The 54,472-nt window shown below is 71.3% G+C and carries 57 protein-coding genes and 1 pseudogene; 35 read left to right on the forward strand and 23 right to left on the reverse strand.

Annotated elements, in window-relative coordinates; translation table 11 throughout:
* Positions 1-19: 19 nt before the first annotated feature.
* From ACLU3S_RS05200 to ACLU3S_RS05240, 9 genes are all read left to right on the forward strand, one after another.
* Positions 20-664: an HAD family hydrolase gene (locus ACLU3S_RS05200; protein ID WP_413950529.1), complete on the forward strand. Its 645-nt coding sequence runs from the start codon at positions 20-22 to the stop codon at positions 662-664.
* A gap of 93 nt (positions 665-757) precedes the next feature.
* On the forward strand, positions 758-1,489 hold the full coding sequence (locus tag ACLU3S_RS05205) for a VC0807 family protein (protein ID WP_413950530.1): 732 nt from the start codon (positions 758-760) through the stop codon (positions 1,487-1,489).
* Positions 1,490-1,608: 119 nt separating this feature from the next.
* Positions 1,609-2,826 carry an MFS transporter gene (locus ACLU3S_RS05210; RefSeq protein WP_413950531.1) on the forward strand — a complete coding sequence of 406 codons (1,218 nt, stop codon included), beginning with the start codon at positions 1,609-1,611 and terminating at the stop codon, positions 2,824-2,826.
* Positions 2,777-3,949 (forward strand): acetoin utilization protein AcuC, encoded by a 1,173-nt coding sequence (locus ACLU3S_RS05215; protein ID WP_413950532.1) that lies wholly within the window; start codon positions 2,777-2,779, stop codon positions 3,947-3,949. Before ACLU3S_RS05210 ends, ACLU3S_RS05215 begins: the two co-directional genes overlap by 50 nt.
* A 207-nt stretch (positions 3,950-4,156) precedes the next feature.
* Positions 4,157-4,972: a phosphatase gene (locus ACLU3S_RS05220; RefSeq protein ID WP_413950533.1), complete on the forward strand. Its 816-nt coding sequence runs from the start codon at positions 4,157-4,159 to the stop codon at positions 4,970-4,972.
* A 129-nt stretch (positions 4,973-5,101) separates the two neighbouring features.
* Positions 5,102-5,314: a helix-turn-helix domain-containing protein gene (locus tag ACLU3S_RS05225; RefSeq protein ID WP_413950534.1), complete on the forward strand. Its 213-nt coding sequence runs from the start codon at positions 5,102-5,104 to the stop codon at positions 5,312-5,314.
* Positions 5,315-5,447: 133 nt separating this feature from the next.
* Entirely contained in the window at positions 5,448-5,546 is a 99-nt protein-coding gene (locus tag ACLU3S_RS05230) for a 30S ribosomal protein bS22 (protein WP_003948845.1), read from the forward strand.
* 205 nt (positions 5,547-5,751) lie between these two features.
* On the forward strand, positions 5,752-6,813 hold the full coding sequence (locus ACLU3S_RS05235; protein ID WP_413950535.1) for an NAD-dependent epimerase/dehydratase family protein: 1,062 nt from the start codon (positions 5,752-5,754) through the stop codon (positions 6,811-6,813).
* Positions 6,814-6,827: 14 nt separating this feature from the next.
* Positions 6,828-7,892 carry a lysophospholipid acyltransferase family protein gene (locus tag ACLU3S_RS05240; RefSeq protein WP_413950536.1) on the forward strand — a complete coding sequence of 355 codons (1,065 nt, stop codon included), beginning with the start codon at positions 6,828-6,830 and terminating at the stop codon, positions 7,890-7,892.
* A 70-nt stretch (positions 7,893-7,962) separates the two neighbouring features.
* On the opposite strand, the gene ACLU3S_RS05245 is transcribed toward ACLU3S_RS05240, so the two are convergent.
* The 3 genes from ACLU3S_RS05245 to ACLU3S_RS05255 form a co-directional block, all read right to left on the reverse strand.
* Complete coding sequence (locus ACLU3S_RS05245; RefSeq protein ID WP_413950537.1) at positions 7,963-9,195, reverse strand: DUF5667 domain-containing protein; 1,233 nt, start codon at positions 9,193-9,195, stop codon at positions 7,963-7,965.
* Between the two features lie 261 nt (positions 9,196-9,456).
* Positions 9,457-10,236, reverse strand: a complete 780-nt coding sequence (locus ACLU3S_RS05250; RefSeq protein WP_413950538.1) for an ECF subfamily RNA polymerase sigma factor, BldN family — start codon at positions 10,234-10,236, stop codon at positions 9,457-9,459.
* 324 nt (positions 10,237-10,560) lie between these two features.
* Positions 10,561-11,481 (reverse strand): HAD family hydrolase, encoded by a 921-nt coding sequence (locus ACLU3S_RS05255; RefSeq protein ID WP_413950539.1) that lies wholly within the window; start codon positions 11,479-11,481, stop codon positions 10,561-10,563.
* A gap of 201 nt (positions 11,482-11,682) precedes the next feature.
* Here ACLU3S_RS05255 and ACLU3S_RS05260 point away from each other — a divergent pair, with 201 nt between their 5' ends.
* From ACLU3S_RS05260 to ACLU3S_RS05280, 5 genes are all read left to right on the forward strand, one after another.
* On the forward strand, positions 11,683-11,964 hold the full coding sequence (locus tag ACLU3S_RS05260; protein ID WP_413950540.1) for a glutaredoxin family protein: 282 nt from the start codon (positions 11,683-11,685) through the stop codon (positions 11,962-11,964).
* Positions 11,965-12,243: 279 nt separating this feature from the next.
* A complete protein-coding gene (locus ACLU3S_RS05265; protein ID WP_413950541.1) occupies positions 12,244-13,020 on the forward strand; it encodes a redox-sensing transcriptional repressor Rex in 777 nt (258 codons plus the stop codon).
* Positions 13,017-14,699 carry a glutamyl-tRNA reductase gene (locus tag ACLU3S_RS05270; RefSeq protein ID WP_413950542.1) on the forward strand — a complete coding sequence of 561 codons (1,683 nt, stop codon included), beginning with the start codon at positions 13,017-13,019 and terminating at the stop codon, positions 14,697-14,699. The genes ACLU3S_RS05265 and ACLU3S_RS05270 overlap by 4 nt, the downstream gene beginning before the upstream one ends.
* A complete protein-coding gene (gene hemC / locus ACLU3S_RS05275) occupies positions 14,696-15,709 on the forward strand; it encodes a hydroxymethylbilane synthase (RefSeq protein WP_413950543.1) in 1,014 nt (337 codons plus the stop codon). The genes ACLU3S_RS05270 and hemC overlap by 4 nt, the downstream gene beginning before the upstream one ends.
* Positions 15,706-17,418, forward strand: a complete 1,713-nt coding sequence (locus tag ACLU3S_RS05280) for a uroporphyrinogen-III synthase (RefSeq protein WP_413950544.1) — start codon at positions 15,706-15,708, stop codon at positions 17,416-17,418. Before hemC ends, ACLU3S_RS05280 begins: the two co-directional genes overlap by 4 nt.
* 80 nt (positions 17,419-17,498) lie before the next feature.
* Here the strand turns inward: ACLU3S_RS05280 and ACLU3S_RS05285 are convergent, their stop codons facing one another.
* Together ACLU3S_RS05285 and ACLU3S_RS05290 are read right to left on the reverse strand one after the other, a co-directional pair.
* A complete protein-coding gene (locus ACLU3S_RS05285; RefSeq protein ID WP_413950545.1) occupies positions 17,499-17,678 on the reverse strand; it encodes a DUF397 domain-containing protein in 180 nt (59 codons plus the stop codon).
* The gene (locus ACLU3S_RS05290) at positions 17,675-18,505 is read right to left on the reverse strand and encodes a helix-turn-helix domain-containing protein (RefSeq protein WP_413950546.1); all 831 of its coding nucleotides are present in this window, start codon (positions 18,503-18,505) and stop codon (positions 17,675-17,677) included. The genes ACLU3S_RS05285 and ACLU3S_RS05290 overlap by 4 nt, the downstream gene beginning before the upstream one ends.
* A 128-nt stretch (positions 18,506-18,633) precedes the next feature.
* On the opposite strand from ACLU3S_RS05290, the gene ACLU3S_RS05295 reads away from it, so the two are divergent.
* From ACLU3S_RS05295 to ACLU3S_RS05310, 4 genes are all read left to right on the forward strand, one after another.
* Positions 18,634-19,107: an ATP-binding protein gene (locus tag ACLU3S_RS05295; protein WP_413950547.1), complete on the forward strand. Its 474-nt coding sequence runs from the start codon at positions 18,634-18,636 to the stop codon at positions 19,105-19,107.
* A gap of 227 nt (positions 19,108-19,334) precedes the next feature.
* Positions 19,335-20,324, forward strand: a complete 990-nt coding sequence (locus tag ACLU3S_RS05300; protein WP_413950548.1) for a helix-turn-helix domain-containing protein — start codon at positions 19,335-19,337, stop codon at positions 20,322-20,324.
* 383 nt (positions 20,325-20,707) lie between these two features.
* Complete coding sequence (hemB, locus tag ACLU3S_RS05305) at positions 20,708-21,700, forward strand: porphobilinogen synthase (RefSeq protein ID WP_413950549.1); 993 nt, start codon at positions 20,708-20,710, stop codon at positions 21,698-21,700.
* Between the two features lie 266 nt (positions 21,701-21,966).
* Positions 21,967-22,323, forward strand: a complete 357-nt coding sequence (locus tag ACLU3S_RS05310; protein WP_413950550.1) for a DUF805 domain-containing protein — start codon at positions 21,967-21,969, stop codon at positions 22,321-22,323.
* Positions 22,324-22,423: 100 nt separating this feature from the next.
* On the opposite strand, the gene ACLU3S_RS05315 is transcribed toward ACLU3S_RS05310, so the two are convergent.
* Positions 22,424-23,260 carry a DUF4253 domain-containing protein gene (locus ACLU3S_RS05315; RefSeq protein WP_413950551.1) on the reverse strand — a complete coding sequence of 279 codons (837 nt, stop codon included), beginning with the start codon at positions 23,258-23,260 and terminating at the stop codon, positions 22,424-22,426.
* 71 nt (positions 23,261-23,331) lie between these two features.
* A complete protein-coding gene (locus tag ACLU3S_RS05320; protein WP_413950552.1) occupies positions 23,332-23,718 on the reverse strand; it encodes a VOC family protein in 387 nt (128 codons plus the stop codon).
* 72 nt (positions 23,719-23,790) lie between these two features.
* On the opposite strand from ACLU3S_RS05320, the gene ACLU3S_RS05325 reads away from it, so the two are divergent.
* Entirely contained in the window at positions 23,791-24,783 is a 993-nt protein-coding gene (locus ACLU3S_RS05325; protein ID WP_413950553.1) for a helix-turn-helix transcriptional regulator, read from the forward strand.
* 3 nt (positions 24,784-24,786) lie between these two features.
* Here ACLU3S_RS05325 and argS read toward each other — a convergent pair whose 3' ends face one another.
* A complete protein-coding gene (gene argS / locus ACLU3S_RS05330) occupies positions 24,787-26,553 on the reverse strand; it encodes an arginine--tRNA ligase (protein WP_413950554.1) in 1,767 nt (588 codons plus the stop codon).
* Between the two features lie 212 nt (positions 26,554-26,765).
* Here argS and lysS point away from each other — a divergent pair, with 212 nt between their 5' ends.
* The gene (gene lysS / locus ACLU3S_RS05335) at positions 26,766-28,505 is read left to right on the forward strand and encodes a lysine--tRNA ligase (RefSeq protein WP_413950555.1); all 1,740 of its coding nucleotides are present in this window, start codon (positions 26,766-26,768) and stop codon (positions 28,503-28,505) included.
* A gap of 94 nt (positions 28,506-28,599) precedes the next feature.
* On the opposite strand, the gene ACLU3S_RS05340 is transcribed toward lysS, so the two are convergent.
* The 3 genes from ACLU3S_RS05340 to ACLU3S_RS05350 all read right to left on the reverse strand — a co-directional run bounded on the left by ACLU3S_RS05340 (position 28,600) and on the right by ACLU3S_RS05350 (position 31,824).
* Positions 28,600-29,844, reverse strand: coding sequence for a DUF2637 domain-containing protein (locus tag ACLU3S_RS05340; RefSeq protein ID WP_413950556.1), 1,245 nt, complete (start codon positions 29,842-29,844; stop codon positions 28,600-28,602).
* A gap of 120 nt (positions 29,845-29,964) precedes the next feature.
* A complete protein-coding gene (locus ACLU3S_RS05345; protein ID WP_413950557.1) occupies positions 29,965-30,861 on the reverse strand; it encodes a DUF3558 domain-containing protein in 897 nt (298 codons plus the stop codon).
* A 141-nt stretch (positions 30,862-31,002) separates the two neighbouring features.
* On the reverse strand, positions 31,003-31,824 hold the full coding sequence (locus tag ACLU3S_RS05350; RefSeq protein ID WP_413950558.1) for a DUF3558 domain-containing protein: 822 nt from the start codon (positions 31,822-31,824) through the stop codon (positions 31,003-31,005).
* 238 nt (positions 31,825-32,062) lie between these two features.
* On the opposite strand from ACLU3S_RS05350, the gene ACLU3S_RS05355 reads away from it, so the two are divergent.
* A complete protein-coding gene (locus ACLU3S_RS05355) occupies positions 32,063-33,256 on the forward strand; it encodes an RtcB family protein (protein WP_413950559.1) in 1,194 nt (397 codons plus the stop codon).
* A gap of 45 nt (positions 33,257-33,301) precedes the next feature.
* Here the strand turns inward: ACLU3S_RS05355 and ACLU3S_RS05360 are convergent, their stop codons facing one another.
* The 3 genes from ACLU3S_RS05360 to ACLU3S_RS05370 are packed head-to-tail and all read right to left on the reverse strand — an operon-like array spanning position 33,302 to position 34,614.
* On the reverse strand, positions 33,302-33,457 hold the full coding sequence (locus ACLU3S_RS05360) for a hypothetical protein (protein WP_413950560.1): 156 nt from the start codon (positions 33,455-33,457) through the stop codon (positions 33,302-33,304).
* A complete protein-coding gene (locus ACLU3S_RS05365; protein ID WP_413950561.1) occupies positions 33,454-34,218 on the reverse strand; it encodes an SDR family NAD(P)-dependent oxidoreductase in 765 nt (254 codons plus the stop codon). Before ACLU3S_RS05365 ends, ACLU3S_RS05360 begins: the two co-directional genes overlap by 4 nt.
* 57 nt (positions 34,219-34,275) lie before the next feature.
* Positions 34,276-34,614 (reverse strand): YnfA family protein, encoded by a 339-nt coding sequence (locus ACLU3S_RS05370; protein WP_413950562.1) that lies wholly within the window; start codon positions 34,612-34,614, stop codon positions 34,276-34,278.
* A 170-nt stretch (positions 34,615-34,784) separates the two neighbouring features.
* Here ACLU3S_RS05370 and ACLU3S_RS05375 point away from each other — a divergent pair, with 170 nt between their 5' ends.
* The 5 genes from ACLU3S_RS05375 to ACLU3S_RS05395 all read left to right on the forward strand — a co-directional run bounded on the left by ACLU3S_RS05375 (position 34,785) and on the right by ACLU3S_RS05395 (position 39,616).
* The gene (locus ACLU3S_RS05375; protein WP_413950563.1) at positions 34,785-35,870 is read left to right on the forward strand and encodes an LLM class flavin-dependent oxidoreductase; all 1,086 of its coding nucleotides are present in this window, start codon (positions 34,785-34,787) and stop codon (positions 35,868-35,870) included.
* A complete protein-coding gene (locus ACLU3S_RS05380) occupies positions 35,867-36,439 on the forward strand; it encodes a CE1759 family FMN reductase (protein WP_413950564.1) in 573 nt (190 codons plus the stop codon). The genes ACLU3S_RS05375 and ACLU3S_RS05380 overlap by 4 nt, the downstream gene beginning before the upstream one ends.
* 148 nt (positions 36,440-36,587) lie before the next feature.
* Positions 36,588-37,307, forward strand: coding sequence for a response regulator transcription factor (locus ACLU3S_RS05385; protein WP_413950614.1), 720 nt, complete (start codon positions 36,588-36,590; stop codon positions 37,305-37,307).
* Positions 37,308-38,747, forward strand: a complete 1,440-nt coding sequence (locus ACLU3S_RS05390; RefSeq protein ID WP_413950565.1) for an ATP-binding protein — start codon at positions 37,308-37,310, stop codon at positions 38,745-38,747.
* Between the two features lie 116 nt (positions 38,748-38,863).
* A complete protein-coding gene (locus ACLU3S_RS05395) occupies positions 38,864-39,616 on the forward strand; it encodes a GNAT family N-acetyltransferase (RefSeq protein WP_413950566.1) in 753 nt (250 codons plus the stop codon).
* A 92-nt stretch (positions 39,617-39,708) separates the two neighbouring features.
* Here the strand turns inward: ACLU3S_RS05395 and ACLU3S_RS05400 are convergent, their stop codons facing one another.
* Positions 39,709-41,529 (reverse strand): phosphatidylglycerol lysyltransferase domain-containing protein, encoded by a 1,821-nt coding sequence (locus ACLU3S_RS05400; RefSeq protein ID WP_413950567.1) that lies wholly within the window; start codon positions 41,527-41,529, stop codon positions 39,709-39,711.
* Between the two features lie 131 nt (positions 41,530-41,660).
* A complete protein-coding gene (locus ACLU3S_RS05405) occupies positions 41,661-41,936 on the reverse strand; it encodes a hypothetical protein (protein WP_413950568.1) in 276 nt (91 codons plus the stop codon).
* Positions 41,937-42,020: 84 nt separating this feature from the next.
* On the opposite strand from ACLU3S_RS05405, the pseudogene ACLU3S_RS05410 reads away from it, so the two are divergent.
* A pseudogene (locus ACLU3S_RS05410) lies at positions 42,021-42,302 on the forward strand (M55 family metallopeptidase); the annotation flags it as partial.
* 199 nt (positions 42,303-42,501) lie between these two features.
* Here the strand turns inward: ACLU3S_RS05410 and ACLU3S_RS05415 are convergent.
* Complete coding sequence (locus tag ACLU3S_RS05415; RefSeq protein WP_413950569.1) at positions 42,502-43,116, reverse strand: TetR/AcrR family transcriptional regulator; 615 nt, start codon at positions 43,114-43,116, stop codon at positions 42,502-42,504.
* 74 nt (positions 43,117-43,190) lie between these two features.
* On the opposite strand from ACLU3S_RS05415, the gene ACLU3S_RS05420 reads away from it, so the two are divergent.
* The 5 genes from ACLU3S_RS05420 to ACLU3S_RS05440 all read left to right on the forward strand — a co-directional run bounded on the left by ACLU3S_RS05420 (position 43,191) and on the right by ACLU3S_RS05440 (position 46,493).
* Positions 43,191-43,796 carry a peroxiredoxin-like family protein gene (locus ACLU3S_RS05420; protein ID WP_413950615.1) on the forward strand — a complete coding sequence of 202 codons (606 nt, stop codon included), beginning with the start codon at positions 43,191-43,193 and terminating at the stop codon, positions 43,794-43,796.
* Between the two features lie 193 nt (positions 43,797-43,989).
* Complete coding sequence (locus ACLU3S_RS05425; RefSeq protein WP_413950570.1) at positions 43,990-44,727, forward strand: helix-turn-helix transcriptional regulator; 738 nt, start codon at positions 43,990-43,992, stop codon at positions 44,725-44,727.
* A 162-nt stretch (positions 44,728-44,889) separates the two neighbouring features.
* The gene (locus tag ACLU3S_RS05430) at positions 44,890-45,300 is read left to right on the forward strand and encodes a hypothetical protein (protein WP_413950571.1); all 411 of its coding nucleotides are present in this window, start codon (positions 44,890-44,892) and stop codon (positions 45,298-45,300) included.
* Between the two features lie 164 nt (positions 45,301-45,464).
* Complete coding sequence (locus ACLU3S_RS05435) at positions 45,465-46,004, forward strand: DUF2231 domain-containing protein (protein WP_413950572.1); 540 nt, start codon at positions 45,465-45,467, stop codon at positions 46,002-46,004.
* 66 nt (positions 46,005-46,070) lie between these two features.
* The gene (locus ACLU3S_RS05440; RefSeq protein WP_413950573.1) at positions 46,071-46,493 is read left to right on the forward strand and encodes a hypothetical protein; all 423 of its coding nucleotides are present in this window, start codon (positions 46,071-46,073) and stop codon (positions 46,491-46,493) included.
* 160 nt (positions 46,494-46,653) lie between these two features.
* Here the strand turns inward: ACLU3S_RS05440 and ACLU3S_RS05445 are convergent, their stop codons facing one another.
* From ACLU3S_RS05445 to ACLU3S_RS05460, 4 genes are all read right to left on the reverse strand, one after another.
* A complete protein-coding gene (locus ACLU3S_RS05445; RefSeq protein ID WP_413950574.1) occupies positions 46,654-47,313 on the reverse strand; it encodes a GNAT family N-acetyltransferase in 660 nt (219 codons plus the stop codon).
* A gap of 233 nt (positions 47,314-47,546) precedes the next feature.
* A complete protein-coding gene (locus tag ACLU3S_RS05450; protein ID WP_413950575.1) occupies positions 47,547-47,762 on the reverse strand; it encodes a DUF397 domain-containing protein in 216 nt (71 codons plus the stop codon).
* Positions 47,759-48,643 carry a helix-turn-helix domain-containing protein gene (locus tag ACLU3S_RS05455; protein ID WP_413950576.1) on the reverse strand — a complete coding sequence of 295 codons (885 nt, stop codon included), beginning with the start codon at positions 48,641-48,643 and terminating at the stop codon, positions 47,759-47,761. The genes ACLU3S_RS05450 and ACLU3S_RS05455 overlap by 4 nt, the downstream gene beginning before the upstream one ends.
* A 714-nt stretch (positions 48,644-49,357) precedes the next feature.
* On the reverse strand, positions 49,358-49,777 hold the full coding sequence (locus ACLU3S_RS05460; RefSeq protein WP_413950577.1) for an arsenate reductase ArsC: 420 nt from the start codon (positions 49,775-49,777) through the stop codon (positions 49,358-49,360).
* A gap of 69 nt (positions 49,778-49,846) precedes the next feature.
* On the opposite strand from ACLU3S_RS05460, the gene ACLU3S_RS05465 reads away from it, so the two are divergent.
* The 3 genes from ACLU3S_RS05465 (at position 49,847) to ACLU3S_RS05475 (ending at position 52,074) form a co-directional block, all read left to right on the forward strand.
* Positions 49,847-50,161: an ArsR/SmtB family transcription factor gene (locus ACLU3S_RS05465; protein WP_413950578.1), complete on the forward strand. Its 315-nt coding sequence runs from the start codon at positions 49,847-49,849 to the stop codon at positions 50,159-50,161.
* Between the two features lie 40 nt (positions 50,162-50,201).
* On the forward strand, positions 50,202-50,990 hold the full coding sequence (locus tag ACLU3S_RS05470) for an aquaporin (protein ID WP_413950579.1): 789 nt from the start codon (positions 50,202-50,204) through the stop codon (positions 50,988-50,990).
* 454 nt (positions 50,991-51,444) lie between these two features.
* Positions 51,445-52,074, forward strand: a complete 630-nt coding sequence (locus ACLU3S_RS05475; protein WP_384605774.1) for a hypothetical protein — start codon at positions 51,445-51,447, stop codon at positions 52,072-52,074.
* On the opposite strand, the gene ACLU3S_RS05480 is transcribed toward ACLU3S_RS05475, so the two are convergent.
* Both ACLU3S_RS05480 and ACLU3S_RS05485 read right to left on the reverse strand, forming a co-directional pair.
* On the reverse strand, positions 52,044-53,270 hold the full coding sequence (locus ACLU3S_RS05480) for a hypothetical protein (protein ID WP_413950580.1): 1,227 nt from the start codon (positions 53,268-53,270) through the stop codon (positions 52,044-52,046). The two genes, ACLU3S_RS05475 and ACLU3S_RS05480, sit on opposite strands and share 31 nt — an antisense overlap.
* Before the next feature lie 2 nt (positions 53,271-53,272).
* Complete coding sequence (locus ACLU3S_RS05485) at positions 53,273-54,379, reverse strand: ImmA/IrrE family metallo-endopeptidase (RefSeq protein ID WP_413950581.1); 1,107 nt, start codon at positions 54,377-54,379, stop codon at positions 53,273-53,275.
* Positions 54,380-54,472 lie beyond the last annotated feature (93 nt).

Raw genomic sequence — 54,472 nt, forward strand, 5'->3', positions numbered from 1 at the left:
CCGCGTTTAGGGTTGGGTCATGCGCTACGACCTCATCATCTTCGACAACGACGGTGTCCTTGTCGACAGCGAGCCCATTTCCAACCGGCACCTGGCCGCCTATCTGACCGAGCTCGGGCACCCGACGTCGTACGAGGACTCCCTGCGTGACTACATGGGGTCGGCGATGCACAGGATCCACGACCTGGTTCTGGAACGGACCGGGCAGCGGCTTCCGGACGACTTCGACGACGTCTTCCACGCACGTGTCTTCGCCGCGTTCGAGCGGGAGTTGCAGCCCGTGCCCGGCGCGGTCGACGTACTGGAGAAGCTGACGGCGGACGGGACGCCGTACTGCGTGGCCTCCTCCGGCAGCCACGAGCGGATACGGGTGGGGCACCGGACCACCGGGCTCGATCGGTGGTTCACGGGCGAGCACATCTTCAGCTCGCAGGACGTGGGGCGGGGCAAGCCGGCACCCGATCTCTTCCTGTACGCGGCCGAACGGATGGGCGTCGCCCCGGCGCGGTGCGTGGTCGTGGAGGACTCTCCGCTGGGCGTGCAGGCGGCCGTGGCGGCCGGGATGGACGTGTACGGGTTCACGGCCATGACGCCGGCGGCGCGGCTCGCGGGGGCCACTCAACTCTTCGGCAGCATGGGGGAATTGGCTGACCTGCTGGTATGACGCGCGCCATCCGCCGGCGCCTGACATTTGTCATGCGGACGTCCGGACGATCGTTTCTACTGGTGGGCCCCCTCCAGCGGCGAAGCTGAGGGCATGACGAAGAACACGGGGGCCACAGGCCGGAGCGAGCACCAGAAGCAGAACCCGAGCGTGCTGGACAACTTCCGTCCGCTGATCGTGGACGTGGCGGTGCCGCTCGGCTCGTACTACCTCATCAAGGACGCCTTCGGGATGAGCACCTTCGCCGCGCTCGCCTGGAGCAGCGTGGTGCCGGCGGCGCGGACGCTGTGGAGTCTGGTGCGGGAGCGGCGGACCAATGCTCTGGCCGGGCTCATCCTGGCCGTCAACCTCGTCTCGTTGCTGCTGAGCTTCGTCTCCGGCGACCCGCGGCTGATGCTGGCCAAGGACGGTGCGATCAGCAGCGCGGTCGGCATCGGCATCCTGGTCTCGGTCCGGCTCGGACGGCCGATGATGACCGCAGGCATCAAGCCCTTCATGGTCAAGGGCGACCCTGCGAAGGAGGCCGCCTGGCAGCGGCTCGTCTCCGGGGCGTCGGTCCGGTCGGGGGCCTTCCTGCGCAAGGAGAAGGTGTTCTCGGTCGTCTGGGGTGTGGCGCTGCTCGTCGAGTGCATCGCGCGGGTCGTGGGTGCGTACACCATCCCCGTGGACACGATGGTGTGGCTCGGCACCGTCTTCCTGATCGCCTCGATGGTGATCGCGTTCGTGGCCAGCGGCGGGCTGGCCGTCGACCCGATGGAGAAGGCGCTGGCCGCCGAGCTGGAGGGCGGTCCGGCCGAGCGCACCGCGGTCGGCGCCGCCGCCTGAGCGCCGGTCCCGACGGAACCGGTCACTCGGTCCCCGCCCGCCGGAGCCATTGAAGCTGAAGGAAATTCATCTTTGGCTGGATCTACCCAGCAGTAGCCCGGGGCCCTACGCTCGCCGCCATGACCGATGTGCTGCGGCGCGGCAGGGCCTCGCTGGCGTTCAGCTTCTTCGCCCAGGGCGTCACCTTCGCCCTGCTGGTGACGCGGATCCCCGCCATCCAGGACCGGTACGGAGTCTCCGACGCGCTGCTGCCGGTCTTCCTGGCCGCCGTACCGGTCCTCGCCGGGGTCGGCAGCGTCACCACCGAGCAGCTGGTGAGGCGGACACGGCCCAGTCTGCTGCTGCGCTCGTCCCAGCCCGTGGTGCTCCTGGCGCTGCTCGGCGTCGGGGCGGGCGGCCGGGGGCAGGTGGCCGCGCTGGCGGTGGCGCTGGCCGCCTTCGGGCTGGCCGTGGGGGCGCTCGACGCCTCCATGAACATGCTCGGGGTGAGCCTGCAGCGCACGTACGGCCGCAGCATCATGCTCAGCTTCCACGCCGCCTACAGCCTGGGCGGGATCGTCGGGGCCTCGCTGGCCTGGGCGGGCGCGCACTGGCATCTCGCGCTGTGGGTGTCGTACCTGCCGGTGGTGGCCGTACTGCTGCCGGCGACGCTGGTGGGCAGCCGCTGGTACGTCGACGGCGACCGGGCGCCCCTGGGCGAGGAGCCGGGGCGCGGCGGGGGTGTCGTCTTCAAGCTGCTGCTGCCGCTGTGCCTGGTGATGACCTTCGCCTACATCGGGGACTCGACCGTCTCCAACTGGAGCGCGAAGTACCTGAAGGACGTGCTGGGCAGCTCGGAGCAGCTGGCGACCGTGCCGTACAACGTGTACATGGTGACCACGCTGCTGGGGCGGGCGATCGGCGACTTCGGGGTGCGGCGCTTCGGGGCCGTGGCCGTCGTACGGCTCGGGGCGCTGGTGGCGGCCGGCGGGTTCGCGGTGGTGGCCTCGGCGCCCGGGGCGTGGGTGGGGATGCTCGGGTTCACCCTGCTGGGCCTCGGGCTGTGCGTGCTGGTGCCGCAGACGTTCGCGGCGGCGGGGCGGCTGTTCCCCGGGGCCTCGGACGCGGCCGTGGCGCGGCTCAACATCTTCAATTACGTCGGCTTTCTGGTCGGTTCGCCGTTGGTGGGCGCCCTTGGCGACGCGTGGAGCTATCGCGGGGCGATGCTTGTGCCGATGGTGTTGGTGCTGGTGACGTTCGGGTACGCCAGGTCGTTCGCGGCTCAACCGGACCGCTACGGTGGCGGGCATGAGCGGCCGCGCACAGCTGATGTGGGACGAGGCGGTAACGGGCTATGACTTCGGCCGGGACCATCCGATGGATCCGGTCCGGCTGGCACTGACCCGGAGCCTGGTGAGTGCCTTCGGGCTCGACCGGAAGATGGAGGTCGTCGCGGCGAAACCGGCCGGGGAGTCGACGCTGCGGCTGGTCCACCGGGAGGACTACATCGAGGCCGTGAAGTCCGCGTCCGCCGATCCGGCGGGGGCGGACATCTCCTACGGGCTCGGGACCCTCGACGACCCCGCCTTCGCGGGGATGCACGAGGTGTCCGCGCTGATCGCGGGACAGTCGGTGGGCGCGGCGGAGGCGGTGTGGCGGGGGGACGCCGAGCACGCCGTGAACTTCGCGGGCGGACTGCATCACGCGATGCCGGGGGCCGCGTCCGGGTTCTGCGTCTACAACGACGCGGCCCTGGCCGTCGCGCGGCTGCTGGAGCTGGGGGCCGAGCGGGTCGCGTACGTGGACGTGGACGTGCACCACGGGGACGGGGTGCAGGCCGCGTTCTGGGAGGACCCGCGGGTGCTGACGATCTCGCTGCACGAGCATCCCCGGACGTTGTTCCCGCAGACCGGGTGGCCGCAGGAGACGGGCGCCGGGGCGGGGGAGGGGGCCGCCGTGAACGTGGCGCTGCCGGCGGGCACCGGGGACGCGGGGTGGCTGCGGGCGTTTCACGCGGTGGTGCCGGAGCTGCTCGCCGAGTTCCGGCCGCAGGTGCTCGTCACCCAGCACGGTGCGGACACGCATTTCGAGGATCCGCTGGCGCATCTGGCCGTGTCGCTGGATGCGCAGCGGGCGGTGCAGGTGGCGTGTCACGAGCTGGCGCACGAACACGCCGGGGGGAAGTGGATCGCGCTCGGGGGCGGGGGATACGCGGTGGTGGAGGTCGTGCCGCGGTCCTGGACGCACCTCGTGGGGATCGCCGCGGGCAGGCCGGTGGCGCCGGAGACGATGATCCCCGAGGGGTGGCGGCAGGAAGTGTTCGCGCGGACACGGCAGTTGGGGCCGCAGCGGATGACCGATGGACGATGGCCGGTGAGTTGGGCGTCCTGGGACGTGGGGTACGACCCCGCCGACCGTCTTGATCAGGCCGTGCTGGCGACCAGGCGTGCGGTGTTCCCGCTGCGGGGGCTGTTGCCGTGACCGGCCGGGGGCTGTGCTCCCCGGAGCCCGGTTTCCCGCCCGCCCGCCCGTCCGTCCCGCCCGTCCGTCCCGGTCGCCTGAGAGGGCGCCCTGCCTTGCCGGGCAGGGGGCCGGAGCGCCGGCCCACCACCGTGCCGTTACGCCAACCGTGCGCACTTCCCCCCGTTTCCCTGCTCTCGGCCACCCCCATGAGTCACCATCGCACCCGTGGTGACCCCCGCCGAGATTCGTGCGCATCTGCTGGCTGTGCGGCTGGCCGGAGTGGTGGGGACCTCGCGGGAGGTGAGTCTGCGGAGGTATCGGCTGTTCGCCGCGCGGGATCCCCGGGTGCTGATCGGGATTGATCCTGAAGGGATATGGGGACAACGGGAACTGCTCGCTTTGATGGCGGAGAGGTGCGGGGTTTCGGCCGATCCGCGGCACACTGCCGGTCCGGATGTGATCGACCCGGAGCGTACGCTGGCCGCGCTGGACGCCTTCGCGGGCCGGCTGCGGGAGGTGGCCCGGCGCGGGGCGCCGGTGCTGTTCGGAACCGGGCACCCGCGGCCGCTGCTCGGGTTCTACGCCGGCTTGGCGGACGCGCTCTCGGCGGCGGGGTGTGAGGTACTCACCCCCGCGCAGGGTCGCTGTGTCGACATATTGACCCGGTTCGGTCTACGCACGCACCGGCTCGACTACGTACGAGGTGTCGCGTTGGTGCGGGAAACCGACGCCGGGCGCCCGGGTTGTGAGCCGGGCGCACACAGCCACTCGCCGCTGCCGGTTCGGGTCGTGCTGGAGGCCGCGGCGGCGGGCGGAGGGCCGCTGCCCGAGCTGGTCGTCGGGGACCACGGGTGGGCCTGTGGCGCAGGTCAGCTGGGGTTCGAGGCCATCGGACTCGCCGACACCGACGATCCCGCGCTGTTCGTGGGGGAGGCGGAGGGAGTCGTGTCCGCCGTCGTTCCACTTGATGACGGGGTGCGGTCTAGTTACTACCGTCCGCTGACCCGCTACGTACTCGAACGAGCGTGTCTGTCACAGTAGGCCGCCGATGGGTGCACCTCTTCCCCACTCGCATCACCCGCCCCTAGTCTGGGGAGTGAGCACGCAACGACGAAGAGTCACCGGAAGGGGAAGCCGGTGGCCGTCGAGTGCGGAAGGTGCAGGTGTGTCATGGCTGCAGCTGGCGAGAGGCCTCTGAACGAGGTTCAGTTCCTGACCGTGGCGGAGGTCGCCACGGTGATGCGAGTGTCGAAGATGACCGTGTACCGCCTGGTGCACAGCGGTCATCTGCCCGCGATCCGGGTGGGGCGGTCCTTCCGCGTCCCGGAACAGGCGGTACACGAGTACCTCCGCGACAGCTATGTGGGGGTGGAGACGGTCTGACGACACCTCCGGGGGACCTCGGAGGACCCTCGATTACGACCTCGGCGCCCGGTTGGGTAGGCTAGCCCCTCGTAGGTCGTGTGGGCCCATGGCGCCCAAACAACCGAGTGATGAGAAGTGAGCGAGGGTAGTCGTGGGCTCTGTTATCAAGAAGCGGCGCAAGCGGATGGCCAAGAAGAAGCACCGCAAGCTGCTCAAGCGCACGCGCGTTCAGCGTCGTAACAAGAAGTAGGCGGCGCCGCGAGAGCGTGTCCCGATGGCCCCCCATCAGATGTGGTGGGGGGCCATCGGCATCTTTCGCCACCCGCGGGCGGCCGCCCGGCGAATTTCCGTCACGTCGCGCATCGGGTGGTCATCACAGCGCAACATCGACCCGATAGGTTGGCCGCACACGGGGAACGCGGGACACCAGTAACGCGGGAAGGAAGGCGCTGATCTTGGGAAAGGTCGTGCTCGTCACCGGAGTGGCCCGGCAGCTGGGCGGCCGGTTCGTGCGGCGGATCCAGCGGGACCCGGAGGTCGACCGTGTGGTCGCGGTGGACGCGGTGCCGCCGGCGCACCATCTGGGCGGGGCCGACTTCATCCAGGCCGACATCCGGCAGCCGACGATCGCCCGGGTGCTCGCCGAGACGGCCGCCGACACCGTCGTCCACCTGGACGTGACGGGCACCGCCCTGGGCGGCGGCAACCGGGCCACGGTCAAGGAGACCAACGTCATCGGCACCATGCAGCTCCTCGGCGCCTGCCAGAAGTCGCCGGCGGTGAAGCGGCTGGTGGTCAAGTCCAGCACCAACGTCTACGGGTCCGCGCCGCGGGATCCCGCCGTGTTCACCGAGACGACCCCGCCCAAGTCGCTGCCCAGCGGCGGGTTCGCGAAGGACGCCGTCGAGGTCGAGGGGTACGTGCGCGGGTTCGCGCGGCGGCGCCCGGACGTGGCCGTGTGCGTGCTGCGGTTCGCCAACATCCTCGGGCCGTCCGCCGACACCCCGCTCGCCTCGTACTTCGCGCTGCCCGTCCTGCCGACCGTGTTCGGCTACGACCCGCGGCTGCAGTTCGTGCACGAGGACGACGTCGTCGAGGTGCTGCGGATCGCCTCGCACGAGCCGCGCCGGGGCACCATCAACAGCGGCACCTTCAACATCGCCGGAGACGGCGTGCTGCTGCTCTCCCAGTGCTCCCGGCGGCTCGGGCGGCCCACCGTGCCGCTGCTGCTGCCCGCGGTCACCTGGGCGGGCTCTTTGGTACGTACGCTGGGCATGACGGACTTTTCGCCGGAGCAGATCCGGCTGCTGACCCACGGGCGGGTGGTGGACACCGTCCAGATGCGCGAGACGCTGGGCTTCACGCCCAGGTACACGACTGCGGAAACGTTCACTGACTTCGCCCGCGGCCAGGGCCCGGGGCTGCTGCCACCGGAGGCCCTCGCGGGGGCCGTCGACCGGATCGCCGCGCTGGCCACGCCGGGCGGCGACCGGCCCACGACGCACACCGCCAACTGAGGAGCGCAGCAACGATGGCGGACGCCAAGGTCATTCCGTTCGACGACGACCGCTCGCGCGGGAGCGCTACGCAGCGCCCGGCGCGGCGCCGGAGCGCGGGCAGCCGGCGCGGTGAGGCCGGCGAGATGGGCGAGGTCCAGGCACTGCCGGGCCGGGCCCGGGCGCAGGAAGATGAGCCGGTGAGCGGTGACGACAAGCCCCAGGAGCCCCAGGAGCCGTCGCGGTCCGGAGACCGGGAGGGCGGCCTGGAGCGCCGGGTCGCGGCCGGGCTGGCGTTTCTGCGGCGCCGGCTGACCGGGGACTACGAGGTCGACGACTTCGGCTACGACGAGGAGCTGACCGACCAGGTCCTGATGTCGCTGCTGCGGCCGGTGTACGAGAAGTACTTCCGGGTCGAGGTGAAGGGCATCGAGAACATCCCGGCCGAGGGCGGGGCGCTGATCGTCGCCAACCACTCCGGGACGCTGCCGCTGGACGGCCTGATGATGCAGGTCGCCGTGCACGACCGCCATCCCGCGGGCCGGCATCTGCGGCTGCTCGCCGCCGACCTGGTCTTCGTGCTGCCGGTGGTGAACGAGTTGGCCCGCAAGCTGGGGCACACCCTGGCCTGCGCGGAGGACGCCGAACGGCTGCTGGGTCAGGGCGAGCTGGTCGGGGTGATGCCCGAGGGGTTCAAGGGCATCGGGAAACCTTTCAGCGAGCGCTACAAACTGCAGCGGTTCGGCCGCGGTGGCTTCGTGTCGACCGCGCTGCGGCAGGGCGCGCCGATCGTCCCCTGCTCGATCGTCGGGGCGGAGGAGATCTACCCGATGATCGGCAACGCGAAGACGCTCGCCCGGCTGCTGGGCTTTCCCTACTTCCCGCTGACGCCGACCTTCCCGTGGCTCGGGCCGCTGGGTGCCGTCCCGCTGCCCACCAAGTGGACGATCCAGTTCGGCGAGCCCATCCGGACGGACGGCTATCCGCCGGAGGCCGCCGAGGACCCGATGCTGATGTTCAACCTGACCGACCAGGTCCGCGAGCAGATCCAGCACACGCTGTACAAGCTGCTGGTGCAGCGCAGGTCGGTGTTCTTCTGACCGGCCCGTGAGGACGACGGTGGGGCGCCCCTGCTCGGGAAGGGGCGCCCCACCGGCATGTCGTACGGCGTCAGTCCGCGTCCTGGTTGTCGATGCCCAGGCCGGGCAGCAGGCCCGGCAGGAGCGGCGGGAGCGTGACGTCCGGGACGCCCGTCGGGGGCTTGCTGGTGGACGGCGCGCCGCTGCCGTTGCCGGTCTTCGGCGGGTCGAGCAGGCCGCCGGTGCTGCCGCCGAGCAGGCCCTCGCCGCCGGTGCCGGTGGCGGAACCGCTCGGGTCGCCGGGGCTCGCGTGTCCGCCGGCGGACGGGGTCTGGCCGGAGGAGCTGGGCGCGGTCGACCGCTGGGTGCCGGAGGAACCGGGAGACGCCGAGCCGGAGCCCTGGTGCTTGCCCTTGCCGCCCTGGGCCGGCGACTGCGGAAGCAGGGACTGCAGCGGGGCGACCTCCTGGTCTATGGCGTCGAAGACCGACGACACCTGCTGTTTGACGTCCCCGAGTTGCACGGGCAGCTTGTCGCTCAGCGCGCTCCACGCCTCGCGATGGGAGCGGGAGAAGGCGGAGAGCGCCTGGATCGGGCCCAGTGATTCGGGGTCGGCCTCGTAGGCGGCGTGCAGCAGGCGGTGGCCCTCGGTCACGTCGTGCTGCATCCCGGACAGGGTGCGGCGGATCTCGCCGATGGACTCGTGGTCGAGGTGGCCGCCGCGGCCGCGCTCCATCAGCCGGCGTGCCTCGTTGAGCCGGGTGGAGGCCTGGTCGAGGTAGGTCTGACCGCGCTGGTCGTTGCCGTCGGTCAGGTAGTTGAGCTTGAAGTCCTCGATGCCGCGTTTGAGGCCGTACAGCGAGTCACCGGGCAGGGCGTCGGAGCTGGCGGCGGCGACCCCGCCGAAGGCTCCGGCGGCCACGCCCACGCTCAGTCCGCCGGCCGCGAGGCCCTTGGTCAGCCGGGAACGCGGCCGGAGTTTGCCCAGCGGACTCGCCCGGTGGGCGCCCTTGGCCCGGTGGCCCCGCTGTTCCGGTACCGACGTGTCCGCCGCCCCGGTTCCCTCCTGGAGCATGGCCTCCATCGCGGCCACCAGCTGCGCGCGCTGGACGGCCTTGACGCCGGGGTCGAGCTGCGGTTTGGGCAGCGCGCCGAGACCCGCCGCGAGGGCCAGCAGCCCGCGCTGCTCGGTCTGTTCCTCGGCGGTCGGCGGTGAAGTCGCCGGGCTTGCTGACTGCTCGGCCGCCGTGTCCCGGTCGGACTGCTCCTCCAGGGCCTGGGCGAAGGCGTTCGCCCGCCGGTGCGCCGATACGTTCGCGATCACTGGCGGCACCTCCTCTCGTCATGACGGTCGACTCCCCAGGGGGTCCTGAGGGTTGCACGCCCACGACCACTTCCACACGATCGAGCGATCAGGGTCGGCCAGGACGTGACCACAGGGAGCCTGTATCCCGCACAACGACTGGCGCGGCACTTGGGTTACGGACGGCGGATGATCGGAGCGGAAAGGCAACGGGCTTTCACTGTAGGTGAGTTGAGGATCGCCCTGCGTGGTGCTGCGGGGCACGTGCCTCGGGCGGGCGGTTCAGCGGGCGTCGTCCGGCAGGAGCCGGGCGAGCGTGCGCACGGCGCGGTACTGGAGGGTCTTGATGGCGCCCTCGTTCTTGCCCATGACGCGGGCGGTCTCGGCGACCGAGAGGCCCTGCAGGAAGCGGAGCGTCACGCACTCCTGCTGCTGCGGGTTCAGCCGGCGCACGGCGTCGAGGAGCGCGGCGTTGGACAGCGACTCCAGGACGGAGTCCTCCGGGGAGCGCTCGACCTCGTTGGCGTCCAGCATCTCGCCGGTGGTCACTTCGAGGCGGAAGCGGCTGGACTTGAAGTGGTCGGCGACCAGGTTCCGGGCGATCGTGACCAGCCACGCCCCGAAGTCCCGGCCCTGCCAGGTGAAGGTGCCGATCCTGCGCAGGGCCCGCAGAAAGGTCTCGCTCGTCAGGTCCTCGGCCGTCGCGCGGCCGCCGACGCGGTAGTAGATGTACCGATACACCGTGTCGCTGTACTGGTCGTACAGCCGTCCGAAGGCCTCGGCCTCGCCCGCCTGGGCGCGTTCGACCAGGTCCATCATCCGGGCGCTGTCGCTGTCGGCGGCCGGACGGCGGGCCGGGGCGGCACCGGTGGAGCGCCCTCGTCTGCCCACGGCGGCGCTGCCGTCGGCCAGTGCGTAGCACGGGCCCACGGGCGCGGCCGCGGCGAAGGCGGGGACGGCGTACGCGGTGGGGACGAGGCCGCGCAGCGTCTCTTTGACCGTTGCGACTGTTGCGCGCAGCGTAGCCAGGCCCGAGGCGTCAACCCCGACGTGTGGGTACACGGGACTCCCAGAGGCAGAGCTTCCATCACGTGCAGTGCGGGACCGTTCACCCGTCGTGGCGACGGAGGGGTACCGGTTTGCGTCTGAGGAGAATAACGCTTCGTGCAGGCACTGCTACACCGAGTTGCTCAAATCATCGATTGCGTCGCTTCTGTCACCGATTGATGCCCTGTCAAGTTCCCTAGCTTGACCGTTTATTGATCGAAAAAGGGCGGGTTTCGGTGAAGTCCGGGGCGTGTTGAAGTGGCCGCGGCATAATTCGGGCGCGCGGAACTGTTACCGGGTCGTGCTGGGGGTGGCGCCCCGCCGACAGGCGGCGCCGCCCTATCGGCGCCGTCGGCTCAGGGCGATGGCCGCAGCGGTGCCGCCGGCGACCGCGCCGACACCTGCCGCCGCCGGGATGCCGACCTTCGCCGCCTTGCGGCCGGTGCGGTAGTCCCGCAGCCGCCAGTCCTTCTCGCGGGCGTGCTTGCGCAGCTTGGCGTCGGGGTTGATGGCGTAGGGGTGGCCGACGAGGGACAGCATCGGGATGTCGTTGTGGCTGTCGCTGTACGCGGCGCAGCGGGAGAGGTCCAGCCCCTCCGCGGCGGCCAGCGCGCGGACCGCCTCCGCCTTGGCCGGGCCGTGCAGGGGCTCGCCGACCAGCCTGCCGGTGTAGACGCCGTCGACGGACTCCGCGACCGTGCCGAGCGCGCCGGTGAGGCCCAGGCGGCGGGTGATGACCTGGGCGATCTCCACCGGAGCCGCCGTGACCAGCCAGACCTTCTGGCCCGCGTCCAGGTGGGCCTGGGCGAGGGCGCGGGTGCCGGGCCAGATGCGGTCGGCCATGTACTCGTCGTAGATCTCCTCGCCGATGGACTCCAGCTCGGCGACGCGGTGGCCCTTGACGATGGACAGCGCCGAGTCGCGGGCGTCCTGCATGTGTTCGGGGTCCTCGACGCCGGCCAGCCGGAACCACGCCTGCTGCCAGGCGAACTTGGCGAGGTCGCGGGTCTCGAAGAACTTCCGCTTGTACAGGCCGCGGCCGAAGTGGAACAGCGCGGCGCCCTGCATCACGGTGTTGTCGAGGTCGAAGAAGGCAGCCGCCTTGTCGTCGCCCGGCACCGGGAACTCAGGTTCCTGCGGCGAGACCGGCGCAGCCTCCTGCGAGGACTTGCGGGCAGCCTCCGCCGAGGCCTCGCCTGCCAACACGCTCCGCGCCGTGGCGGAGCGCCTACGGGGGGTGAGCCATCCGAGAGCGGCCATGTCGTGAGCATAGCCAGTCTGTTCGGTACTTCCGGAGCGGCGACGTTCGAAGGGCGTGAACTCTGCGCGACCGCGCCGTTAAGGAAGGCGGAGAAGAGGGCGGAGAAGAAGGCGGAGGGCGAGGCGCACGGCGAGTCGCGGGTGGAGCCCGTGGAGGAGGCGGGGAACGGGACGGCGAAGACGCCCGGGCGGCGCGGGAGAATGGCCGGTATGAGTCCACTCTTCCGACGTAAGGCCGAGCCCCGCGAGCGGCTGGTCACGCTCATCCGCAAGCCGGGCTGTCATCTGTGCGACGACGCGGAGGTCGCGATCGAGAAGGTCTGCGGGGAACTCGGTGTGCCCTGGGAGCAGCGGGACATCACCGAGGACCAGGCCCTGCACGACCAGTACTGGGAGCAGATCCCGGTCGTACTGATCGACGGTGAGCAGCACACCTTCTGGCGCGTGAACGAGGACCGGCTGCGCCAGGCACTGACCGAGTAGTCCAACTGATCCCGAAGGCGCTCAGGATCTACGGCAGCTTGATCTCGGGGGCGGGAATTGTGAGGAGAGTGTGCGATTTTGCCCCCAGTAATGAAGGAACGGCGCTGCGTATCCACGGGTTCCCGCCGCGGGCGCGAAAGATGCGTGAGCCCGGTCACTTCTGCCGGGCAAATCGGACACCATCTTTGTGCACGCGTTCACAAAGACATAGCCTGCTGTCGACGGGGCGGTCTGGGAACGTGTGACCGCCTGCAGCCCCGCTCTACCCGCAGGAGCACCGTGGCAACTGGCCGAACACACCGACCGGCGACCCGCAGCCGAGGGATTCCCGAGGCCACCGTCGCCAGGCTTCCGCTCTACCTCCGCGCCCTGACCGCGTTGTCGGAGCGCTCGGTACCCACGGTCTCCTCCGAGGAGCTGGCCGCGGCGGCGGGGGTCAACTCCGCCAAGCTGCGCAAGGACTTCTCGTACCTGGGCTCCTACGGAACGCGCGGTGTCGGCTACGACGTGGAGTATCTCGTCTACCAGATCTCCCGTGAACTCGGCCTGACCCAGGACTGGCCGGTTGTCATCGTCGGTATCGGTAACCTCGGCGCCGCCCTCGCGGGCTACGGCGGTTTCGCCTCCCGCGGCTTCCGGGTGGCGGCTCTCATCGACGCCGACCCCTCGCTCACCGGCAAGCCGGTCGCGGGCATCCCCGTGCAGCACTCCGACGACCTCGAGAAGATCATCAAGGACAACGGGGTCTCCATCGGCGTGATCGCCACCCCCGCCGGCGTCGCCCAGCAGGTCTGCGACCGGCTGGTGGCCGCGGGTGTGACCTCCATCCTGAACTTCGCGCCGACCGTGCTGTCCGTCCCGGACGGCGTCGACGTGCGCAAGGTCGACCTGTCGATCGAACTCCAGATCCTGGCCTTCCACGAGCAGCGCAAGGCCGGCGAGGAGACCGCGGCCGGCGACGGCGCCCGGCCCGCCGCCACCCCGCGTGGCACGGACGCCGACGACTCCGCCGACCAGGGACCCGACGGGGACGTACCCGCCGTGATGCCGGCATGAGTCTCCTCGTTGTGGGCCTGAGCCACCGCAGCGCGCCGGTCAGCGTTCTGGAGCGGGCCGCGCTCGGTGCGGACGCCCAGGCCAAGCTGGTGCAGGACACGGTCGCCGCCGAACCGGCCGCCGAGGCCGCGGTGCTCGCCACCTGCAACCGCATCGAGCTGTACGCGGACGTGGACAAGTTCCACGCCGGCGTCGCCGAGCTGTCCACGCTGCTCGCCCAGCACAGCGGAGTCGGCCTGGAGGAACTGACCCCGTATCTGTACGTGCACTACGAGGACCGGGCCGTCCACCACCTGTTCTCGGTGGCCTGCGGGCTGGACTCGATGGTCGTCGGCGAGGGGCAGATCCTCGGCCAGATCAAGGACTCCCTGGCCACGGCGCAGGACCTGCACACCGCGGGCCGGCTTATGAACGACCTGTTCCAGCAGGCCCTCAGGGTCGGCAAGCGCGCCCACTCCGAGACCGGCATCGACCGCGCCGGGCAGTCCCTGGTCAGCTTCGGCCTGGAGCAGCTCTCCCTCGGCACCGACGTGCCCACCTGGGCGCGGGGCAAGAAGGCCCTGGTCATCGGGGCCGGCTCGATGTCCTCGCTGGCCGCCGCCACGCTCGCGCGGGCCGGTGTCGCCGAGGTGGTCGTCGCCAACCGCACCTTCGAGCGCGCCGAGCGGCTCGCGCGGATCCTGACCGAGTCCGACGACAACGCCGTGACCGCCCGCGCGGTACGGATGGACGCCGTACCCGACGAGCTGACACGTGCCGACGTCGTCGTCTCCTGCACCGGGGCGACGGGTCTGGTGCTCACGGCGGAGGCGGTCGCCCAGGCGGTCGAGGGCCGCACCGGGCAGCCGGCCGTCGCCGGCACCGCCGTACCCGAGACGCACGCCAAGGCGGCGCTGCCGCCGGCCGGGGCGGGCGCCGAGGAGAACTGCCCGCTGGACCTGTCCGCCGTGCAGTCCGGCTTCTCCGTCATGGGCGAGGCCGCCGTGGCCGGCATGGACGCGGCCACCCTGGAGCAGCACGCGGCCTGGGCCGCGGGAGGCACGGTCGACCGCCGTGAGCGCCGTACGCCCGAGGCCGACGCCGAGCTGATCACCGCGCTCGCCGCGACCGTCGCCACGGTGGGCCGGATCCCCGAGCGCCGCGGGCCGCAGCCGCCGGCCGAGCGCCCGGCGCCCTTCTTCTTTCTGCTCGACCTGGCCATGCCCCGCGACATCGACGCGGCCGTGCACCGGCTGGCCGGGGTGCGGCTGGTGGACATCGAGTCGCTGGCGGAAGCCTCCGCCGACGCACCGATGGCGGCCGATGTCGACCAGGTTCGGCGTATCGTCTCCGACGAGGTCGCGGCCTTCGGGGCGGCCCAGCGGGCGGCGCACATCACGCCGACCGTGGTCGCGCTGCGCACCATGGCCGCCGACGTCGTCGCCAGCGAGATCGCGCGCCTCGACGGGCGCCTGCCCGACCTGGACGAACGCCAGCGCGGCGAGATCCGGCAGGCCGTGCACCGGGTCGTCGACAAGCTGCTGCACGCGCCGACGGTACGGGTCAAACAGCTCGCGGCCGAGCCCGGCGGCGCCGGGTACGCGGACGCGCTGCGCACCCTGTTCGACCTCGACCCCGAGACGGTGGCATCCGTCTCCCGGGCCGGAGACAGCACAGACGAGAAGGACCGACCGGCATGAACGACCCACGAGCAGGTGACAACGCGGCACTGCGACTGGGGACCAGGCGGAGCAAGCTCGCCATGGCCCAGTCCGGGCAGGTGGCGCAGGCCGTCCGCCGGCTGACCGGGCGACCCGTCGAGCTGGTCGAGATCACCACGTACGGCGACACCTCGCGCGAGCACCTGGCGCAGATGGGCGGCACCGGCGTCTTCGTGACGGCGCTGCGTGACGCGCTGCTGCGGGGCGAGGTCGACTTCGCGGTTCATTCGCTCAAGGACCTGCCGACCACGCAGCCCGAGGAACTGGTCCTGGCCGCCGTACCGGAGCGCGAGGACCCGCGCGACGTGATCGTCGCCCGGGACGCGCTGAAGTTCACGGACCTGCCGCGCGGCGCCCGCATCGGCACCGGCTCACCGCGCCGCGCCGCCCAGCTGAACGCGTACGCGCGCACCCACGGCCTGGACATACGGACGGTCCCGATCCGCGGCAACGTGGACACCCGCATCCGGTACGTCCACGACGGCGACCTGGACGCGGTCGTGCTGGCCGCCGCGGGGCTGAGTCGAATAGGCCGGATCGACGAGGTCACCGACTTCCTGTCGGTCGACACGGTTTTGCCCGCCCCCGGCCAGGGGGCCCTGGCGATCGAGTGTGCCGCGGACCGCGCGGACCTCGTCGCGGCGCTCGGCGAACTCGACGACCCGCTCACGCGGGCCGCCGTGACCGCCGAGCGGTCACTGCTCGCCGCCCTGGAGGCCGGTTGCAGCGCCCCCGTGGGCGCGCTGGCCGACCTTCCCCCGCGCTCGGCTCCGCTCGAGCGGGAGGATCCCCAGGCCGACGGGCAGTCTGTCAAGGAAATGCGCCTGCGCGGCGTCGTCGGCACGACCGACGGCACCCGCCTGGTGCAGTTGTCCACCACCGGTCCCGTGCCCCAGACGCACGACCAGGCGCTGGCACTCGGTCGCGAACTCGCCGCCGAGATGCTCGCCCAGGGCGCGGCCGGTCTGATGGGGGAGCGAGCACATTGAGCCCCACCACCCTTCCTGCCGCCGGTCCGGAACACGGGCACGTCACCTTCCTCGGTGCCGGACCCGGAGATCCGGGACTGCTGACTCTGCGCGCCGTGGAGGCGCTGTCGAACGCGGACGTCCTGGTCGCCGAGCACGAGGTGCTCGACGTGGTCCGGACGCACGCCCGACCGGGCGTCTCCGTGGTGCGCACGGACGCGGATCCCTCCGCGGTCTCGCCGCCGGGCACGGGCACGCCCCAGCTGACGGTCGTTGACGGCACGTCAACAACCGCCGCGTCCCCGGCTGCTGCCCGGGATGCCGCTCATCTTGTCATGGAGGCTGCGCGGGGCGGCAGGCGGGTCGTGCGTGCGGTGTCCGGGGACCCGGGACTTGATACGTACGCGGCCGACGAAATGCTCGCCTGCGCCGCCGCCGGGGTGCCCTTCGAGGTCGTCCCCGGGGTCGCCGCGGCGGTCGGCGTGCCCGCGTACGCCGGTGTGCCCCTGCGCGACGCCAAGGGCGCGGACGTCCGCTTCGTGGACGCCCGGACCGCCTCCGAGCGCTGCTGGACGGAGGTGGGTGCGTCGGACGGCACGGTGGTCGTCTCCACGACGCTGGACTCCGTGGCGGCGGCGGCCGGCGAGCTGGTCTCCGCGGGCCGCAAGCCCGACACCCCGCTGACGGTGACCGTCGCCGGTACGACGACCCGCCAGCGCACCTGGACGGCCACGCTCGGCACGATCGCGCAGACGCTGAAGCAGGCGAAGGTGCTGCCGTCGCCGGACGGCGGCCGGCCGGTGATAGCCGTGGTCGGCGAGCGTTCCACCGCCGCCCGGCGCGACCAGCTGTCGTGGTTCGAGTCCAAGCCGCTGTTCGGCTGGAAGGTGCTCGTGCCGCGCACGAAGGAGCAGGCGGCGTCGCTCTCCGACCAGCTGCGGTCCTACGGCGCCGTGCCGCACGAGGTCCCCACCATCGCGGTGGAGCCCCCGCGCACGCCCCAGCAGATGGAGCGCGCGGTCAAGGGCCTGGTGACGGGCCGCTACGAGTGGATCGCCTTCACGTCGGTCAACGCGGTGAAGGCCGTCCGGGAGAAGTTCGAGGAGTACGGCCTTGACGCTCGGGCTTTTGCGGGTATCAAGGTGGCCGCGGTGGGCGAGCAGACGGCCAAGGCACTCATCGCCTTCGGTGTGAAGCCCGACCTGGTGCCGAGCGGCGAGCAGTCGGCGGCGGGTCTGCTGGAGGACTGGCCCCCGTACGACCCGGTCTTCGACCCCATCGACCGCGTCTTCCTGCCGCGCGCGGACATCGCCACGGAGACCCTGGTCGCGGGCCTCATCGAGCTGGGCTGGGAGGTCGACGACGTCACGGCCTACCGCACGGTGCGCGCCTCGCCGCCCCCGGCGGAGACGCGTGAGGCGATCAAGGGCGGCGGCTTCGACGCGGTCCTCTTCACGTCCTCGTCGACGGTCCGCAACCTGGTCGGCATCGCGGGCAAGCCGCACAACGTCACGGTGATCGCCTGCATCGGCCCGGCGACGGCGAAGACGGCGGAGGAGCACGGCCTGCGCGTCGACGTGATGGCCCCCGAGCCGTCCGTCCACAAGCTGGCCGAGGCCCTGGCGGAGTTCGGCGCGAAGCGCCGGGCCGCCGCCCTGGAGGCGGGCGACCCGGTGACCCGCCCGAGCGAACGGCGGCCGGGGGCGCGGAGGCGGCGGTCTACGACGTGAGGTGTGGCGGGGTGCCCTTTGCGGGGGCGCCCCGCCGCGCTCAGCGCTGTTGGTGAAGCCCGTTGCCGGGTGCCCGTACGTCAGTGCCCGGCGGCGTACGGCAGGAAGGTCGCCCAGGCGGTGGGGGTGAGGGCAAGGCGGGGGCCTTCGGGGTTCTTGGAGTCGCGGACGAGGATGTGGGTCTCGTCAGGGGCGGCCACCTCGACGCAGTCGGGGCCGTCGGGCGTGCTGTAGCTGCTCTTTATCCACTCCGGCTTCATGTCTCTCCAAGCACTTTCTCGATGAAGGCCAGTGACTCACGAGGGGTGAGAGCCTGTGCGCGGATGATCCCATAGCGGATGTCCAGCACCTGAACTTCTTTCGGGTCGGTGATCACGCGGCTGACGAGTTGGACCTCGTTGTGTCCGACAGTGCTGCCGTCCCGTAGCCGCAGCAGCCTGAACGAACCCGCGAGTCCGGCGTTGTCCTCCCGGTCCAAGGGCAAGACCTGCAAGTCGACGTTCCTGAACCGACCGGCGGCCAACAGGTGTTCGAGCTGCCTTCGCATGACCATCCTGCCACCGACCGGGCGTCGCAGCGTCGACTCGCATTGGACGAAGCTGAAGACTCGCAGTGGCACTTCGGAGAGGATCTCCTGACGTGCCAGGCGGGCGGCCACCTGTTGTTCCAACTCGTCCTCCGAGAACGGCGGCCGTCGGGTGGCCATCGATGCGCGCACGTACTCCTCCGTCTGCAACAACCCATGGACGACGGAGTTGTTATAGGCGCAGAGCTCCACCGCCTCCGCCTCCAGCTTCTTCAGGTCCCGCACCTTCTTCGGGTACCGGACCTCCGCCACATCCTGCTTGAGGGCCGCGATCTTCCCGTCCGCCCCCAGCACCTCGTCCGCCCCGTCCAGGTACTCCGGCCGGGGAATCCGCCGCCCCCGCTCCACCGAGGAGACCAGCTCCTCCCCGTACCCGATGGCCGACCCGAACTCGGCCTGAGTGAGGCCGGCCGCCTCTCGCCACAGCTTCAGCTGCCGTGAGACCGTCCGCATCACGGCCCCAGCCTCGTCGTCCTCCAGCCCCGCGTCCCAGTCGCTCACGAAACGCCGCCCTCCCGTCACCGGTCACCCCGTACGGCCCGGACGCATCCGGGCACCACACGGACAGCCACCGTCCGCACGGGCTGCCGTTCTTCACAGGCTAAGCATGTGCGGACACGCTGAGTGACGTGAACGAGCAAATCTCCACCCTCCCCCTTGTGGCGCGCCAGTTCTGCGTGCCCCTCTCCGCGACCCGGCGCGGCGCACGACTCGGCCGACTGCTGGCGACCGAGCAACTGCGCTCTTGGGGGCTGCCGTTGGACCCCGCCCGGCTGATCGTCGCCGAGCTGACGGCGAACGCCGCGCTCCATGGGCGGGTGCCGGGACGGAGCTTCCGGCTCGCTCTCACGATGACGGCCGAGGGCGTTGTGCGGATCGAGGTCACCGATACGCGCGGGGACGTACTGCCGGACCGGCAGACGTCCGCCGCCGCACCGGCAGAATCCGGCTACGGCCTGTTGCTGGTCGAGGAGTTGGCAGACCGCTGGGGCGTACGGCTCGGCCCGGTGCCGTGCAAGACGGTGTGGGCGGAACTGGATCCGGCGACCGGCGCCGGGAAAGGCGTGCCCCGGTCGCAGGCGGGCCGGGGCGTCGGGCGGTAAAAGACCAAAGAACCCAGGGAAATAACCAACCAACCCCACCAAACCACGCGTAGATCACTCGGCTGGGTGAAACAGGCCGGTGTGGCTGGCGCATATGCGGTTCGGGCGTGCAGTCTCGCCCCGAGGCACGCCACCGCCTCCACAAGCCCGCACATGCATCGGCCCCCGCCGGGACGGCAATCCCAGTGCGAGGGCCTGACCAACGAGGAAGATGGAGCCTCTTCCCCATGGCTGAGAAGAAGCCTAACGCCACCCCGCGCCCGCTTCACGCTGTTCGGCGATCCACCACCCACTCCGGTGTCACCCACGTACGCACGTACCAGTCCGGCCAGTACGTCGTCATCGGCAACCACCTCGCCCAGCACCGCGAGCTGTCGCTGACCGCGATCGGACTCGCGACCCACATCCTGTCGGTGCCCGAGGGCACCCCGGTCGACATCCGCAGCCTCGCGGACCGCTTCCCCGAAGGGCGGGACCGGATCGCGTCCGCGCTGCGGGAGTTGGAGGCGTGCGGCTACCTGGAGCGGGTCCGCGAGCACACGGAGTCGGGCCGGCTGGTCACTCGTACGTACGCCCACCACACACCGGTTGCCGCTGCCGCCGCACCCGTTCGCGTGGCCGGACGCCCCCCGGCGAGCCGTCGTACCGGCGACCGCATGCTTGGCACGGGCACCACCCCTCCGACAGCGCCCGAGGAGGATGACCACCCCCCTCACCCGCACACGCCCGAACCCGCGCCCGCACCCGCAGTGCCCCCGGCTCCTCCCGAGCCGACCGCGCCCCCGGCAGAGCACGGTCCGCGCGACCGCCGGTACGACAGGGCCGCCACTTTCCTTGCAGGTCTCCGCCGGACCGACGACCGCCTCCTCCTCACCCGCCGCGACGTGGACCGGCTCGTGCCGGCCGTCATCGCCTGGTTCGATCACGGGGTGTCGGCAGCGGTGCTTCACCGCAAACTGACCGACGACCTTCCCGCCGACCTGAAGAGCGCTGCGAGCCTGATCGCCTACCGCCTCAGGGAGCTGCTGCCCGTGCCGCTCCCCGCCCCCAGCGCGTCACCACCGAACGCGGAGACGCGATCCGGCGCCGTCCGTCGGCCCGATCCCTTCCAGGACTGCGACGGCTGCGACCGCCCCTTCCGCGCCCCACGCCCCGGCCTCTGTCGCGACTGCAGGGCGGACCGGACGGTGCTGGGCCAAGGGGTGCGAGCCGCGTGAGCACCACCCCCATGCATCCCGGATGCGCACGGGCCTCGGCGAGCGCCGAGCGCCGGGCGGGCACCGCAGCGCCCGCCGGGCGCACGCCCCTTACGCCGCCGTACCCCCCGCATAGTCGCCGTTGAACGTCGTCTCGATCGTCTGGGCCACCGGTTCGGCCACGCTGCCTTCCGCAGCATGCGTGACTCCTGTCAGCGGCCGAGTGGGGGTGGCGCGTGCATGACACCGCGCGCGTAGAACGCTGGGGAGGCCGGAGGATCCAGGGATGTCCAGGGGAGCGCAAAGGCTTCGTATGAGGGTGCCGCTATGTCCCGCTATGGGGCGGGTGCGGGCCGACAGGCCGTCGGCAAAGGAGGGGGCCGCGCGGGCGTAGCGTAGAGGGCATGACGAAGTACGGATCCTTCCCCGGTACGCGTCCCCGGCGGCTGCGGACCTCGCCCGTCATGCGGCGGATGGTGGCCGAGACGCGACTGAACCCCGCCGACTTCATCCTTCCCGCCTTCATCCGCGAGGGCGCGAGCGAGCCGGTGCCGATCGGGGCGATGCCCGGGGTCGTGCAGCACACCCGGGACAGCCTGAAGAAGGCCGCCGCCGAGGCGGTGGAGGCCGGGATCTCCGGGATCATGCTCTTCGGCGTGCCGGAGGAGGGAAAGAAGGACGCCCTCGGTACGGCCGGGACCGACCCGGACGGGATCCTTCAGGTCGCCCTGCGCGACGTGCGCGCCGAGGTCGGCGACGACCTGCTCGTCATGTCCGACGTGTGCCTCGACGAGTTCACCGACCACGGGCACTGCGGGGTGCTGGACGCCGAGGGCCGGGTCGACAACGACGCCACCCTGGAGCGGTACGCCGCGATGGCCCAGGTGCAGGCCGACGCCGGCGCCCATGTCGTCGGCCCGAGCGGGATGATGGACGGCCAGATCGGCGTCATCCGGGGCGCGCTCGACCAGATCGGGCGCGAGGACGTGGCCATCCTCGCCTACACCGCCAAGTACTCCTCCGCCTTCTACGGCCCCTTCCGCGAGGCCGTCGCCTCCTCGCTCCAGGGCGACCGCAAGACCTACCAGCAGGACCCGGCCAACTGGCGTGAGTCCCTGCGGGAGTTGGAGCTGGACCTGGCCGAGGGCGCGGACATGGTGATGGTCAAGCCGGCCGGCCCGTACCTCGACGTCCTCGCCCGGGTCGCCGACAGCGTGGACGTGCCCGTGGCCGCCTACCAGATCTCCGGCGAGTACTCGATGATCGAGGCCGCCGCCGAGAAGGGCTGGGTGGACCGCGACCGCGCCATCCTGGAGACCCTGACCGGCATCAAGCGGGCGGGCGCGCGGACCATCCTCACCTACTGGGCGACCGAGGTGGCGCGGAAGCTGCGCTGAAGGACACGGTCCGGGATCGGTCCGGTACCGAAAGGGCGGCGGGCCGGCCACGGACTCCGCTCGGTTCGGCAACGGAACGAACTCGGTTTCGGGAACGTCCGGGTGGCCCGGCCTGAACAGTGCGATCCTCTGCGCGCATCTGTCCGGAATTCGACGTTTGGGCCGTGCGCCGGTTCGATTTACGTGCTCTTGCCAAACCCCTTACTCTCTGCGCCTGGCCCGATCCGTTCGGAGGGGCCGAGCAACGATCCCCGGGGGGGTTTGCAGTGAACTGGTTCATCGAGGCGCTCAAGAAGTACGCGGTCTTCAGCGGGCGTGCGCGCCGCAAGGAGTACTGGCTGTTCTTCCTGTTCGCGTACATCATCTACATCGTCTTCGGGATCGTCGGCTTCGCGGCCCACGCGGTCTACCTCGTCGCGATCCCCGCGCTCGGCTTCCTGCTGCCGGCGTGGGGCGTCACCGTGCGCCGCCTGCACGACACGGGCCGTTCCGGCTGGTGGATCCTCTTCGGGATCATCCCGCTCGTCGGCCCCATCACCCTGCTGGTCTTCTACTGCACGGACAGCCAGGCGGGCGACAACAAGTTCGGCCCGAACCCGAAGCAGGCCCCGGCCTTCGCGTAACGGCCGCCACCGCCGCCGGACTCGGCACCGCCCGCGCCCCCGGCCCGCCGCTCACCGCGGCCGGGCCGGGGGCGCGGGCGGTGGGGCGCGGGCCCTGGCCTCAGTCCCACCAGAAGGTCCACAGGTGGGCGCCGACCAGGCCCTTGGCGTAGTCCCGCAGACCGCTCGCCCGGCCCTGGGTGATGTTGTCCGGGCAGAAGGCGAAGTGCTCGGCCGCCACGGCCTCGGCGACCTCCTGGGTGGCCGGCGGCGCAGCGACGGACACCAGCAGGGTGTCGAAGCCGAGCCCCACCACCCGTATGCCGAAGCGGTCCTCCCACGAGCGGAGGACCGCGCACAGCCGGGCCACGTCGTTGTCGTGGTTCAGCGGGCCGCTCCAGCCGATCGCCGCCGGTATGTCGGCGGACCGGCGGGCCGGCACCAGCGCGAGACGCGCCGCGTCGAACCACCCGGCCCCGTCGCCCGTGACGAGGTCGGCCACCTGGGCCGCGCGCGTGCCGGGGTCCGCGGTCGGGGTGGGCGCGGGCGCGAGCCCCGGCCACGCGGCCCCGAAGGGCTCGACCACCTTGCCCATCGCCTCCGCGTCCTCCGCCTCCCAGTAGCCCCAGTAGTCGGCGAGGACGTCCTCGGCGTCGTGATCGCCCGGATACGACGCCAGTTCCGGCATCAACTCCCAGCTTCCCGGGCCTTCCTGAGGCACGCTGTCGCGCCCGCCGGCGTCCACGAGCACCGACAGCAGGCCGACGCGGGCCGCGGGGGCGCCCAGCGCCTTCCACGTGCCCGGCGCGGCCGGCTTCTCCGCATGCCACAACAGGGGTTCGGGCCAGGGGCCCTCGGCCGTCGCGTCGACCAGCCTGCCGGGCGGCAGGTGCAGCCCGAGGGAGCGCCCGCTGGGGTCGGTGGCCAGCCGGGGCAGAGGGTTGGGAAGAGTCGCCATGCCGGTGACTGTAGGCGCCCCCACTGACAGCAGCCCGGCGCCCCCACGGACCACGCCCTGGCCGGCGAGCGTCAGACGAGCGTGGTGATGCAGAACGGGTGTCCGGCGGGATCCAGCAGGACCCGCCAGCGGTCCTCGCCCGGCTGGAAGGCGGGCTTGGTGGCGCCCAGTTCGAGCAGCCGCTTCTCCGCGGCGTCCAGGTCGTCCACGCCCAGCTCGATGTGCGCCTGCTTCTCCTGGGCGGGGTCCGGCCAGGTGGGCCGGCGGTAGTCGGTGAGCCGGTTGAAGCCGAGCCCGGTCGAGCCCTCCTTGCCGAGGAACACGAAGTCGTCGCTGGAGAAGAGCACCGACATGCCGAGCAACTCGCCGTAGAAACGGGCCATTTCGGACGGGTCGGCGCAGTCGAAGGTGACGGCGGCGAAGCGGAACGCGGGTGCGGATGAGGTTTCCGATGTCATGGTCAGGAGGGTAGAGGGCGACCAGGACAGTTCCGGTCCTGGTTGTGCGCCGCGTGTGCGAGACTTCCCGCCGTGCTCAGCTCGTCCGCCCGCCTGCTGCGGCTGCTGTCCCTGCTGTCCGCCCGCCCGTCCTGGACCTGCGGCGAGCTGGCCGAGCGCATGGACGTCACGGACCGCACCGTCCGCCGCGACGTGGCGCGGCTCAGGGACCTCGGCTACACCGTCGACTCCGAGGCCGGCCCCTGGGGCGGCTACCGCCTCCGCGCCGGCTCCCGGGTGCCGCCGCTCATCCTCGACGACGAGGAGGCGCTGGCCGTGGCCGTCGGCCTGCGCGAGGCGGCGCTGAGCGACGCGCTCGGCGGGGACCAGGCGGCCCTGTCGGCGCTGCTGAAGCTGCGCCAGGTGCTGCCACGGCACGTCGCGGACCGCCTCGGCGAGCTGGACGACGCCTTCGTACGCCTGCCGGGCGACGGCGGACCGCGGATCAGGCCCGGACTGCTGCTGGAGCTGGCCGTCGCCTGCCGGCGCGGGGAGCGGGCGAGGCTGTCGTACACCGACGGGGAGGGCAGGTCCACGGTCCGGGACGTGGACCCGTACCGGCTCGTGCACACCGGCCGGCGCTGGTACGTCGTCGCGCGGGACGTGGCCCGGGGCCAGTGGCGCACCTTCCGCGCCGATCGCGTCGACCGCTTCCAGCCGACCGGGCGGCCCGCCGACCTCATCGACCCGCCCGACCCGGCGCTCCTGGTCTCCCGCAACACCGCGAACGGCCCCTACCCGCTGTCCGCGACCATCCGCCTCCCCCTGCCCCTGAAGCAGGCGCTGCGGCTGATCCCGCCCACGGTGGGCGCCCACCGCCCCGACGGTCCGGACGCGACCCTCGTCGACATCGGCGGACCCGACCCGGACGGTCTCGCCCGCTACCTGCTCGGCCTGGCGACCCCGCTGCGCGTCCTCGAACCGGACTCGGTGCGGCAGTCCCTGGTGCGCCTCACCCGGGAACTCCTGGACGCGCATCGGCCCCGGACCGAGGACCGGGCCGGGGCCGATGCGGACGAGCGGTAGCCGTCAGAGCTTCTCGGGCGTCCTGATGCCCAGCAGCGCCATGCCCTGGTGCAGCGTGCGGGCCGTGACGTCGCACAGGAACAGGCGGTTCTCGACCTGCTCGGGGGTGTCGGCCTTCAGGACCGGGCACTTGTCGTAGAACGAGGTGTAGAGGGACGCCAACTGGTACAGGTACCCGGCCAGCTTGTGCGGGGCGTACTCGGAGGCCGCCTCCGCCACCGTCTCCGCGAAGGCGTCCACATGCAGGCCGAGGGCCCGCTCCGCGTCCGCCAGGGCCAGCTCCGGATGGGCCGCCGGGCGCACCTCGCCGGCCTTGCGCAGGATGGACTGGATACGGGCGTAGGCGTACTGCAGGTACACGCTGGTGTCGCCGTTGAGCGAGACCATCTGGTCCAGGTCGAACTTGTAGTCTCGGTTCGCCGACGTCGACAGGTCCGCGTACTTGACCGCGCCGATGCCCACCTGGGCGCCCCGCTCGGCGATCTCCTCCTCGGAGAGGTCCTGGGCCTTCTCGCGGACGACCGCCGACGCGCGGTCGATCGCCTCGTCGAGCAGGTCCACCAGGCGGACGGTCTCGCCCTCACGCGTCTTGAACGGCTTGCCGTCCTTGCCGAGGACCGTGCCGAAGGCCAACTGGTACGCCGTGACGTCGTCGTTCAGCCAGCCGGCCCTGCGAGCGGTCTCGAACACCATCTTGAAGTGCAGGGCCTGGCGGGCGTCGACCACGTACAGCAGGGTGTTCGCCTTGAGGTTGAAGACGCGGTCGCGGATCGCGGACAGGTCCGTGGCCGCGTAGCCGTAGCCGCCGTCGGACTTCTGGACGATCAGCGGGACCGGGCTGCCGTCCGGGCCCTTGATGTCGTCGAAGAAGACGCACAGGGCGCCCTCGCTGCGCACGGCGACGCCGGACTCCTCCAGGAGGCGGCAGGTCTCGGCCAGCATGTCGTTGTAACCCGACTCGCCGACGATGTCCGCGTCCCGGATCTCCATGTCCAGCTTCTCGAAGACGGAGAAGAAGTAGATCTTCGACTCGTCCACGAACTTCTGCCACATGGCGAGGGTGTGCGGGTCGCCGGCCTGGAGGTCGACGACGCGGCGGCGGGCCCTCGTCTTGAACTCCTCGTCGGAGTCGAACTTCCTGCGCGCGGCCTTGTAGAGGCGGTCGAGGTTCGACATCGCCTCCTCGCCGGTGACCCGGGCCTCCTTGTGGTCCAGCTCGTGCGGGTGCTCGTCCAGGTACTGGATGAGCATGCCGAACTGGGTGCCCCAGTCGCCGATGTGGTGCCGGCGGATCACGTTCTCGCCGGTGAACTCGAGGAGCTGGACCACCGAGTCGCCGATCACCGCGGAGCGCAGGTGGCCGACGTGCATCTCCTTCGCCACGTTCGGCTGGGCGTAGTCGATCACCGTGGTGCCCGGGTTCGCGGCGGTCGGCACGCCGAGGCGGCCGGTCTCGTCCGCGTACCGCGCGGCCAGGTTCGCGGTGATCGCCCTGTCCGCGATGGTGAGGTTGAGGAAGCCGGGGCCGGAGACCTCGATGTCCTTGATCAGCTCGTCGCCGGTGGCCACCCGGGAGACGACCTGCGTCGCCAGCTCCCTCGGGTTCGCCTTCGCCTTCTTCGCCAGCGCCAGGATCCCGTTGGCCTGGAAGTCCGCCCGGTCGCTTCGTCGCAGCAGCGGGTCCGCACCGGCGGCCTCCGGCAGGGCGGCCGAGAGGGCGGAGGCGAGCTGCTGCTGGACGGAGTCGCTCAGGGACGTGACCGAGGCCATAGGAAGGGGTGCCGTTCTCCTCGTGGGGATGGATGGTCCCGGCCAGTATCCCACGGGGGGTAAAGCGAATTTTCCGGTCCGTGAGTGAACGCCGGCCCGGGCCGCGCCGTCCAACGCGTTGAAAAGGCGTTTTCGTGGTTGCGGCCCCACCTGGGACAATGGAGCGGTCAGCCGTGTTGGACCGTACCGGCTGCCCGAGGAGAAAGAAGGACGTGCCGATCGTGGCTCAGAGCACCGAGACCACCGACTGGGTCTCCCGTTTCGCGGATGAGGTCATCGAAGAGTCGGAGCGCCGTGCCCCGGGCAAACCGGTCGTCGTCGCGTCCGGGCTGTCCCCCTCCGGACCCATCCACCTGGGCAACCTCCGCGAGGTGATGACCCCCCATCTGGTCGCCGACGAGATCCGGCGGCGCGGTTACCAGGTCCGGCACCTGATCTCCTGGGACGACTACGACCGGTACCGCAAGGTCCCGGCGGGTGTCGCGGGGATCGACGAGTCCTGGGCCGAGCACATCGGCAAGCCGCTCACCTCGGTGCCCGCCCCCAAGGGCTCCCCGCACCCCAACTGGGCCGAGCACTTCAAGGCCGCGATGGTCGAGTCGCTGACCCAGCTCGGCGTCGAGTTCGACGGGATCAGCCAGACCGCGCAGTACACCTCCGGCGCGTACCGCGAGCAGATCCTGCACGCCATGCGGCACCGGAGCGAGATCGACGCGATCCTCGACCAGTACCGCACGAAGAAGGCGCCGAAGAAGCAGCAGCAGAAGCCGGTCGACGCGGCCGAGCTGGAGGCCGAGGAGGGCTCCGGCGCCGCGTCCGAGGACGACGGCAGCTCCGGCTCCGCCGGGTACTTCCCGTACAAGCCGTACTGCGGCAACTGCGGCAAGGACCTGACGACGGTCACCTCCTACGACGACGACACCACCGAGCTGTCGTACACGTGCACCGCGTGCGGCTTCACGGAGACCGTCAAGCTCAGCGAGTTCAACCGCGGCAAGCTGGTCTGGAAGGTCGACTGGCCGATGCGCTGGGCGTACGAGGGCGTGATCTTCGAGCCGAGCGGCGTCGACCATTCCTCGCCGGGGTCCAGCTACCAGGTCGGCGGCCAGATCGTCGGGATCTTCGGCGGCAAGCAGCCCATCGGGCCGATGTACGCCTTCGTCGGCATCTCCGGCATGGCGAAGATGTCGTCCTCGCGGGGCGGGGTCCCGACCCCGGCCGACGCGCTGAAGATCATGGAGCCGCAGCTGCTGCGCTGGCTGTACGCCCGCCGCAGGCCCAACCAGTCCTTCAAGATCGCCTTCGACCAGGAGATCCAGCGGCTCTACGACGAGTGGGACAAGCTCGCCGCCAAGGTCGCCGACGGCTCCGCCCTGCCCGGCGACGTGGCCGCGTACACCCGTGCCGTCGGCACCGCCGCCGGTGAACTGCCGAAGACACCGCGCCCGCTGCCCTACCGCACCCTCGCCTCCGTCGCCGACATCACCGCCGGACACGAGGACCAGGCCCTGCGCATCCTGTCCGAGCTGGACCCCGACCAGCCGCTGGCCTCGCTGGACGAGGTCCGTCCCCGGTACGACAGGGCCGAGGCGTGGATCAACACGCACGTCCCCGCCGACCAGCGGACCATCGTGCGCGACGAGCCCGACACCGAGCTGCTGAAGTCCCTCGACGAGGCCTCCCAGCAGTCGGTGCGGCTGCTGCTCGACGGTCTCGCCGAGCACTGGTCGCTCGACGGGCTGACCCACCTCGTCTACGGGGTGCCGAAGGTGCAGGCCGGGTTCCCGGCCGACGCGACGCCGAAGGAGCTGCCGCCGGAGATCAAGACGGCCCAGCGCTCCTTCTTCGCCCTGCTGTACCACCTGCTGGTCGGCCGGGACACCGGGCCCCGCCTGCCCACCCTGCTGCTCGCCGTGGGCCAGGAGCGGGTGCGCAAGCTGCTGGGCGCGTAAGCGGCACGGAAGCGACAGGGAGCAGTACGGGAAAGGGGCCCTCGTCCGGGGGCCCCTTTTTCCGTCTTTTCCGTCTCTCCGTGCGCCGTTGTCGCTAGGCGATGTGGTCGTCCTCCAACTCCGCGGTGTGGCGGTTCTGGAAGCGCATGACCATCTTCTTGGCCTCGGCGTCGGGGACGGGGGCGCCGTACGTCGCCTCGACGTTGTCACTGAACTCGCGCGGAGTCGGGTAGCCGCTGCCGTTGATCGACTGTTTGAAGACCTGGTAGTAGTCCTCCTCGGTCGGCTCCGGCGCCGGGGTGCCGCCGCCCTCGCCCAGCTCCCGGGTGCGGTTCGGGCCCGCCGGGACGGGGAAGCTGCCGGTCTCCTCGCCGGAGGGCGGCTGGAAGTTCTCCGGCTGCTGCTCCTCGTACCACTCCTCGTACTGCTCCTCGGGGGCGTACTGCGGCTCCTGCATCATCGGGTCGTAGCTGGGGTCGTACCCCCCGTGGTACTCCACTTCGCGCGGAGCCTGGAACCACGGGCTCTGCTCGTCCACCTCGGCGGGGGGCTGCGGGTACTGCGGGCCGTAGGGTGCCGTCTGCTGCGGCATGGGCGCCGCCCCGGCGGCACCACTGCCCGTGGCGCCGTGGGACGCCGTCAGCTGAGGCTGCGGCGCCGGCGGCAGCAGCGCCGGCTCGATCCCCGCCGCCGCCAGCCCCGCCGGCGCCGTCTCCGCCAGCGGCACCCCGTACCGCGCCAGGCGCAGCGGCATCAGCGACTCCACCGGGGCCTTGCGGCGCCACGCCCGGCCGAACCGGCTGCGCAGCCTGGCCTGGTAGACCAGACGCTCCTGCTCCAGCTTGATGACCTGTTCGTACGAGCGCAGCTCCCACAGCTTCATCCGGCGCCAGAGCAGAAAGGTGGGGAGCGGGGAGAGCAGCCAGCGGGTGAGGCGGACGCCCTCCATGTGCCTGTCGGCCGTGATGTCGGCGATCCGGCCGATGGCATGGCGGGCCGCCTCGACGGCGACCACGAACAGGATCGGGATCACCGCGTGCATGCCCACGCCCAGCGGATCCGGCCAGGCGGCGGCCCCGTTGAAGGCGATCGTCGCCGCCGTCAGGAGCCAGGCCGTCTGGCGCAGCAGCGGGAAGGGGATGCGGATCCAGGTCAGCAGCAGGTCAAGGGCCAGGAGGACACAGATGCCTGCGTCGATGCCGACCGGGAACACATAGGAGAAGTTCCCGAAGCCCTTCTTGATGGCCAGCTCACGGACGGCCGCGTACGAGCCGGCGAAGCCGATGCCGGCGATGATCAAGGCGCCGGACACGACCACGCCGATGAGTATGCGGTGCATCCGAGTCAGCTGCGGTGGCGCGGCCACTCGTACTCCCCTCCCCTTGCGTGTTGTTGCGCGCAACAGGGTGGCACACGTGTACGCCCTACGTACTGCCGGTCGGGTCGTAAGCCCTTTCGGTCAGCTCTTCCCGCCGGACGACTTGGACGGAGAAGCGCCGGTAGAGGACGACTTGGACGGCGACGGCGACGCGGACTTGGACGGCGACTTCGACGGGGACTTCGAGGCCGGGGCCGTCGCACCGGAAGAGGCCGGTGAGGACGAGCCGTTGGCGGACGACACCGCCGCCACGACCTCCCTGACCGCCTTCTCCGCGGACTTGGTCAGGTCGTCGGCGCTCGGGGTCTTGTCGCCCGCGAGGCCCGCGCCGTTGTAGTCCACGGTGACGACCACGTTCGACAGCCGGGCCACGACCGTCTGCTGCTTGAAGAGGCCTTCCTTCTTCTTCAGGTCGTAGCGCACGACCGTCGACTCCGCGCCCGCCCCGGACACCGGCTCGGACTTGGGGTTCTTCGCCCCGTCCACGCCCTGGGCGTCCTTGACCTGCCGGGTGAAGTACGTGTGCGCCTGCGCGTCGCCGCTGCCGAGCGTGGCGTCGGAGTCGAAGCGGATCAGGGAGACGTTCAGCCAGCGGAACTGGGATCCCTTGACGCCGTTGTTGTCCAGGCTGCTCCACGAGCACGAGGCACGCGACGACGGATCGTCCGAACTGCCCTTCTTGGCCGCCTTCGCGCCCTTCGGCACCAGGGCGGTCAGGGTCTTGCCCGACAGCGCCGCGCACGCGTCCGGAAGCTTCTTGAACACGGCCGCCTGCACGGTCGGGGAGGCACTCGAGGAGGACTGCGTGCCGCCGCCCGCCGACTGCTGCGCGCCCTCGCCGGCGCCCTTGGCCTTGGCATCGCCGGAGTCCGACGAGCAGGCAGCGGTGATCAGTATCGCGGGAACGGCGGCCGCGCAGACAAGAGCGCGGCTCAGGCGCCTGCTTCGCTGAGATCGCTGGGCACGGTCGTCTCGCATGGCTGCTCGCTGCATGGTTCCTTCACTCATGACGCTCGGTACTAGTGGGGGTTCCTGCGGGGCCACCGTACGCGGTGAAGGAGAGGCGCGTTTTCCGTTCGAGCGCTTTGCGCGCAGCGGCGGATGGGGCCGCGGCGGCCCTCAGCCGCCCAGCGCGTCGTCCAGTTGAGAGGCCAGTTTCCGGGCTCTGTCCTGCATTTCCTTGCTGTCCGGGACCGCTCCGGCGGCCATCGGCTGCTCCTCGTACACGAGGGTGACGACGACGTTGGACGTGCGGAACACCACAGTCACCGTCCGCTGCTCGGCCGTCGAACCCGAGGTGTTCGCCCGGTCGTCGATGTACGCCTCGTCACCGAGATCGGAGAGCGTGCGCGGCTGGAGATCCGCCGCCGCATCGGACGCCGACGGGGAGGGGTCCGATGCGGCGGCGGAGCCCGTCGGAGTGGACGTGGTGGAGGTGGGCGTGGGGGAGGAGGCCGGGGGCGGGCTCGCCGTCTGCGGGGAGCCGCTGGGCGCCGGAAGGTGGGCGGCCGACTCCTTCTGCGCGAACAGCTGCTTCGCCTGGTCGTCGTCGCTGACCGTGTTGTCGTACGACACCACGCGCTCGAGGTCGACGGAGAGCCGGTCGGTGGCGTCGGCGGACTGGACCTTCCAGCGGCAGCCGACCTTGCGGTCGGTGTCGTAGGTGAGCGCCGCCTCGCCCTGGTAGGCCTTGTCGCGCTGCTCCGGGTCGGTGATCTGCTTGATGCCGGGCAGGAGCGAGTCGAGGGTGTCGTGGCTCACCGCGCGGCAGGGTTCGGGCAGGGTGCGGTACTTGCCGGGCTGGGCGGCGGGCGCGGCCGTGCCGGCGTCGCCCGGGTTGGCGTTGTCCGCGGCGCCGTCGCCGCCGGAGCCGCTCGTGCAGCCGGCCAGCAGCGCCGCGAGGAGGGCGGCGGTGCCGGTTACGTACGCCTTCCGCTGCACGGTCGGGCTCCTCTCGACGGATCGCTCGGTGGTGCTACTTCGGTTCTGCGGTGCTGGTGCCTCAGTTTCCCCGCGGGTTATTCGCTTGCCGCGGCGGGGCGGCCCCTGCAGACAATGTGTATCGCACGCGCCGCCGTGGACGCCGGTCCCTTGTCCCTTTTCGTCGCGCTTGGCGCTGCTTTTCCTTTTTTCTGCTTTTAAGCGTTGTTTTGGTATTTCAGGGGGAGTTGGGGACATCATGTCGTACGTGGAGATGCCGGGCGCGCGGGTGCCGATCCGGCTGTGGACCGACCCCGCGACGGTCGAGGACGTGGCCCTGCGCCAGCTCCAGAACGTCGCCACGCTGCCCTGGATCAGGGGCCTGGCCGTGATGCCGGACGTGCACTACGGCAAGGGCGCGACGGTCGGCTCCGTCATCGCCATGCAGGGCGCGGTCTGCCCGGCGGCGGTGGGCGTGGACATCGGCTGCGGGATGTCGGCGGTGAAGACGTCTTTGACGGCCAACGATCTGCCGGGCGACCTGTCGCGGCTGCGGTCGAGGATCGAGCAGGCCATTCCGGTGGGGCGGGGGATGCACGACGATCCCGTCGAGCCGGGCGACTTCCACGGCCTGGCGGCCTCCGGGTGGGACGACTTCTGGGGGCGGTTCGACGGCGTCGCCGAAGCGGTCAAGTTCCGTCACGACCGGGCGCAGAAGCAGATGGGAACGCTCGGATCCGGGAACCATTTCGTCGAGGTCTGCACGGATACGACCGGTTCTGTCTGGTTGATGCTGCACTCCGGTTCCCGCAACATCGGCAAGGAACTCGCCGAGCACCACATCGGCGTGGCCCAGAAGCTCCCGCACAACCAGGGGCTGGTGGACCGCGACCTCGCGGTCTTCGTGGCGGACACCCCGCAGATGGCGGCCTACCGCAACGACCTGTTCTGGGCGCAGGAGTACGCCCGGCACAACCGCACGCTGATGATGGCGCTTCTGAAGGACGTGATCCGCAAGGAGTTCAAGAAGGCGAAGCCGGCCTTCGAGCCGGAGATCTCCTGCCACCACAACTATGTGGCCGAGGAGCGGTACGACGGCATGGACCTGCTCGTCACCCGCAAGGGCGCGATCCGGGCCGGCTCCGGGGAGTACGGAATCATTCCGGGCTCCATGGGCACGGGCTCGTACATCGTGAAGGGCCTCGGCAACGAGACGGCCTTCAACTCGGCCTCGCACGGCGCGGGTCGGCGCATGAGCCGGAACGCGGCCAAGCGGCGGTTCTCGACCCAGGACCTGGAGGAGCAGACCAGGGGCGTGGAGTGCCGCAAGGACTCGGGCGTCGTGGACGAGATCCCGGGCGCCTACAAGTCGATCGACCAGGTCATCGATCAGCAGCGGGACCTCGTCGAGGTCGTCGCCAAGCTGAAGCAGGTCGTCTGCGTGAAGGGCTGACGCACGGCGAAGGGCCGGGACTCCTGCGGGGTCCCGGCCCTTCGCTCACTTCGCGTGCCGCACCGCGTAGATCATGACGAAGGCGACGATGTGGATGCCGAAGAGGAAGTAGCCGAGGAAGTACCAGACCTTGCGCTCGTCCTTGGCCTCCTGGGCGAGGCGGCGCTGTTCCAGGGCGTCGGCGGGCTTGTCGTCGGTCATCGCGGCTCCCGGTGGAGTTTGGTGTTGGAGGCCTGGGCGCGGGGGCGGACGACCAGGAGATCGATGTTGACGTGGCTGGGGCGGGTCACCGCCCAGGCGACGGTGTCGGCGACGTCGTCGGCGGTGAGGGGCTCGGCGACACCCTCGTAGACCTTGGCCGCGCGCTCGGCGTCGCCGCCGAAGCGGGTCAGGGCGAACTCCTCGGTCTTGACCAGGCCGGGGGCGATCTCGATGACGCGGACCGGCTGCCCGACGATCTCCAGGCGCAGGGTCTCGGCGAGCACGTGGGCGCCGTGCTTGGCGGCGACGTAGCCCGCACCGCCCTCGTAGGTGCCGTGGCCGGCCGTGGAGGACACCACCACGACCACGCCGTCACCGCTCGCCACCAGCTTGGGGAGCAGGGCCTGGGTGAGGTTCAGGGTGCCGATGACGTTCGTCTCGTACATCGTGCGCCAGTCCGCCGGGTCGCCCGTGGCCACCGGGTCCAGGCCGAGGGCGCCGCCCGCGTTGTTGACCAGCACGCCGATGGTCTCGAAGGCCGTGGCGAACTCGTCCACCGCCGCGCGGTCGGTCACGTCCAGCTGATAGGCCACCGCGGAGTGGCCGGCCTTGGTCAGCTCGTCGGCCAGTGCCTCGATGCGGTCCTTGCGGCGGGCGGTGAGGACCACACGGTAGCCGGCCTCGGCGAGCTGCCGGGCCGTCGCTGCGCCGATGCCGCTGCTCGCACCGGTGACGACGGCGATGCGGGAGGCGGGGGCCATGGGCAGCTCCTGTGGGTCTGGCGGCGGTCTGCGGGCTGCATCCAGCGTAGGCGAGGGTCAGCCGCCGTTCCTCGGCGCCCACATGATCACGGCCATCCCGGCGAGGCAGATCAGTGCGCCCGTGAGGTCCCAGCGGTCGGGCCGGTAGCCGTCGGCGACCACGCCCCACAGGAGCGAGCCGGCCACGAAGATCCCGCCGTACGCGGCCAGGATGCGGCCGAAGTGGGCGTCCGGCTGGAATGTGGCGACGAAGCCGTAGGCGCCGAGGGCGAGGACGCCGCCGGCCGCCCAGAGCCAGCCGCGGTGCTCGCGTACGCCCTGCCAGACCAGCCAGGCGCCGCCGATCTCGAACAGCGCGGCGACGACGAAGAGGGCGGCGGAGCGGAGGATCGGCATGGGGGCAGCCTCGCACGGGCGCGGCACGTCACTGAGCGGGGTGCTCGGCGGGTTCCTGCCGCGGCCCGCCCGCCGGGGGCTCCGTTGCTGCGGAATGCTTCGGAATATCCAGGTGAGAGGGACCGTTGGAGGAGTTGTTGAACGGTCAACAACTTGGAGAGTGAGCGACCATGCAGTTCGGGATCTTCACGGTCGGCGACGTCACGCCGGATCCCACCACGGGGCGTACGCCGACCGAGCGCGAGCGGATCAAGGCCATGGTCGCCATCGCGCTCAAGGCCGAGGAGGTGGGGCTCGACGTCTTCGCCACCGGCGAGCACCACAACCCGCCGTTCGTGCCGTCGTCCCCGACCACCATGCTCGGCTACATAGCCGCGCGGACGGAGCGGCTGATCCTGTCCACCTCCACCACCCTGATCACCACCAACGACCCGGTGAAGATCGCGGAGGACTTCGCGATGCTCCAGCACCTGGCCGACGGGCGGGTGGACCTGATGATGGGCCGCGGCAACACCGGCCCGGTCTACCCCTGGTTCGGGCAGGACATCCGCCAGGGCATCAACCTCGCCGTCGAGAACTACGCCCTGTTGCGCCGGCTGTGGCGCGAGGACGTCGTGGACTGGGAGGGCAAGTTCCGCACCCCCCTGCAGGGCTTCACCTCCACCCCGAGGCCGCTGGACGGGGTGCCCCCCTTCGTCTGGCACGGCTCGATCCGGTCCCCGGAGATAGCCGAGCAGGCCGCGTACTACGGCGACGGCTTCTTCCACAACAACATCTTCTGGCCGGCCGACCACACCAAGCGGATGGTCGAGCTGTACCGGACGCGGTACGCGCACTACGGGCACGGCACGCCCGAGCAGGCGATCGTGGGGCTCGGCGGCCAGGTCTTCATGCGCGGCAGGTCGCAGGACGCGGTGCGCGAGTTCCGCCCGTACTTCGACAACGCGCCCGTCTACGGCCACGGTCCCTCCCTGGAGGACTTCACCGACCAGACCCCGCTGACCGTGGGCTCGCCGCAGCAGGTGATCGAGAAGACCCTGTCCTTCCGCGAGTACGCCGGCGACTACCAGCGCCAGCTGTTCCTGATGGACCACGCGGGGCTGCCGCTGAAGACCGTGCTGGAGCAGCTCGACCTGCTCGGCGAGGAGGTCGTGCCCGTGCTGCGCAAGGAGTTCGCGAACGGCCGTCCGGCCCAGGTGCCGGACGCGCCGACCCACCAGTCCCTGCTCGCCGCGAAGGAGGCGACCGCCGCATGAAGCTCGTAGTGGTGTCCGCGGGCCTCGGTGTCCCGTCGTCCACCCGGCTGCTGGCCGACCGGCTGGCCGCCGCGGTGGGCCGGCAGACGGACGTGGACGTGCAGGTGATCGAGGTGCGGGAGCTCGCCGTCGAGATCGCGCACCAGCTCACCAACGGGTTCCCGGGCCGGGAGCTGGCCGCCGCGCAGGACGCGGTGGCGCGGGCCGACGGGCTGATCGCCGTCACACCGGTGTTCAGCGCGTCGTACAGCGGGCTGTTCAAGTCCTTCTTCGACGTGCTGGACACGGACGCGCTGGCCGGGAAGCCGGTGCTGATCGCCGCGACCGGCGGGACCGGCCGGCACTCGCTGGTGCTGGAGCACGCGCTGCGGCCGCTGTTCGCGTTCCTGCGGGCCGTGGTCGTGCCCACCGGCGTCTACGCCGCGTCCGAGGACTGGGGCGCGCAGGGCCTGGCCGAGCGCATCGAGCGGGCGGCGGGGGAGCTGGCCGCGCTGATGCCGGTCGCCACGCGGGCCGCGGCGCCGGCTGTCGTGCCGTTCGCCGAGCAGTTGGCGGCGCTGGGGCAGTAGGGCGGGTGCCGGGTGGTGAGAAGACGGTAGGTGACTGCCGCCGGTTGCCCCTGTGACGGTGAGAGGCCGGTAAAAAGGGTGATCGTAGGCCCGCCCGGCCCGGCCGAACCACCCGCGGCCTTGGCAGACTGGGTGCGTGCCCCAGACTGTGCTGCTCGCCGAAGACGACCGTGCCATCCGCCATGCCCTCGAGCGTGCCCTGGCCCTGGAAGGGTACGAGGTGACGGCGGTCGCCGACGGCGTCGAGGCGCTGGCACAGGCGCACAAGACCCCGCCGGACGTCCTCGTGCTCGACGTGATGATGCCGGGCATCGACGGGCTCCAGGTCTGCCGGGTGCTGCGCGCCGAGGGCAACCGCACGCCGATCCTCATGCTCACCGCCCTCGTGGAGACCGCCGACCGCATCGCGGGCCTGGACGCCGGCGCCGACGACTACGTGGTCAAGCCGTTCGACGTCGAGGAGGTCTTCGCCCGGCTGCGCGCCCTGCTGCGCCGCACCAGCCCGGTCCCGGCCGGGCCGGGCGGCAGCGGCGGCGAGGGCGGCCGGGGGGACGTGCAGGTCTCCGACCGGCAGGTGGAGGCGGCGGGCATCCGCATGGACCTGCAGGCCCGCCGGGCCTGGCGGGGCGCGCGGGAGCTGGAGCTGACCCGCACCGAGTTCGAGCTGCTGGAGCTGCTGGTGCGCAACGCGGGGATCGTGCTCGACCACTCCACGATCTACGACCGCATCTGGGGCTACGACTTCGGCCCCGGCTCCAAGAACCTCGCCGTCTACGTCGGCTACCTGCGCCGCAAGCTGGACGAGCCCGGCGCCCCGCAGCTGATCCACACGGTGCGGGGCGTGGGTTACGTGCTGCGGGAGGACTGAGTGGGCCGCCTGCGCCGGCTGGTGGCCCGGCGCCGGCCCAAGCTGGTCTCCCTGCGGACCACCTTCGCGGTCTCGTTCGCGGCCGTCACCGCCGCCGTCACGATCCTCGTCGGCATCCTGTCGTACGGCTCCGCCGCGCGGCTGGTCCGCGTCGACCAGCAGTCGGTGTTCAGCCAGGTCGTGCAGGACGTGCGGGACGAGGTGCGGCAGCACGAGATGGTTCCCGAGGACTTCTCCTCCTCCCGGCCCGGGCACGACCTGGTCCGGCCCGCCCGCACCGACGTCCAGGTGCTGGGGGCGCAGGGCCAGATCGTCGACCACGGCAACCCGGTCCTGCCCGTCACCTCCCACGACAAGGCCATGGCCCTCGCGCGCTCGGCCGGGAAGGTGGTCGAGCACAAGGACGTGCGGGTCGACGAGGACCTGTTCCGCAGCGCCACCGTCTCGCTCGGCGACGGCCGGGGAGCCGTGCAGGTCGCGCAGGAGTTCAGCGACACCGAGGACCTGCTGCGGGCACTGCAGCAGCGGACCCTGATCCTGATGGCGGCCGTGGTGGTGGCGGCCGGGCTGTTCGGGTGGTGGCTGGCCCGCCGGATCACCCGGCGCCTGGTGGTCCTCACCTCCGCGGCCGAGGACGTGGCCCGCACCCGGCGGCTGGGCATCGAGGTGCCGGTCGCCGGGCTGGACGAGGTGGGCCGGCTCGGACGCGCCTTCGACCGGATGCTGGGGCGGCTCGCCCAGTCCGAGGAGGACCAGCGGCGCCTGGTGCAGGACGCGGGCCACGAGCTGCGCACCCCGCTGACGTCGCTGCGCACCAACATCTCCCTGCTCCGCCGCATCGACGAACTCCCCCCGCTCACCCGCGAGGAACTCGTCGCCGACCTCACCCAGGAGGCGCGGGAGCTGACCGACCTGGTCAACGAGCTGGTCGACCTCGCCGCCGGGCAGTCCGACACCGAGCCGCCGCAGCGGGTGGACATCGCCGACATCGCCGAGGACGTGGTGGGGCTCGCGCAGCGCCGAACCGGCCGCGAGATCGTGCTGCGCACCAGCGGCGACACGACGACCGACGGCCGGCCCGGCATGCTCCAGCGGGCCATCTCCAACCTGGTGGAGAACGCGGCCAAGTTCGACCGGTCCGGCAAGGCGCCCATCGAGGTCGACGTCACCGGGCCGGACCGGCCGGGCACGGTCCGCGTGGAGGTGCTGGACCGGGGGCCCGGGATCGCCGAGGGCGACCTCATCCGCATCTTCGACCGCTTCTACCGCGCCGCCGACGCGCGCTCCCTGCCCGGCTCGGGCCTCGGCCTGTCCATCGTCCGCGAGGTCGCCATGGCCCACGGCGGCGCCCCGTTCGCCTGCCGGCGCGAGGGCGGCGGCTCGGTCATCGGCTTCACGGTGGGCGGCGGCTTGGCGGGCGGTGGCCGGGCGGACGGGTGAGGGCCGGTGACTTTCGCGAGCGCCGGGGGCATGTGGTCTGGGCGGGGCAGGGTGATGCGGCTGCGGAGGGGCATGTGGTCTGGGCGGGGCAGGGTGATGCGGCTGCGGAGGGGCATGTGTTCCGGGCGGCGCAGGGTGACTCGGCCCCGCAGGGCGATGCGGGCGCGGAGGGCGCCGGCCCTCGCCGCGAGCCGTCCCGTGTCCGTGTCTTCCGCGCCGGCGCCGCCGTGGCGGTGGCAAGTCCCGCGCTGTCCGGGCGGGACCGGCTCGCCGTCGCCGGCCCCGCCGAGGACGCGCTGCCCCTCGTACGCGACGTGCTCGCGCAGATCGGTCCGACGTACCGGCCCTTCGGCCCCGCCGGGTTGGTCGACGCGCTGGTGCACGGGCCTCCCGGGCTGGTGTCGGCCGGTGACCCGTTCCTGTGGATGGAGACGACGGTACGGCCCGGCCCCGGGACGGGCGTGGTCTGGCTGGACGCCGACGCGGAACGGGCGGCGGCGCCGCTGTTCGACCGGCACTTCCCGCAGTCCTACGCCCAGCCCGGCCGTCCGGGTGTGCGGCGCTGGGCCGGGGCCTACGGCGCGCGGGGCAGGGGCCCGCTGCTGGCGGTCGCGGCGGATGCCTGGTCCGCGCCCGCCTGCGGCTTCCTCGCCGGAGTGGTCACCGATCCGCAGGCCCGGGGGTGCGGCCTGGGCGCGGCCGTCGCACGCTTCGTCGTGGACGCGCTGGTACGGGACCACGGGCGCGCCGCGCTGATGGTCGATGCGGACAACGCGCCGGCGATCCGCGCGTACGAGCGGGCGGGCCTGCGGGCCGAGCCGTTCCGCGCCGCCGCGGTGGACCGCGCGGCTGCGCCCCTCGGCGGGTAGGTGGGTCCGGGCCGGAGGGTCGGGGCTCCTTGGGGGGCGGGGCGCTCCGGGCGTCACGCTCGGGCGCGTGGCCCCCGGTCAGCGGTGTCCGCTCACGACCGTCCCCGCAGCCTCGGCAGCGTCAGGAAGCCCTCCGCCTGGGCGCTGGCCAGGCCGATGCGGGGGATGTCGCTGGTCTTGGCGAAGAGGAGGAAGCGGGGTTCCCAGACGGGGCGGTACTTGGCGTTGGCGCGGTAGAGCGACTCGATCTGCCACCAGCGGGAGAAGAAGGTGAGGATCGAGCGCCAGAGGCGGAGGACGGGGCCCGCGCCGAGACGGGCGCCGCGCTCGAAGACCGAGCGGAACATCGCGAAGTTGAGCGACACCCGCTGGACGCCCAACTCTTTGGCCTGCAGCAGGAGTTCCACGACCATGTACTCCATCAGGCCGTTCTCGCAGGCGCGGTCGCGGCGCATCAGGTCCAGGGAGAGCCCGTTCTCGCCCCAGGGGACGAAGCTGAGCAGGGCCCGGGGTGTGCCCTGCGCATCCCGGCACTCCAGCATCACGCAGCGGCCGTCGGCCGGGTCGCCGAGGCGGCCCAGGGCCATGGAGAAGCCGCGCTCGGTGGCGCCGTCGCGCCAGTGGTCGGCGCGGTCGATGAGGAGCGCCATCTCCTCGGCCGGGATGTCCTCGTGGCGGCGGATGCGGACGGTGTACCCGGCCCGCCTGACCCGGTTGTGCGCCTGGCGGACGACCCGCATCGCGCGGCCCTCCAGGGTGAAGTCGGCGATGTCGACGATCGCCTCGTCGCCGAGTTCCAGGGCGTCCAGGCCGTGCCGGGCGTAGACGGTGCCCGCCTCCTCGCTCGCGCCCATGACCGCCGGGATCCAGGCGTGCCGACGGGCCTCGGCGAGCCAGGCCTCGATGGCGCCGGGCCAGGCCTCGGGGTCGCCGATCGGGTCGCCGGAGGCCAGGGAGACCGCGCCGACGACCCGGTAGGTGACCGCCGCCTTGCCGCTGGGCGAGAAGATCGCCGCCTTGTCGCGGCGCAGCGCGAAGTAGCCGAGGGAGTCGCGGGCGCCGTGCCGGTCCAGCAGGGTGCGCAGCTTGTGCTCGTCCTCCGGGCCGAGCAGCCGGCGGCCGCGCGGTGAGCGGAAGCAGGCGTACAGCACGACGCAGAAGGCCGCCGCGAGCAGGGCGTTGACCGCGATGTCGGTCCAGCGGGGGGCGTGCACATGCTCGATGCGGTCGGCGAACATGCCGACGCTGATGCCGCGCAGGAAGGTGTAGAGGATCTCGTCGGTGAGGCCGGCGCCGGGCAGCTTGTTGGTGGCGTGCACCAGCAGCGTGCCGAGGCCGCCCGTCACGAGCAGGCCGCCCGCCCCGACGGCCAGCGCCAGCCTCGGGTTGGAGGGGTCGCCGACCGCGTTGAACTCGCGCCGGCCGATGAGCAGAGCGGCCACGAACAGCCCGGTCAGCGCCGCGGAGACCCAGTTGAAGACGTGGTCGGCGTACCGGTCCTGGGTGAGCAGCCCTACGGCGTAGAGCGCGAAGAGCGGTCCCGAGAGCAGGAGGTTGGTCACCCACGCGGCCCGCTTCCGGCGCCGCATCACCAGCATCAGGAAGATCGCGAGCGCGGCGGAGACCAGGCCGCCGGTGGCCAGGTACGGCGTGAAGAAGGCGCCGGTGTGGTGCGGGTGGGCCTGGTGCGGGGCGAAGAGCTTGCTGGTGTTGTGCTCGTGGACCTCTTGGCGGAACGGCAGGGACATGACCGCGAGGATGTTGACCACGGCGATCAGCCGCAGGTACCACACCGTGGCCGTGGCGGCCGCCGTGCGCAGCCGGGCGGTGGGCACGGCCGGCAGGGACGGGCGGCGCGTACCGCGCTGGGCGGGGATCTGCGGGGAGGACAGAGTCGACGGCTGAGCGGGCATGGTGACTGGTCACCTTGGGGGAGGGGGACGGGCCAGGGGACGTGACCCTACAGCGTGTAGGGTACTGCGGCTGCGCGGTCTACGGGAGAGGAGCGTACCGGGAACCCCTCTTACCTCGGCCCCGTGCGGACTTAACCCGTCCTTGTCGTGCGGCGCCGGGCCGCCGCCAGCGTCCAGGCGAGGTTGCCCACCGCGGCACCGGCCGCCACCGCGGCGGCGATCACCCCACCGGTGGCCAGGCCGTCACTGAACAGGTGCGGGCGCCGGTCGAGGCTGTGCAGGCCGAAGCCGCACAACTCGTACACGCCGACGGCGGCGATGACGAGGCTCACGACGAGCACGGTCAGCGTGGGTGCGAGGCTGCGTACACAGACCTCCCCGCCGGGTGCCGTCTCCGTCTCCTGCATGGGTCCCCCGTTGAACAGGCGTATGAACGGCCTTGAGGCCGTGGGTGGTTGGGAACCTACAATACGTAGGGTCCGATAGGGTCCATGGCCGTGCGCGTGTACCTGAGCGTGTACCCGAGCGTGGACATGGAAGGCATCACCGGGCTCGTCGACGCCGACGACGTCCAGCCGGGCGGCCGGGACTACGAGCGGGGCCGTTCCATGATGGCCGAGGACGTCAACGCCGCCGTGCGCGGCGCGCTGGCGGCGGGGGCGAGCACCGCACTTGTCAACGACGCGCACGGCCCGATGCGCAACCTGCTTCCCGGGGCCCTGCACCCGGCCGCCCGCCTGGTGCGCGGCAGGCCCGAGCGGATGGGCATGCTGTACCGGCAGTTCGGCGTGTGGATGCGGGTCGCGGCCTGCCTCACCAACCAGCCGCCGTACTGCTGAAGCGGTCTTCCGTAACGAACCCGGGGCTCACCCGGCCGCCGTCTTCCGGCAGGGTCCGGCTCCGGCCGACCGCTATCCCCCCGGCTCACCCGGTCCCGCCCCGAGAGGGCGGGTCCGTGCCCGGCCCCGGGCGTCAGCCCTCCATGCCGCGCAGGAGCATGGCGAGCCCGCCGAAGAACTCCCGCTCGGCGTCGACCCGGCCGGCCTGCCGGGCGGTGTCCGCCATGAGCGGGAACGCGTCGGCCGGCAGTGCCGAGATGGCGCGTGTGCCCTCGCCGGACAGGGCGCCGAGGTGCTCCAGCTGGAGGGCCCCGTTGACGTAGGCGACCAGGCCGCGCAGCGCGACCACCCGCCGCTCGCCCTCGAAGCCGGCGCCGGCGAGGACGGTGAGCACCGCCTCCGACCAGCGCAGCACCCCGAGCGAGTGGTGCCGGTGAGCGACCGCCAGCGCGACCACGGAGGGATGCGCGCTCAGTGTGTCCCGTATCCGCCGCACCAGGATCTCGATCCGCTCGCGCCACGGAAGCGAGGCGGGCGGCGGTGCGGTGTCGACGGCGGCCAGCACGAACTCGACGACGAGCAACTCCAGTTCCTCGCGGTCCTTCACGTACCGGTAGAGCGCCATGGTGCTCATACCGAGTTCCCGGGCGACGGTGCGCATGGACAGCCCGGCCAGTCCGTCACGGTCGAGGACGGCGAGCGCGGCGGCGGCCAGCCGCTCGGGGCTGAGGGAACGGGGGCGTGGCATGGCGGTTGACAGCGTACGACATACGCCTACGCTCGTAGGTGTACGACGTACGCCTACGAAGGAGGCAGATGTCGATGTCCCCGTCCGCGCCCCGCCGGCCCCTGGCCCCCGGCTCGCCGATCGGCTCCCGCACCCTCACCCCGGTCTCCGGTCCCCCGGTGCCGGTCCCCGACCCCGACCGGCTGATCCACCTTCAGTTCCGCCGCTTCGCCGGCTGCCCGGTCTGCAACCTGCACCTGCGCTCCGTCGTGCGGCGGCACGCGGAGATCGAGGCGGCCGGCGTCCGGGAGGTCGTCGTCTTCCACTCGCCCGCCGAGGAACTGCGGGAGCACGCCGCCGGCCTCCCCTTCGCCGTCGTCGCCGACCCCGGCAAGCGGCTGTACGCCGAGTTCGGCGTGGAGTCCGCACCCCGCGCCCTGCTCGATCCGCGCGTGTGGGGGCCGATCGCCCGGGCCGTGGCGCGCAGCGCGTGGGCGATTCTGCGGGGGTGCGAGCGGGGGCCGGCGGGCCGGCCGCACGGGGGACGGCTGGGGCTGCCCGCCGACTTCCTGATCGGCGCCGACGGCCGCGTGCTCGCCGCCAAGTACGGGGAACACGCCTACGACCAGTGGCCGGTGGACGAGGTGCTGCGGCGGGCGGGGGAGGCCCGACGCACCGCCGCCGGCCGCCCGGCCCGCTGACCCGGGCCGCCGGGCAGGCGGGGGCGGCCGGCCTCGGCGGCCACGCGCCCGGAGCCGAAGTACGCGGTGCGCGTCTCCAGCAGCGGCCCGGCCGGGCGCGGCGGGTGTCGTGTGCTGTCCGGGGGGTGGCGGGTGCCGTGCGCTGTCCGGGCGGTCGCTTTTCGCCCACAGCAATGGTCGATAAGATGCCGAGGTGGGCCTCGACCATGCCTCGCTGACCTCCCTGGCCGCCCTCGGCGACGCCACCCGGCGCCGGATGTTCGCGTTCATCCGGCAGACCCGGCGGCCGGTGACGCGCGAGGAGGTCGCCGACGGTCTCGGCATCTCCCGCAAGCTGGCGGCCTTCCACCTGGACAAGATGGTGGCGGCGGGTCTGCTGCAGGCCGGCTACGAACCCCCGGCGGGCATCCGCAAGGTCGGCCGGCGGCCCAAGGTGTACGAGCCGGTGGCCGAGGCCATCGCGGTGAGCATCCCCGAGCGCCGCTACGGCATGCTGGCCGACGTCCTCACCGAGGCCGTCCTCACCGAGACGGAGGGCGAGTCGGCCCGCGACGCGGCGCTGCGCGTGGCATACCGGCGCGGAGAGGACCTGGGCGGCGCCGAACGCGAGCGGACGCGCCCCGGGCGGCTCGGAGCCGAGCGGGGACTGACCCTGGCCGCCGAGACGCTCGAGGAGTTCGGGTTTGAACCCGAGCGCACGGCACCCGGGTTGCTGCGGCTGCGCAACTGCCCCTTCCATCCCCTCGCCGCCAAGGCCCCGGAGCTGGTCTGCGGCGTCAACCAGGCGTTCCTCGCGGGCTTTCTGCACGGCCTCGGCAGCGACAGGACCACGGCGGTGCTCGCCCCACGGCCCGACGCGTGCTGCGTCGAACTGCGCGGCGACGGCGCGGCCGGGGGCGCGTCGGAGCCGGACACCGCCTGCGAGCGGTGAGCCGAGGCGCTGCCCCGATCCACGCCGGTTCCGCTCCAAATTCACACCTACGGGTGAACTGGTGGATGGATGTCCGGGCTGCTCCCGTCGGATGAGGTGTCCTGGGGCGCGCGGCTCCGCCGGAACGGGGAGCGGCCGGCCAAGGGCAGGGGGTCCACGACGATGCGTGTCTTCGTTCTGTGCGCGTGGCTGCTGACCGCGGCCCTGGGCGGCTACCTCGCCGCCGTCTGGATCCGCCACGGCGGACTGCGCCAGCGCACGCCCGGTGTGACGCGGCTGCCGCTGTGGCTGGTCCTCGGCCATGTGGCGCTCGCCGTGGCCGGGCTCGCCGCCTGGACGGCGTACCTGGTGGGCGGCGTCCGGGGCTCGGCCTGGGCGGCGTGCGCGGTCGTCCTGGTCGTGGCCGCCTTCGGGTTCATGATGCTGCTGCGCTGGATGCCCAGCTCCGGGCGCCACTCGCACGGCGGCGCCTTCGCCGAGCGCCACTTCCCGCTCACCGCCGTCGTCGCCCACGGCATGTGCGCCGGCGCGACCGTGCTGCTGGTCCTCCTCGTGGTGCTGCGCCGGCTGTGATCCCGAGCCGGTGACCCCGGCGCCGCGATCTCTGCGTCCGCAGGTCAGTGCCATTTCCCGCGCACCCTCGCTCGTCGGGGTGACGCGCCTCTTGACCCCCGCCCCAAAAAAGACCAACAATCATTGGTGAAATAGCTCACGGGCGGCTCGGAGCGAGGTCCCGCATGACGGTGAACAGCGAATCCGGTGCCACGACGGACCTTCGCCAGGCGAAGCAGCCGGTCAGCGGCGCGCTGGCGGGGCCGTACGGGCATCCCTTCCATCCCATCCTGGTGACCGTGCCGATCGGGGCGTGGGTGTCCAGCCTGGTCTTCGACATCGCCTCCCGGATCGTCGACCGGCCCGCCTTCCTCACCCACGGCTCGGTCTGGCTGATCGCCATCGGCGTCCTGGGCGCGCTGGCCGCGGCCTGCGTCGGCTTCCTCGACCTGTTCGCCATCCCCACCGGCACACCCGCCTTCCGTACGGGCCTGGTGCACATGGCGCTGAACCTGGCCGTCACCGCGGCCTACGCGGCGGGCTTCGCATGGCGGCAGGGCGGCGGACCTCCGCGGGGGCAGGGCGTCGGGTACGGGCAGCTGGCGCTCTCCGCCGTCGCCCTCGCCGTCCTCGGCCTGTCCGGCTATCTCGGCGGCAAGCTCGCCTACCGCTACGGCGTGCGCGTCGCGGAGGAGTCGGTGCAGGCGGAGGGCTACCGCACCTGACGGCGGCCCGACCGCCTCGTCCTCACATCCGCACCCCTCATCCACCTTCCTCACCGGAGAAACGACATGGACATCGGCGCTCTCGTCGCCTGGGTGGTCACCGCCCTCGGCGGTTTCGTGCTCCTCGCCCGCTGGATCTCCCGCGGCGGCCTGCGCCAGCAGCAGACCGGGGGCACCCGCTTCCCGGCGCCGCTGGTCTTCGGCCACTTCCTGCTCGCCGCGGCCGGGCTCGTCGTATGGATCGTCTACCTCGCCACCGACCGAGGCGCCCTGGCCTGGACGTCCTTCGGCATCCTCGTCGCCGTGGCGCTGCTCGGCTTCGCGATGTTCGCCCGCTGGGTCCCGGTGTACCGGGCGGCTCCGGCCGGCGAGGAGACGACGCCCGCGGAACGGCACCTGCCCGTGCCGGTGGTCGCCGCCCACGGCGTGCTCGGCGCCGCCACGCTGGTCCTGGTGCTACTGGCGGCACTCGGACTCGGCGGCAGCTGACGCGGACGGGCCGGGGAGCGGTACGGCGCTCGGTGCGGGGCGGGTGCGCGGACTCGGCGGCAGCTGACGCGGACGGGGGGAGCGGTACGACGCTCGGTGCGGGGCGGGTGCACCCACGCGGCGGCGACTGACGCGGACGGGCCGGGACGCGGCCCGGCGCTCAGTGCGGGGCGGGTGCACCGGCTGCCGCCCGGCGGCGCTCCAGGCTTCGGGCGATCCGGCGCTCCAGCCCCGCCCGGCAGCCCGGCCACTCCTCCGCGGTGATCGAATAGAGCGCGGAGTCACGCAGCCGGCCCTCCTCGCCGGGCGCCCGTGACGGGGACCAGTTCCGCAGCACCCCCTCGCACCGGGCGCCCACTCGCTCGATCGCGGCCCGCGAACGGCCGTTGCGCGCATCGGTCTGCAGGTCCAGCCGTGCCACGCCCCAGCGCTCGAAGGCGTGCCGGAACAGCAGGTACTTGGCCTCGGTGTTCACGCCCGCCCCCTGGGCCGACGCCGCCAGCCAGGTGAACCCGACCTCGATCGCACACAGGCGGTCCCCGTCCGGCCACAGCCGCGGATCCCAGGAGGCCGTGGCCCCGACCGCCCGCCCCGACGCCAGGTCCACCTGCGCGTACGGGGCGAGTCTCCCGGCCGCGGCACGTGCGAGCTGGGCGTCGATGTACCCGCCGACCTCGGCCGCGGTCGGCACCCAGGTGAACCGGTACGCGCCGCGGTCCTCCTCCGCCGCCACCGCCAGGTCCGCCGCGTGACGGTGCTCCAGAGGCTCCAGCCGCACGAGCGCGCCTTCCAGAACCGGCCTTCCCAACGTGAAACCCACTGCTCGCCACCCCCGCGTCGGCACGCACTCGCCACCGGGCCGCCCGGCCCGCAGCGGCAGCGTCGCAGAGCCGCCGCGCCCTGTCGCGCGAATTCTCTCCGGGCCGGGGTGACGCGGCGAAAGCCGCTCGCAGGGGGGCAGTACGCGAGCAACGCGCAGCGACGGACACCGGCGCGGGCGGCGACACCAGTCATCGCGAACGGACTGGAGGACGTTTCTCTCGTTCGACTGACTCAGCGTCGACTGTTCAAGGCGTACGTCACGAAGTCCGCCCACGCGCCCGGCCCGAGCGCCAGCCGGGGACCGTCCGCGTTCTTCGAGTCGCGGACGTGGACGGTGTCAGGGGTGAGAGCGATCTCGACGCAGGAGTTGCCGTCGTTGCCGCTGCTGTAGCTGCTCTTGAACCATGCCAGCTCGGAGGCGTACCCAGCAGTGGGCTTGCGGATCATGTTTCTCCCAGCAGTTGGTCGATGAAGGCCAATGTCTCCCGTGGTGAGAGAGCCTGAGTCCGGATGGTGCCATACCGCAGTTCAAGGATGCGCAGAAGTTTGGGTTCGGAGGTCGGCCGGCCGTTGAACGCTCCGTCGGAGCGGCCCACTGCCGAACCGTCCGCGAACTTCAGCAGCTCGATCTTGCCGTCCATGCCGGAGTGCGTCTCACAGTTCAACGGCATCACTTGAAGAACGACGTTGTGCAGTCGCCCCACCTCCAACAGGCGTTCAAGCTGCTGACGTTGCACCATCGTGCCCCCGATGGGACGCCGTAGAGCCGCCTCTTCCAGGACGAAGCTGAGTGCGGGTGCGGGAGAACGCTCGAAGACCGAAGCTCGGGCAACGCGAGCCGCCACCATGCGCTCCACCTCGTCAGGGGCGTACGGGGGTTGCATGGCCTCGAACAAGGCCCGCGCGTGATCAGCGACCTGCAACAGACCGTTAATGCCGTTGCTTTCGTAGATGCCGATCTCCACCGCTTGTGCCTCCAACTTGGCCAGCTCCCGAACCTTCTTCGGATACCGGACCTTCTTCACGTCCTCCCACGTCGCCGCGATCAGCCCGCCCGCGCCCAGCACCTCATCCGCCCGGACCAGGTAGTCCTGGCGGGGGATCCGCTTGCCGCCCTCGACCTTGTAGACCAGGTCCTCCCCGTACCCCACCGCCCTGCCGAACTCGGCGGCCCGCAGCCCCACTGCCTCCCTGCGCAGCTTCAACTGCCGCCCGACGGTGGTGATGACGGCGACGCCCCACTCGTCGTCGGGATCCACCTCCCACCCCGGCTCGTCCGCCTCGCCCGACTCGATCCCCGGCCGTGCCACCTCGCCGTCCACCGACATACCGCGCCCCCCCGTAGTCCCGCGTCGTACCGCGACGCCCTGCCCGGAGCAACGGTGCCGACAGCCCGGACAGCACCGGACAGCCGGCCGACAGTCACAGGGAAATCCGCGACGAAAGCCGCGCCCAGGGCCGCGCCGAGGACGATCTGCTCGTCCTTGAGCGGCGCGGCATCCCCGTCTCCGAGGAGGCCTGCAGCCGCGTGACCGACTGCAGTGACCCCGAAGTCCTGCGGACCTGGTTGCTGCGAGCCGTGACCGCGGCAACCGCCGACGAGGTCTTCGAGACCGAGTAACGGTTTCTCCGGGCTGAGCCTCCTGCGCGGGCCCAGTGCGCGCGGCACCGCTGCCGGCCGTCCCCTCCCACGAGCCGTCCCCTGACCGGCGTGGTGCGCAGTGCGCGGACGGCGCTGCTCACTGAAAAGGGCGAGGCCCGAAGACCCCGCCCAAACCTCACGAAAACCAGCTCACGGCCCCCTCCCGTAGCAGTAGGGCAGGGGCCATCAGCGCTTGCCCACTCTGCGTTCCGACTGCGCTGCCTAACGAGCGACGTACCGAACTGGCACGCGATCACACCCATCCTTCACGTCGAACGCCTGTTCTGTGAAGGGGATGCAGGAGGCGGGTGCCGAGGTGATGTGGCCGATCTCGCTGGCTCCACGGCGGTGGTCAATCCGGAGCCGATCACATCGGCGGCGCCGTTGCCCGTCGCGGATATCACGCCTCCTGCTGGGCGTCGATCTCCGCGATCAGCGCCTCGATCCGCTTCCTGATCTGGTCGCGGATCGGGCGGACGGCCTCGACGCCCTTGCCTGCGGGGTCCTCCAGGGCCCAGTCGAGGTACTTCTTGCCGGGGAAGACCGGGCAGGCGTCGCCGCAGCCCATGGTGATGACGTAGTCGGACGCCTGGACGGCCTCGGCCGTGAGGACCTTGGGCTGCTGCTCGGCGATGTCGATGCCGACCTCCCTCATTGCCTCGACCGCGGCCGGGTTGACCTGGTCCGCGGGCACGGAGCCGGCGGAGCGGACCTCGATCCCTTCGCCCGCGAGGTGGGAGAGGAAGCCGGCGGCCATCTGCGAACGCCCGGCGTTGTGCATGCAGACGAACAGCACGGAGGCGAGCGGGCTGGAGGGCATCGGTTTTTCCTTCGTCAGCGGATCAGCCCAGGCCGGTATCAGCCAGGAGTGATGTGAAAGTATCAGTCCATGCTGACGTCAGTCGACACTGATCTGTTGCGGGTTCTCGCGGACCCGCTCCGCTTCCAGATCGTCACCCTGCTCGCCCAGGAGACGCTCTGCACGACGCACCTGATCGAGGAGACGGGGGCCAAGCAGACCAACCTCTCCAACCATCTGAAGGTGCTGCGCGAGGCGGGGGTCGTGGAGACGGAGCCGTGCGGCCGGTTCACCTACTACCGGCTCAAGCCCGACGTCATCGCCTCGCTTGCAGGTCAGTTCGCCGACCTCGCGGAGACCGCGCGTGCCACCGCCGAGAACAACGTGAAGCGGTCCTGCCCCTGATTCCCCCGCCGTGACGGCGACCTGTACCGAGGAGTTCCTGTTGACCGCCACCGAGGCCACCCAGCACGGCAGAACAGGGCAATCCCCCATAGCCTCCGCCGCCGAGCCGCAGCCCGCTCCGGGTGCGACCCCGTCCCGGCGTCCTCCGCTGCTCGCCAAGGCCGCCGCCGAACTCGTCGGCACGGCTGCGCTCGTCGCGATCGTGGTCGGCTCCGGCATCCAGGCCACGGAACTGACCGAGGACGTGGGGCTGCAACTGCTCGCCAACTCCACGGCCACCGTCTTCGGGCTCGGCGTCCTGATCACCCTGTTCGGCCCGGTCTCCGGTGCGCACTTCAACCCGGCCGTCACCCTGGCCGAGTGGTGGACGACCCGGCGCGGCGGCCCCGGCGTCACGTTGCGCGAGGCGGCGGCATATGTCCCCGCTCAGATCGCCGGTGCGATCACGGGCTCGGTCCTGGCCGACGCGATGTTCGGCGAACCGCTGGTGAAGTGGTCCACCCACGACCGTTCGGCCGGCCACCTGCTGCTGGGCGAGGTCGTCGCGACCGCCGGCCTGATCCTGCTGATCTTCGGCCTGGCCCGCACCGACCGCCTCCGCTTCGCGCCCGTGGCCGTGGCTTCGTACATCGGTGCTGCGTACTGGTTCACCTCGTCCACGTCCTTCGCGAACCCGGCGGTGACCATCGGCCGCGCCTTCACCGACACCTTCGCCGGCATCGCCCCCGCGTCGGTCGCGGGGTTCATCGGCATGCAGTTCGTTGGAGTCGTGGTCGGACTCGCGCTGGTGGCGCTCGTCTTCATGCCCGGTCGGGAAGCCGCCGAATGACGCGGACAGCGTTGGTACCCCGCCCAAACCTCACGAAAACCAGCTCACGGCCACACCAGGCAATACGGCTGATGCCCCGCCTCATGCAGCCGTTTCGAGAAGTCCTGCCACTCGTGCAGCGATTGGAAGAGGCTGCGCGCTGACCTGGGGCTTCTCGGTTAGACGTGCGTTGACCTGCGGAAACCCTTCTTGGTAGTTCTCACGGGTTAACGCCGTTTCCCGGGCCCATGTGCCCTGGATGTGCCCTCCGGGGACGTGGCTGGGGAGGCGCGTTCAGGCCCAGCTTTCGCGCCTAGGGCGCCGTAATGAGGGCAGTGATGCGGAGAAGGATCCCAGTCGGGCAGTGTCCGCGAGGCGTCTTGAGCTGTTTGGCAGGTGTACCCGTACGCATACGGGTTGGATGAACGCGGGGCCGCTGCATGCGGTCGAATCCCAGTGAGGCAGGGTGGGGGCCATGGTGACCTTGGCGAGTTCCCTGACGGGCGGTTCTGTGCGGGAGGCTTCTCGCGCCTTGCTGGAGCCGGGCGGGCAGGCCCGAACTGTCTCTGTCTTCGGGACCGAGGCGCTGTGCTTCTACCGTCTGAACGAGGATGAGCATGCGCGGCGCGAGGAAGTCTCCGCCGCCAGGGTGGATAAGCTGCCCGACCTTGAGTGCCTGCTGACACTCCCGGTGGACGTTCCTGTTCCGCTGCAATCGCTGGACTCGCCGGCGCGGCGGGCGGTGCGAGGGCTGCCGTCGGGAGCGGTGGAGCGAGACCGGAAGACGGTCACCCGACGTGCCGTGCGGCCCCTGCAGGTGGATCTTGCTGTGGTTCGCGCTTCCGGGTGGCGCCTGGGCCTTGAGCGAGCGGGCCAATTTGCTCCCTTCTGCCGCCGGGCCATGCTGTTGGACCGTCTTCCAGCCCGACTGGATGAGGTCCTCGTCGAGGCCGACTTCTACGGCATCGGCGTGTTCGTCGCCTCCGGAGACGAGGTCGAGCTGGTACTGGAGCCGGAGGACTACAGGCCGCCCCGGCACACCGCTGCGGCCTGGTGGTTCGTCGAGGATGTATATCAGCGCCTACGCTCGGCGGCGGCTGTCTGAGCCGATGTCTTGGCGGCTTCGGGAGCGGTCGACGCCCATCGATCGAGCTGCGCCGGAGACTTGAACGCCTTCGGCTGCCTGATGGACGTGTTGATCAGTTCGTACTGATCGAGAGCTTTCTGGCAGCGGTCGAACCACCACTGCTGGCGTGCTGTGCCGGGCTTGACGGAAGTAAGGGCGCGCAGCCACTCCATGAGGACAGCGACGTTGTGGGCCGCCGCTGCGGCAGGAAGCTCGCCGCGGTTGCTTGTGAAGGCGTCCAGCGCGAGCTTGCCGGCGCAGGCCGAGCAGAAGCAGACCGGAGCGTGGGCGCCACCGTAACGCTTGGCGATCGTCTCGCCCAGGAAGAAGGCCATCAGGTCGGGGAAGAGAAGGTGCGGTGACTGCACGGGGATGCTCTTGTTGGTCTGCGCTTTTTCGCCGGGGGCGATGATGTGCCGGTAGCGGCTGCTGGCGCCGAAGGCTGTGAAGGCGGCACCGAAGGCCAGGGCGCCGAATGCCGCGAGATCTGTGCGTAGCAGGGCAGCTCTGGGGACTTCCTCGATGACCTGCTTGAGATGACTTACGGCCTTGGCATAACGGGCCAGGGGGTCCATCTGCCCGCCCAGCATGATGGCCTTCGGCCCCTTGATCATCCGCAGGTAGGCGATGAGCTGGCGGGTCGATTCCTCGTCGCGTAGCCAGGAGACATCAACCGGAGCGGCGAAGATCACCTCTGGATCGTCGAGTTCCAGGACTCGTGTCACGGCGGCCCGGAGGGCATCGGAGTCCTCGCCCCTGATGTAGCCGGTGGGGGTCATGGGGAGCGTTGCTCCGGCGTCCCGCTGCTCGGCCAGAGACAGTTCCAGGGGATCGTCGAGGAAGAGCGTGGGCTCGGCGTCGTAGGGGAAGGGGTTCTCCTCGGTCGCGGCGCTGACCTCGTACACCGCCGGGTCGATCAGGAGCGGAGCGGCGTAGCCGTCCCGGTATCGCAGGGTGCCGGCCTTCTTCACGGCGTCGGTGCCACACAGGATGAGCCCACTGCGTGCCAGGTCGACCTGCCCCTGGACGTAGCCGAGCCGGGCGGTGCTGACCTGGATCAGCATGCGGCCCTTCAGACTGTTCAGGCTGTCCGGCCGGTCTCGCGCACCCACAGCGTCGGGAGGCTCGGTCAGACCGGAGCGTGGACGAGGCAGCGGGGCGGAACGGTCGGTCATGGTCACCTTCGGAAGGCCGGGAATGATGATGAACCGGCGCCCTCGACGTACAGGCGCTGGAAGTCTTCAGGAAGCAGGTGCGCGCAGGCAGCCGCATCCTCCAGAGTCATCTGGCGGTCGGTCAGCAAGGTGTGGACAAGGGCGGCGAGGCGCCGCGGCTGCTCTGGGGGGACATCAACAGGCTCTGCGGTCCGGTAGCCGAGCGCTGACATCTCGATCATCAGGGTGCGGTACTGCCACTCGCTGACGGCGTTGAGCGTTTGGGCACGGCGCAGCAGCGCGCTCATGGAAACACCCCAAAGCCGCTTCAGCTCCGTCAGCCTGGCCAGATCGACGCCATCGGAGAACGCCTGCCGGATATCGGAGGCAGGCATCAAGAACTCGGCAGCGAAGGCGTCGGCCTGCTTCTCCTGTGTTGACCCTGTGCCCGGCTCGTCATGCATCACAAGGTGACCCAGCTCGTGCGCGAGGCTGAAGCGACGTCGGTCGCCCGGTGCCCGGGTGTTGACCAGGAGCAGAGGTTGCCCGCCTTCTGCCCACTGGCTTACGGCGTCCAACAGGTCGCTGTCCAGGTCGCGGGTGATTACCAGTGCGCCGGCATGCTCCAGCACCGCGACTATGTCGGGCACCGGACCGGGGGCCATGCACCACTCCCTGCGGACTCGCCGGGCAGCGTCCTTCGGGGTGGTGAGGTCATCCAGCGAGACCCTGAAGAAGTGTTGCGGGACTGGTGGCAATGCCGCTGCGGACGCCAGGCCGTTCAACTGAATCCGTGAGAGCGCCAAATGGGCGTGCACGCGCCGCAGAGCGGAAGCAGACAGAGATGCTTTCTTGCGGTGGTGGACCAGACCCACTCCGATGCCGCTGACCTGCGGATCCAGGCACAGCAGCTCAGGAGGGTAGCCGAGCGCGGCTGCGTATAGCTCAAGACGCTCGCCAGTGACGACGAGACGACCAGCCTCGGCTCGGCTTACGTAGCCCTGAGAAACCGTAGTGCCACTCAGCGACGCCTTGGTCATAGCCGTGGCGACCTCAGCCTGCGTCAGCCCGCGGGACTCGCGCGCCAGCACGAGCATCCCGGGGTGCGCCCGCAGCTCAGCGATCGCCATACACGACACCACCTCGTATCAGACCTCGAAACAGTAGCACGAAATATTCCACAACTGATTCGAGGCCCTGAGCCCCCTCCGTAAATCTCGACG

This window comes from Streptomyces sp. AF1A (genome assembly GCF_047340315.1).
Taxonomy (GTDB): domain Bacteria; phylum Actinomycetota; class Actinomycetes; order Streptomycetales; family Streptomycetaceae; genus Streptomyces.

What these genes read in the sequence shown, in the direction of transcription:
- hemC (WP_413950543.1), top strand. Translation starts at nt 14,696, where the DNA reads ATGAACGACCCACGAGCAGGTGACAACGCGGCACTGCGACTGGGGACC.
- ACLU3S_RS05225 (WP_413950534.1), top strand. Translation starts at nt 5,102, where the DNA reads ATGGCTGCAGCTGGCGAGAGGCCTCTGAACGAGGTTCAGTTCCTGACC.
- ACLU3S_RS05405 (WP_413950568.1), bottom strand. Translation starts at nt 41,936, where the DNA reads ATGCAGGAGACGGAGACGGCACCCGGCGGGGAGGTCTGTGTACGCAGC.
- ACLU3S_RS05210 (WP_413950531.1), top strand. Translation starts at nt 1,609, where the DNA reads ATGACCGATGTGCTGCGGCGCGGCAGGGCCTCGCTGGCGTTCAGCTTC.
- ACLU3S_RS05340 (WP_413950556.1), bottom strand. Translation starts at nt 29,844, where the DNA reads ATGCACCGCATACTCATCGGCGTGGTCGTGTCCGGCGCCTTGATCATC.
- ACLU3S_RS05450 (WP_413950575.1), bottom strand. Translation starts at nt 47,762, where the DNA reads ATGATCCGCAAGCCCACTGCTGGGTACGCCTCCGAGCTGGCATGGTTC.
- ACLU3S_RS05420 (WP_413950615.1), top strand. Translation starts at nt 43,191, where the DNA reads ATGTCCCCGTCCGCGCCCCGCCGGCCCCTGGCCCCCGGCTCGCCGATC.
- ACLU3S_RS05475 (WP_384605774.1), top strand. Translation starts at nt 51,445, where the DNA reads ATGGTGACCTTGGCGAGTTCCCTGACGGGCGGTTCTGTGCGGGAGGCT.
- ACLU3S_RS05375 (WP_413950563.1), top strand. Translation starts at nt 34,785, where the DNA reads ATGCAGTTCGGGATCTTCACGGTCGGCGACGTCACGCCGGATCCCACC.
- ACLU3S_RS05355 (WP_413950559.1), top strand. Translation starts at nt 32,063, where the DNA reads ATGTCGTACGTGGAGATGCCGGGCGCGCGGGTGCCGATCCGGCTGTGG.
- ACLU3S_RS05440 (WP_413950573.1), top strand. Translation starts at nt 46,071, where the DNA reads ATGGACATCGGCGCTCTCGTCGCCTGGGTGGTCACCGCCCTCGGCGGT.
- ACLU3S_RS05345 (WP_413950557.1), bottom strand. Translation starts at nt 30,861, where the DNA reads ATGCGAGACGACCGTGCCCAGCGATCTCAGCGAAGCAGGCGCCTGAGC.
- ACLU3S_RS05270 (WP_413950542.1), top strand. Translation starts at nt 13,017, where the DNA reads ATGAGTCTCCTCGTTGTGGGCCTGAGCCACCGCAGCGCGCCGGTCAGC.
- ACLU3S_RS05400 (WP_413950567.1), bottom strand. Translation starts at nt 41,529, where the DNA reads ATGCCCGCTCAGCCGTCGACTCTGTCCTCCCCGCAGATCCCCGCCCAG.
- argS (WP_413950554.1), bottom strand. Translation starts at nt 26,553, where the DNA reads ATGGCCTCGGTCACGTCCCTGAGCGACTCCGTCCAGCAGCAGCTCGCC.
- ACLU3S_RS05415 (WP_413950569.1), bottom strand. Translation starts at nt 43,116, where the DNA reads ATGCCACGCCCCCGTTCCCTCAGCCCCGAGCGGCTGGCCGCCGCCGCG.
- ACLU3S_RS05460 (WP_413950577.1), bottom strand. Translation starts at nt 49,777, where the DNA reads ATGCCCTCCAGCCCGCTCGCCTCCGTGCTGTTCGTCTGCATGCACAAC.
- ACLU3S_RS05485 (WP_413950581.1), bottom strand. Translation starts at nt 54,379, where the DNA reads ATGGCGATCGCTGAGCTGCGGGCGCACCCCGGGATGCTCGTGCTGGCG.
- ACLU3S_RS05300 (WP_413950548.1), top strand. Translation starts at nt 19,335, where the DNA reads ATGGCTGAGAAGAAGCCTAACGCCACCCCGCGCCCGCTTCACGCTGTT.
- ACLU3S_RS05360 (WP_413950560.1), bottom strand. Translation starts at nt 33,457, where the DNA reads ATGACCGACGACAAGCCCGCCGACGCCCTGGAACAGCGCCGCCTCGCC.
- ACLU3S_RS05465 (WP_413950578.1), top strand. Translation starts at nt 49,847, where the DNA reads ATGCTGACGTCAGTCGACACTGATCTGTTGCGGGTTCTCGCGGACCCG.
- ACLU3S_RS05285 (WP_413950545.1), bottom strand. Translation starts at nt 17,678, where the DNA reads ATGAAGCCGGAGTGGATAAAGAGCAGCTACAGCACGCCCGACGGCCCC.
- ACLU3S_RS05365 (WP_413950561.1), bottom strand. Translation starts at nt 34,218, where the DNA reads ATGGCCCCCGCCTCCCGCATCGCCGTCGTCACCGGTGCGAGCAGCGGC.
- ACLU3S_RS05370 (WP_413950562.1), bottom strand. Translation starts at nt 34,614, where the DNA reads ATGCCGATCCTCCGCTCCGCCGCCCTCTTCGTCGTCGCCGCGCTGTTC.
- ACLU3S_RS05435 (WP_413950572.1), top strand. Translation starts at nt 45,465, where the DNA reads ATGACGGTGAACAGCGAATCCGGTGCCACGACGGACCTTCGCCAGGCG.
- ACLU3S_RS05260 (WP_413950540.1), top strand. Translation starts at nt 11,683, where the DNA reads ATGGCCGGTATGAGTCCACTCTTCCGACGTAAGGCCGAGCCCCGCGAG.
- ACLU3S_RS05205 (WP_413950530.1), top strand. Translation starts at nt 758, where the DNA reads ATGACGAAGAACACGGGGGCCACAGGCCGGAGCGAGCACCAGAAGCAG.
- ACLU3S_RS05320 (WP_413950552.1), bottom strand. Translation starts at nt 23,718, where the DNA reads ATGACATCGGAAACCTCATCCGCACCCGCGTTCCGCTTCGCCGCCGTC.
- ACLU3S_RS05255 (WP_413950539.1), bottom strand. Translation starts at nt 11,481, where the DNA reads ATGGCCGCTCTCGGATGGCTCACCCCCCGTAGGCGCTCCGCCACGGCG.
- ACLU3S_RS05200 (WP_413950529.1), top strand. Translation starts at nt 20, where the DNA reads ATGCGCTACGACCTCATCATCTTCGACAACGACGGTGTCCTTGTCGAC.
- ACLU3S_RS05480 (WP_413950580.1), bottom strand. Translation starts at nt 53,270, where the DNA reads ATGACCGACCGTTCCGCCCCGCTGCCTCGTCCACGCTCCGGTCTGACC.
- ACLU3S_RS05455 (WP_413950576.1), bottom strand. Translation starts at nt 48,643, where the DNA reads ATGTCGGTGGACGGCGAGGTGGCACGGCCGGGGATCGAGTCGGGCGAG.
- ACLU3S_RS05315 (WP_413950551.1), bottom strand. Translation starts at nt 23,260, where the DNA reads ATGGCGACTCTTCCCAACCCTCTGCCCCGGCTGGCCACCGACCCCAGC.
- ACLU3S_RS05215 (WP_413950532.1), top strand. Translation starts at nt 2,777, where the DNA reads ATGAGCGGCCGCGCACAGCTGATGTGGGACGAGGCGGTAACGGGCTAT.
- ACLU3S_RS05240 (WP_413950536.1), top strand. Translation starts at nt 6,828, where the DNA reads ATGGCGGACGCCAAGGTCATTCCGTTCGACGACGACCGCTCGCGCGGG.
- ACLU3S_RS05430 (WP_413950571.1), top strand. Translation starts at nt 44,890, where the DNA reads ATGCGTGTCTTCGTTCTGTGCGCGTGGCTGCTGACCGCGGCCCTGGGC.
- ACLU3S_RS05380 (WP_413950564.1), top strand. Translation starts at nt 35,867, where the DNA reads ATGAAGCTCGTAGTGGTGTCCGCGGGCCTCGGTGTCCCGTCGTCCACC.
- hemB (WP_413950549.1), top strand. Translation starts at nt 20,708, where the DNA reads ATGACGAAGTACGGATCCTTCCCCGGTACGCGTCCCCGGCGGCTGCGG.